Source organism: Acinetobacter sp. BD54 (assembly GCF_044778325.1).
Lineage (GTDB): Bacteria > Pseudomonadota > Gammaproteobacteria > Pseudomonadales > Moraxellaceae > Acinetobacter > Acinetobacter baumannii.
The window spans coordinates 518,828-567,942 of the sequence record NZ_JANJEP010000001.1; the positions used below are offsets into that span (position 1 = coordinate 518,828).

The 49,115-nt window shown below is 40.0% G+C and carries 45 protein-coding genes (1 of these 45 cut by a window edge); 30 read left to right on the forward strand and 15 right to left on the reverse strand.

Annotation, left to right across the window (positions count from 1 at the left end):
* From aroD to NQ782_RS02585, 8 genes are all read left to right on the forward strand, one after another.
* On the forward strand, positions 1 to 389 hold the 3' end of the coding sequence (gene aroD, locus NQ782_RS02550; protein ID WP_086231023.1) for a type I 3-dehydroquinate dehydratase. Its footprint begins 439 nt before the window's first position; the window shows 389 of its 828 coding nt (coding positions 440-828); the start codon falls outside the window, past its left edge; it ends in the stop codon at positions 387 to 389.
* 19 nt (positions 390 to 408) lie between these two features.
* A complete protein-coding gene (locus NQ782_RS02555) occupies positions 409 to 1,860 on the forward strand; it encodes a nitrous oxide reductase family maturation protein NosD (protein WP_057093795.1) in 1,452 nt (483 codons plus the stop codon).
* A gap of 59 nt (positions 1,861 to 1,919) precedes the next feature.
* Complete coding sequence (locus tag NQ782_RS02560; RefSeq protein WP_001134249.1) at positions 1,920 to 3,239, forward strand: carbohydrate porin; 1,320 nt, start codon at positions 1,920 to 1,922, stop codon at positions 3,237 to 3,239.
* 82 nt (positions 3,240 to 3,321) lie between these two features.
* The gene (locus NQ782_RS02565; protein ID WP_000004243.1) at positions 3,322 to 5,751 is read left to right on the forward strand and encodes a glucose/quinate/shikimate family membrane-bound PQQ-dependent dehydrogenase; all 2,430 of its coding nucleotides are present in this window, start codon (positions 3,322 to 3,324) and stop codon (positions 5,749 to 5,751) included.
* 628 nt (positions 5,752 to 6,379) lie between these two features.
* A complete protein-coding gene (locus NQ782_RS02570) occupies positions 6,380 to 6,847 on the forward strand; it encodes a DUF6438 domain-containing protein (protein WP_001211835.1) in 468 nt (155 codons plus the stop codon).
* A gap of 135 nt (positions 6,848 to 6,982) precedes the next feature.
* Positions 6,983 to 7,396, forward strand: a complete 414-nt coding sequence (locus NQ782_RS02575) for a YeeE/YedE family protein (RefSeq protein WP_057093500.1) — start codon at positions 6,983 to 6,985, stop codon at positions 7,394 to 7,396.
* Between the two features lie 4 nt (positions 7,397 to 7,400).
* Positions 7,401 to 7,814, forward strand: coding sequence for a DUF6691 family protein (locus NQ782_RS02580; RefSeq protein ID WP_000789128.1), 414 nt, complete (start codon positions 7,401 to 7,403; stop codon positions 7,812 to 7,814).
* A 4-nt stretch (positions 7,815 to 7,818) separates the two neighbouring features.
* Positions 7,819 to 8,685 (forward strand): MBL fold metallo-hydrolase, encoded by an 867-nt coding sequence (locus NQ782_RS02585; RefSeq protein WP_001187012.1) that lies wholly within the window; start codon positions 7,819 to 7,821, stop codon positions 8,683 to 8,685.
* Positions 8,686 to 8,777: 92 nt separating this feature from the next.
* Here NQ782_RS02585 and pcaU read toward each other — a convergent pair whose 3' ends face one another.
* Together pcaU and NQ782_RS02595 are read right to left on the reverse strand one after the other, a co-directional pair.
* A complete protein-coding gene (pcaU, locus tag NQ782_RS02590; protein ID WP_000030961.1) occupies positions 8,778 to 9,590 on the reverse strand; it encodes an IclR family transcriptional regulator PcaU in 813 nt (270 codons plus the stop codon).
* Between the two features lie 42 nt (positions 9,591 to 9,632).
* On the reverse strand, positions 9,633 to 10,553 hold the full coding sequence (locus NQ782_RS02595) for a LysR family transcriptional regulator (RefSeq protein ID WP_001059561.1): 921 nt from the start codon (positions 10,551 to 10,553) through the stop codon (positions 9,633 to 9,635).
* A gap of 88 nt (positions 10,554 to 10,641) precedes the next feature.
* Between NQ782_RS02595 and NQ782_RS02600 the strand changes: the two genes are divergently transcribed.
* The 4 genes from NQ782_RS02600 to NQ782_RS02615 are packed head-to-tail and all read left to right on the forward strand — an operon-like array spanning position 10,642 to position 14,476.
* Positions 10,642 to 11,883: an acyl-CoA dehydrogenase family protein gene (locus tag NQ782_RS02600; protein WP_000462455.1), complete on the forward strand. Its 1,242-nt coding sequence runs from the start codon at positions 10,642 to 10,644 to the stop codon at positions 11,881 to 11,883.
* A 17-nt stretch (positions 11,884 to 11,900) separates the two neighbouring features.
* Positions 11,901 to 13,022, forward strand: a complete 1,122-nt coding sequence (locus NQ782_RS02605) for a phosphotransferase family protein (protein ID WP_057093498.1) — start codon at positions 11,901 to 11,903, stop codon at positions 13,020 to 13,022.
* Positions 13,019 to 13,717 (forward strand): histidine phosphatase family protein, encoded by a 699-nt coding sequence (locus NQ782_RS02610; RefSeq protein WP_000208318.1) that lies wholly within the window; start codon positions 13,019 to 13,021, stop codon positions 13,715 to 13,717. Before NQ782_RS02605 ends, NQ782_RS02610 begins: the two co-directional genes overlap by 4 nt.
* A gap of 15 nt (positions 13,718 to 13,732) precedes the next feature.
* Positions 13,733 to 14,476 carry an SDR family oxidoreductase gene (locus NQ782_RS02615; RefSeq protein WP_001140447.1) on the forward strand — a complete coding sequence of 248 codons (744 nt, stop codon included), beginning with the start codon at positions 13,733 to 13,735 and terminating at the stop codon, positions 14,474 to 14,476.
* Between the two features lie 35 nt (positions 14,477 to 14,511).
* Here the strand turns inward: NQ782_RS02615 and NQ782_RS02620 are convergent, their stop codons facing one another.
* From NQ782_RS02620 to NQ782_RS02630, 3 genes are all read right to left on the reverse strand, one after another.
* Positions 14,512 to 15,768: an OprD family outer membrane porin gene (locus NQ782_RS02620; RefSeq protein ID WP_000418548.1), complete on the reverse strand. Its 1,257-nt coding sequence runs from the start codon at positions 15,766 to 15,768 to the stop codon at positions 14,512 to 14,514.
* A 116-nt stretch (positions 15,769 to 15,884) separates the two neighbouring features.
* Positions 15,885 to 17,234 carry an MFS transporter gene (locus NQ782_RS02625; protein WP_001076619.1) on the reverse strand — a complete coding sequence of 450 codons (1,350 nt, stop codon included), beginning with the start codon at positions 17,232 to 17,234 and terminating at the stop codon, positions 15,885 to 15,887.
* A gap of 412 nt (positions 17,235 to 17,646) precedes the next feature.
* Entirely contained in the window at positions 17,647 to 18,114 is a 468-nt protein-coding gene (locus tag NQ782_RS02630) for a MarR family winged helix-turn-helix transcriptional regulator (RefSeq protein ID WP_024433466.1), read from the reverse strand.
* 149 nt (positions 18,115 to 18,263) lie between these two features.
* On the opposite strand from NQ782_RS02630, the gene NQ782_RS02635 reads away from it, so the two are divergent.
* The 13 genes from NQ782_RS02635 to NQ782_RS02695 all read left to right on the forward strand — a co-directional run bounded on the left by NQ782_RS02635 (position 18,264) and on the right by NQ782_RS02695 (position 32,543).
* Positions 18,264 to 19,373 carry an amidase gene (locus NQ782_RS02635; RefSeq protein ID WP_086231019.1) on the forward strand — a complete coding sequence of 370 codons (1,110 nt, stop codon included), beginning with the start codon at positions 18,264 to 18,266 and terminating at the stop codon, positions 19,371 to 19,373.
* 36 nt (positions 19,374 to 19,409) lie between these two features.
* On the forward strand, positions 19,410 to 20,558 hold the full coding sequence (locus NQ782_RS02640; protein WP_086222375.1) for an acyl-CoA dehydrogenase family protein: 1,149 nt from the start codon (positions 19,410 to 19,412) through the stop codon (positions 20,556 to 20,558).
* A 28-nt stretch (positions 20,559 to 20,586) separates the two neighbouring features.
* Complete coding sequence (locus NQ782_RS02645) at positions 20,587 to 20,946, forward strand: hypothetical protein (RefSeq protein WP_057093444.1); 360 nt, start codon at positions 20,587 to 20,589, stop codon at positions 20,944 to 20,946.
* A 10-nt stretch (positions 20,947 to 20,956) separates the two neighbouring features.
* Complete coding sequence (locus NQ782_RS02650; protein ID WP_000130499.1) at positions 20,957 to 21,484, forward strand: nuclear transport factor 2 family protein; 528 nt, start codon at positions 20,957 to 20,959, stop codon at positions 21,482 to 21,484.
* Between the two features lie 29 nt (positions 21,485 to 21,513).
* The gene (locus tag NQ782_RS02655) at positions 21,514 to 22,791 is read left to right on the forward strand and encodes a Rieske 2Fe-2S domain-containing protein (protein WP_001084470.1); all 1,278 of its coding nucleotides are present in this window, start codon (positions 21,514 to 21,516) and stop codon (positions 22,789 to 22,791) included.
* Positions 22,792 to 22,801: 10 nt separating this feature from the next.
* The gene (locus NQ782_RS02660; protein WP_001056937.1) at positions 22,802 to 23,287 is read left to right on the forward strand and encodes an aromatic-ring-hydroxylating dioxygenase subunit beta; all 486 of its coding nucleotides are present in this window, start codon (positions 22,802 to 22,804) and stop codon (positions 23,285 to 23,287) included.
* A gap of 10 nt (positions 23,288 to 23,297) precedes the next feature.
* Positions 23,298 to 24,035, forward strand: coding sequence for an SDR family NAD(P)-dependent oxidoreductase (locus NQ782_RS02665; RefSeq protein ID WP_000815905.1), 738 nt, complete (start codon positions 23,298 to 23,300; stop codon positions 24,033 to 24,035).
* 34 nt (positions 24,036 to 24,069) lie between these two features.
* Entirely contained in the window at positions 24,070 to 25,023 is a 954-nt protein-coding gene (locus NQ782_RS02670) for a PDR/VanB family oxidoreductase (protein ID WP_017725312.1), read from the forward strand.
* Between the two features lie 45 nt (positions 25,024 to 25,068).
* On the forward strand, positions 25,069 to 26,025 hold the full coding sequence (locus NQ782_RS02675) for a p-hydroxyphenylacetate 3-hydroxylase reductase component (protein ID WP_086231020.1): 957 nt from the start codon (positions 25,069 to 25,071) through the stop codon (positions 26,023 to 26,025).
* A gap of 198 nt (positions 26,026 to 26,223) precedes the next feature.
* Positions 26,224 to 27,138, forward strand: a complete 915-nt coding sequence (gene feaR / locus NQ782_RS02680) for a transcriptional regulator FeaR (RefSeq protein ID WP_057093446.1) — start codon at positions 26,224 to 26,226, stop codon at positions 27,136 to 27,138.
* 208 nt (positions 27,139 to 27,346) lie between these two features.
* Positions 27,347 to 29,662, forward strand: a complete 2,316-nt coding sequence (gene tynA / locus NQ782_RS02685; RefSeq protein ID WP_086231021.1) for a primary-amine oxidase — start codon at positions 27,347 to 27,349, stop codon at positions 29,660 to 29,662.
* Between the two features lie 142 nt (positions 29,663 to 29,804).
* A complete protein-coding gene (locus NQ782_RS02690) occupies positions 29,805 to 31,022 on the forward strand; it encodes a hypothetical protein (RefSeq protein ID WP_086231024.1) in 1,218 nt (405 codons plus the stop codon).
* A 33-nt stretch (positions 31,023 to 31,055) separates the two neighbouring features.
* Positions 31,056 to 32,543, forward strand: a complete 1,488-nt coding sequence (locus tag NQ782_RS02695; protein WP_057093453.1) for an NAD-dependent phenylacetaldehyde dehydrogenase — start codon at positions 31,056 to 31,058, stop codon at positions 32,541 to 32,543.
* Between the two features lie 71 nt (positions 32,544 to 32,614).
* Here NQ782_RS02695 and NQ782_RS02700 read toward each other — a convergent pair whose 3' ends face one another.
* The 8 genes from NQ782_RS02700 to NQ782_RS02735 all read right to left on the reverse strand — a co-directional run bounded on the left by NQ782_RS02700 (position 32,615) and on the right by NQ782_RS02735 (position 41,741).
* Positions 32,615 to 35,077 (reverse strand): penicillin acylase family protein, encoded by a 2,463-nt coding sequence (locus NQ782_RS02700; protein ID WP_057093454.1) that lies wholly within the window; start codon positions 35,075 to 35,077, stop codon positions 32,615 to 32,617.
* A 260-nt stretch (positions 35,078 to 35,337) separates the two neighbouring features.
* Positions 35,338 to 36,117, reverse strand: coding sequence for a 3-oxoadipate enol-lactonase (pcaD, locus tag NQ782_RS02705; protein ID WP_057093458.1), 780 nt, complete (start codon positions 36,115 to 36,117; stop codon positions 35,338 to 35,340).
* A 10-nt stretch (positions 36,118 to 36,127) separates the two neighbouring features.
* On the reverse strand, positions 36,128 to 37,342 hold the full coding sequence (gene pcaF / locus NQ782_RS02710) for a 3-oxoadipyl-CoA thiolase (protein ID WP_000786447.1): 1,215 nt from the start codon (positions 37,340 to 37,342) through the stop codon (positions 36,128 to 36,130).
* Positions 37,343 to 37,761: 419 nt separating this feature from the next.
* The gene (locus tag NQ782_RS02715) at positions 37,762 to 38,415 is read right to left on the reverse strand and encodes a 3-oxoacid CoA-transferase subunit B (RefSeq protein WP_000121755.1); all 654 of its coding nucleotides are present in this window, start codon (positions 38,413 to 38,415) and stop codon (positions 37,762 to 37,764) included.
* 18 nt (positions 38,416 to 38,433) lie between these two features.
* Positions 38,434 to 39,105, reverse strand: coding sequence for a 3-oxoacid CoA-transferase subunit A (locus tag NQ782_RS02720; protein ID WP_000566012.1), 672 nt, complete (start codon positions 39,103 to 39,105; stop codon positions 38,434 to 38,436).
* A gap of 134 nt (positions 39,106 to 39,239) precedes the next feature.
* Positions 39,240 to 40,160, reverse strand: coding sequence for a catechol 1,2-dioxygenase (gene catA, locus NQ782_RS02725; RefSeq protein ID WP_001081618.1), 921 nt, complete (start codon positions 40,158 to 40,160; stop codon positions 39,240 to 39,242).
* 160 nt (positions 40,161 to 40,320) lie between these two features.
* On the reverse strand, positions 40,321 to 40,611 hold the full coding sequence (gene catC / locus NQ782_RS02730; protein ID WP_000897235.1) for a muconolactone Delta-isomerase: 291 nt from the start codon (positions 40,609 to 40,611) through the stop codon (positions 40,321 to 40,323).
* A 23-nt stretch (positions 40,612 to 40,634) separates the two neighbouring features.
* Positions 40,635 to 41,741: a muconate/chloromuconate family cycloisomerase gene (locus NQ782_RS02735; protein WP_025467881.1), complete on the reverse strand. Its 1,107-nt coding sequence runs from the start codon at positions 41,739 to 41,741 to the stop codon at positions 40,635 to 40,637.
* A gap of 100 nt (positions 41,742 to 41,841) precedes the next feature.
* Here NQ782_RS02735 and NQ782_RS02740 point away from each other — a divergent pair, with 100 nt between their 5' ends.
* Together NQ782_RS02740 and NQ782_RS02745 are read left to right on the forward strand one after the other, a co-directional pair.
* Positions 41,842 to 42,756 (forward strand): LysR family transcriptional regulator, encoded by a 915-nt coding sequence (locus NQ782_RS02740; protein WP_000423293.1) that lies wholly within the window; start codon positions 41,842 to 41,844, stop codon positions 42,754 to 42,756.
* An 81-nt stretch (positions 42,757 to 42,837) separates the two neighbouring features.
* Entirely contained in the window at positions 42,838 to 43,632 is a 795-nt protein-coding gene (locus tag NQ782_RS02745) for a TorF family putative porin (protein WP_057094494.1), read from the forward strand.
* A gap of 67 nt (positions 43,633 to 43,699) precedes the next feature.
* On the opposite strand, the gene NQ782_RS02750 is transcribed toward NQ782_RS02745, so the two are convergent.
* Positions 43,700 to 44,416: a FadR/GntR family transcriptional regulator gene (locus NQ782_RS02750; RefSeq protein WP_000029961.1), complete on the reverse strand. Its 717-nt coding sequence runs from the start codon at positions 44,414 to 44,416 to the stop codon at positions 43,700 to 43,702.
* An 83-nt stretch (positions 44,417 to 44,499) separates the two neighbouring features.
* Positions 44,500 to 46,233, reverse strand: a complete 1,734-nt coding sequence (locus NQ782_RS02755) for an IlvD/Edd family dehydratase (RefSeq protein WP_031380431.1) — start codon at positions 46,231 to 46,233, stop codon at positions 44,500 to 44,502.
* Between the two features lie 169 nt (positions 46,234 to 46,402).
* Between NQ782_RS02755 and abaQ the strand changes: the two genes are divergently transcribed.
* From abaQ to NQ782_RS02770, 3 genes are all read left to right on the forward strand, one after another.
* Entirely contained in the window at positions 46,403 to 47,707 is a 1,305-nt protein-coding gene (gene abaQ / locus NQ782_RS02760; protein ID WP_000345072.1) for a multidrug efflux MFS transporter AbaQ, read from the forward strand.
* Between the two features lie 10 nt (positions 47,708 to 47,717).
* On the forward strand, positions 47,718 to 48,716 hold the full coding sequence (araD1, locus tag NQ782_RS02765) for an AraD1 family protein (protein WP_005128565.1): 999 nt from the start codon (positions 47,718 to 47,720) through the stop codon (positions 48,714 to 48,716).
* Between the two features lie 11 nt (positions 48,717 to 48,727).
* On the forward strand, positions 48,728 to 49,115 hold a 388-nt coding region (locus NQ782_RS02770), incomplete at its 3' end, for an aldehyde dehydrogenase family protein (RefSeq protein WP_267581174.1).

The window sequence follows — 49,115 nt, forward strand, 5'->3', positions numbered from 1 at the left end:
CAGAAATTGTTCAAAAAGCACATCAAAAGAAAGTGCTCGTTGTCATGTCTAATCACGACTTCCAAAAAACACCAAGCCAAGATGAAATTGAAAAACGCTTGTTAAAACAAGATCAAATGGGCGCAGATGTTCTCAAAATTGCTGTAATGCCTAAATCTAAACAAGATGTCTTCACTTTAATGAACGCAACTTTAAAAGTAAGCCAGCAAACCACTAAGCCATTATTGACAATGTCGATGGGGCAATTAGGTACGATTTCTCGTGTTGCGACTGCCAATATGGGCGGAAGTTATAGCTTTGGCATGATTGGTCAGGCTTCTGCACCGGGTCAAATTGATGTGACTAAGCTCAAACAGATTTTACAAACCGTTCAACCAACAAACCCGTAAATCATAAGGATATGATGAAATGAATACATTACGTTTAACTACTCTTGCATTAGGTTTGATGGTTTCAGGCATAGCTGCGGCTCAAACTTATGTGGTTGACCGTTATCAAGACGATAGCAATAAAGGCTCTTTACGCTGGGCAATTGAACAAGCTAATGCGAACCCAAGCGAAGCTAGCGAAATTTTGATTCAAGCAGTAGGCAAAGCACCTTATGCGATTAAATTAAACAGCGCACTTCCTGAAATTAAAGCACCCGTCAAAATCATTGGTACTCAGTGGGATAAAACTGGCGAATACATCGCAATTGATGGTTCAAACTATATTAAAGGTGAAGGTGCAAAAGCTTGTCCAGGTGCAAACCCTGAGCAGTACGGTACCAATGTACGTACTATGACTTTACCGGGGTTGGTATTACGTGACGTCAACAATGTCACTTTAAAAGGTTTAGACATTCATCGCTTCTGTATTGGGGTATTGATTAACCGCTCAAGCAATAACCTGATTCAACATAACCGTATTAGTAATAACTATGGTGGTGCTGGTGTTATGTTGACGGGTGATGATGGTAAAGGTAACCCAACTGCAACCACGACTAATAACAATAAGGTTTTAGACAACATTTTCCAAGACAATGGAGATGGTTTAGAACTGACACGTGGTGCTGCTTTTAACTTAATTGCGAATAACCATTTTGTTTCAACCAAAGCAAATCCAGAACCATCACAAGGTATTGAAATTTTGTGGGGTAATGACAATGCCGTAGTTGGTAATAAATTCGAAAACTATTCAGATGGTTTACAGATTAACTGGGGCAAACGTAACTATATCGCCTACAACGAAATGACCAATAACTCGATTGGTTTCAATATGACGGGTGATGGCAACATTCTTGATAGCAATAAAGTACATGGTAACCGTATTGGTGTAGCCATCCGCTCTGAAAAAGATGCAAATGCAAGAATTACATTAACTAAAAACCTGATTTGGGACAATGGTAAAGATATTAAACGTTGTGAAGCAGGTGGTTCATGTGTACCAGATCAGCGTTTAGGGGCAATTGTATTTGGAGTTCCTGCACTTGAGCATGCAGGATTTGTAGGTTCTCGTGGTGGTGGTGTGGTTGTCGACCCATCTAAACAACAAAAAACATGTACTCAGTCAAATCAACAGGACTGTAATGCTCAGCCGAATCAGGGTATTAAAGCTCCTAAGTTAACAGCGAATAAAGGTTCAGTTACAGTAGAAGTTAATGGCTTACCAAATCAACGCTATCAAGTTGAGTTTTTTGGCAACCAAAATGCGGCATCAAAAGAAGCTGAGCAATATTTAGGAACAATAACAGTAGCTACAGATGCCGAAGGTAAAGCAAAAGCCAATTGGAAACCAACAGTCAAAGTTGCCTCAATTACAGCAAATGTGACTGATCGCTTCGGTGCTACATCTGAGCTCGGGTTTGTGCAAGTTAAATAACAAAAAATAAAGCGCCTCAAAACAGGGGCGCATTTCAGAAAAGACAAAAGGGACTTGAAATGCCAAATGTAATGAAATTGAGTGTGCTAACAATTGCTGTATTGGGCAGCCAATTTGCACTTGCAAATGAGCCGTGGTCACAAGACCGTCAATGGTTGCTAGGCGACTGGAATGGAAAACGCCAGCAATTAGAGCAGCAGGGCTATAAATTTACGGCTTCTATTATGAGCCAAAGTGCCACAAATTTAGATGGTGGTTACAACGACAGCAATACTTTTGAAAATGCTGCACAACTTTCTTTAGGTGCAAACCTAGATTTAGAAAAAATTGCTGGTTGGAAAGATACAACAGCGAGCCTAGTCGTGACTAAACGTGACGGCAATGCATTAACTCTTGAGCGTATTAAAGACCCACGTTCTAGCCAATTGGGCAATGCCCAAGAAATTTATGGTCGCGGTAAAATCTGGCGTTTATCCCAAGCATGGGTAAAGAAAGGCTTTGTTGATAATACTGTACAGGTCAAATTTGGCCGTATGGGGATGTCAGAGGACTTTAATAGTTCTCAATGTGAATTTCAGAACTTATTGCTTTGCGGTGGACAGCTAGGAAAATCAATCGGTTCAATTTGGTATAACTCACCAGTCGGTGTTTGGGCGACAAACGTTAAATATCAGTTTGCGCCTGAGTGGACTTTAGGTGTTGGTGTGTATGAGGTCAATCCAGACAATATTAAAACCGAATCAAACAGTGATGGTTTTAATCTGGATATGAATAACGTCAAGGGCGCTACCATACCAGTTGAACTTGCATGGAAACCAAAACTTGCTGCTTTTAATGGTTTACCGGGTGAATATAAAGTAGGTGCGCTGTACTCAACCGCAGAAGCTAATGATATTAAAACTGCGGGTAAAGTGCATGACGGAAAACAAAGCTTCTGGATTAATGCACAGCAACAACTTAGCCATGCCGGCCAAGATCCGAAACGCGGTTTATATGTAAGTTTTAATGGCGTTGTAAATGATAAAGCAACGACTTTTGTTCAAAGTACACAACAACTTGCTCTTTGGTATAAGGGACCGTTTGATAGCCGTCCAAATGATTCGATTGGTTTTGGTATTGCCAATTATGTAGTTAATGATCGTGCTAAAGATAAACAGATCGCGACAAACGAAAGCCGCGGATACTATAGCTATGATTCGATTGCATCTGACTATATTCCAATTCAAGACGACGAGTTAAATGTCGAGTTGAACTATACCTATCAATGGTCTCCGGCTGTCATGTTACGTCCAAACATTCAATATATCCATCAACCTGCTGGTGTGAAAGAAGTCGATGATGCTTGGGTGGCAGGCCTGAGTGTAAAAGTTAATTTTTAATAATATTGATGGCTGGTTAGACATAGTTTAACTGGCCCAAATGCTTGAACTATTCGGGTTCAGTATATGTGGAGTAGGATCTATGTCTGAGTCAGATTCTAAGTTTCATATCTTATTCAAAATATGGTGTTTTATTTTAGGTTTAGCTTTATTGGCTACTGGTATTTTTTATATCGTGGGCGGTGGAAAGCTAGTATCTCTCGGTGGTTCTTGGTATTTCCTTATCTCAGGACTGTTTATAACCATTTCAGCAATTAGTATTTTCCGAAAAAAAGCGCTGGGCGTCTGGATTTTTGGGGCTGTTTTTGTTGGTACCGTAATTTGGTCACTCATTGATGCTGGATGGGAATTTTGGCCGTTATTCTCGCGGTTAATGTTTCCTGCTGGTCTTTTTGCTGCGTTGTTATTTACCTTACCTTCAATTCGACGCTACCAATTTCAAACTAGTTTGGCATCTTCAGCCTATGCAGTAGGTGGCTTAGTTGTTGTGGGTATGTTGATTGCGCTCTATCAAATGTTCCAACCGCATCCAACAGTAGCAAGCTCAGGTGAAAAACTACCTTTAGTGCCAGTTGACCCTGCAAAAAAACAGGTGAATTGGGAAAATTATGGTAATGATGCGGGTGGTAGTCGCTTTGTTGCTCTCGACCAAATTAACCGAGATAACGTTCATAAACTAAAAGAAGCGTGGCGCTTTAGAACAGGTGATTTTACAACGGGTAGTGGTAATGGTGCCGAAGACCAAATGACGCCACTACAAGTTGGAAATAAAGTCTTTTTATGTACGCCACATAACAACATTTTTGCCATAGATGCTGACTCGGGCAAACAGATCTGGAAAGTTGAGGTAAACTCAAAAGCCGATGCTTGGGAACGTTGCCGTGGTGTTGCATACTTCGATTCAACTAAACCACTGGTGCAACCAACTTTAGCTGGTGCAACTCCAGTCACTACTGTTGCCAACAACACAGCCTGTCCACGTCGTGTATATACCAATACGCCAGATGGCCGTTTAATTGCAGTCAATGCAGATAATGGTCAGCGCTGTGCGGACTTTGGTGTAAATGGAACGGTTGATCTACTCGAAGGCCTAGGCGGTGGGACTAAGGCTCCACGTTTTGAAGTGACTTCTGCACCGACTATTGCTGGAACAACTATTGTGGTGGGTAGCCGTATTGCCGACAATGTGGCAGCAGATATGCCGGGTGGTGTAATACGTGGTTATGACGTGATTACGGGTAAACTTCGCTGGGCATTTGACCCGCGTAATCCAGATCCTAACTATGTTCTTAAACCGGGTGAAACCTATAAACGTAGTTCGGCAAACTCTTGGGCTGCAATGTCATATGATCCACAAATGAATACAGTGTTCCTACCGATGGGTAGTTCATCTGTCGACATTTGGGGTGGTAACCGTAATCCGTTAGATCACAAATACAATACTTCTGTTTTGGCACTTGATGCGACAACGGGTAAAGAAAAGTGGGTATATCAAACTGTTCATAATGACTTATGGGACTTTGACTTACCAATGCAACCAAGTCTAGTCGACTTTCCATTAAAAGATGGTACGACTAAGCCAGCTGTTGTGATTGGAACCAAATCAGGTCAATTCTTTGTCCTTGACCGCGTAACTGGTAAACCGCTAACTAAAGTAATTGAACAGCCAGTGAAAGCGGCAAATATTCCGGGTGAGCAATACAGTTTAACTCAACCACGTTCTGTTGAAATGCCTCAAATTGGTAATCAGACTTTAACTGAGTCAGATATGTGGGGTGCGACGCCGTTTGACCAACTGATGTGTCGTATTAACTTTAAGTCAATGCGTTACGAAGGTTTATTTACCGCACCGGGTACTGATGTTTCATTAAGCTTCCCTGGTTCTTTAGGTGGCATGAACTGGGGTAGTATTGCTTTTGACCCGACACATCGTTACATGTTCGTAAACGATATGCGTCTTGGTTTATGGGTTCAACTCATTAAACAAACACCTGAAGATATTAAGATTCAGGCGAGTGGTGGCGAAAAAGTAAATACAGGTATGGGTGCTGTACCAATGAAAGGTACACCATATAAAGTGAATAAAAACCGCTTTATGTCCGCTTTAAGTATTCCTTGTCAAAAACCACCGTTTGGTACCATGACAGCAATTGACATGAAAACTCGTCAGGTTGCATGGCAAGTACCACTTGGTACAGTTGAGGACACTGGACCACTTGGTATTAAGATGGGCTTGAAAGCCCCAATTGGTATGCCAACTATTGGTGGGCCAATGGCAACTCAAGGTGGCTTAGTCTTCTTTGCTGCAACTCAAGATTATTACTTGCGTGCTTTTGATTCATCTACAGGTAAAGAGCTGTGGAAGTCACGTATGCCAGTAGGTAGTCAGGGAACTCCAATTAGCTATGTTTCACCTAAAACAGGTAAACAGTATGTTGTGGTTACCGCGGGTGGTGCACGTCAGTCTCCGGACCATGGTGATTATGTGATCGCATATAGTTTAGAGAAATAATGAAAGAGGGCAAAAGGATAAATTCTCTTTTGCCCTTATTTTTTAATATCTTTTTTCTATTAGAGTATTTGCGTAAATTCTGTAATTTTAGTGAGATAGCTTTACCAAATAGTAAAAAAGTGCTTGAAGTTATTGCTAAACTTAAAATATTCCTATAATTGATTCATCCTGAACACTAGATATAGCCGAACTATTAAGCATTTTTTTATAATGTTTTACCTATAAATAAAATTTTAAAATTTATTAAGTTTTGTTTAACTTAAAGTTGTGAATTTTAATTAAAAATAAACATTATTGAGTTTTTAACCTTGAAAAACAGGTTTTTTTTGTTGGAAAAACGAGCGTAAATATATACTTATATTATATTTAAATAATGTATTGCATTAAGATAGAATGGTCGGCGCAGGTTATTACTACCCAGTAATAATTTGTATTTCAGGAATTTAAGCTTTAATTGGCTTAAGGCTCATCTAACGATGGGCCTTTTTTTATGTGCTTTATATTTTAATTTTCTTGATAACTAAAAATAGCCTAAGTAATAGCAAATAATACTATGAAAATGAGTCTTTAATGACAATTTGCATATGATTTGTTAGATTAATGCCACTTGATAATAATAGGTGATGTAATGAGATTTTTAGTTCTTGCAACTTTATCCGGTTTGGCTTTAATGGGTTGTGCTTCTGTTCAACAAGCACCTAATACACAAGAAACCATTCGTTATGCTTCTAGTCCATGTTTCGGCGCATGCCCAATTTACTCAGTAGAAGTAACACCTACAGGTTTAATTCGTTTTGAAGGTAAGCAATATACAAAAGCAATCGGCGTTAAAGAAATTCAAGGTAGCGTAAAAGATTATCAAAAACTTGCTGATGAACTAAAAACTTATCGCCCGCAAACAGGAACCCAATCTAAAACTGCAGGTTGTCAGCAAACTGCGACCGATATGCCTAGCTATTACATCACCTGGATTCAACCCAATGGTACAGAAACAAAATTAAGCCATTACACAGGTTGTATCTCTCCAGCAAATAATAGATTAAATAAAGTTATGGAAAAATTACCTGAACAATTAGGCATTAAAGATCTAATTTAATGATAAAAGCCCCAAAATCTTGGGGTTTTTTCTTGTTAAGAAGAATTATAAACTTAAAAGTTTTATATTAAGTATTTCTAAAAGAATCAGCGTATAATACAGATTATAAAAACATATATTGTTAAGAGTGCTTATATGTCAAGTATTGTCTATGCCTTTGTGGGTGGTTTATTACTCGGTATCGCAACAGTTGGGTATTTATATATAAATGGTCGTATAGCTGGAATTAGTGGTTTGCTTGCTCAATTCATTAGCCCATCTAGAGATATATTTAAAAGTTCTGCATTCTGGTTCATTACAGGACTCGTGATTACACCTTTCATATATGGTTATTTCTATCAGCCTGAAATCGAAATTAAAGCCAATTCATTTGTACTTATTCTGGCAGGGCTACTTGTTGGTTTTGGTACACGACTTGGATCAGGCTGTACAAGTGGGCATGGTATTTGTGGAATGAGCAGGCTATCAAAACGCTCAATAATAGCGACCGCACTTTTTATGTTTGCTGGCATGCTGACTGTTTATATCATTCGCCATGTGCTGGGGTAATCTTATGAAAAATATCTTTGCTTTTATATTTGGTGGTTTGTTTTCATTGGGGTTAATGATTTCTGGTATGTCTAACCCTGCAAAGGTTTTAGGGTTTCTAGATATTTTTGGACAATGGGATATTAGCTTAATGTTTGTGATGCTAGGTGCTATTGCTGTGGCATTTATTCCGTTTCAAAGGGCTATTAAAAAACCAAAAACGATTTTTAATGAACAAATTCAATTACCAACAAATACACAGATTGACCAAAGGTTAATTGTAGGCGCTTTTATTTTCGGTATAGGCTGGGGAATAGCAGGTATATGTCCAGCGCCCGCTTTAACTCTTATTGGATTAGGGCATTTTGAAGCACTTTATTTTATTGTCGCGATGTTAGTAGGAATGTTTATTTACCGAATTTTAAATAAAGGAAATTAAAGATATGCAACAACCTCTAGTAAAAGATTTTTTTGATGAAAATACCAATACTTTTAGCTATGTTGTTGCAGATTTAGCGACTCTTCAATGCGCTATTATTGATAGCGTGCTTGATTACGATGCCGCATCGGCCACTACAAAAACAACTAATGCTGATCTGATCGTCGATTATGTCTTGGCGCAAAATTTCAAAGTGCAATGGATTTTAGAAACCCATGTACATGCGGACCATATGACTGCGGCTCAATATTTAAAATCTAAATTAGGCGGTAAAATTGCGATTAGTCAAAAAATTTCGGTAGTACAAGAAACATTTTCGGCTATCTATAATTTTGATTTTAAGAAATTTAATGAAAATCAGCCTTTTGATTATCTATTTGAAGATTATGAACATTTCAAAATAGGGGATATAGAAGCCTATAACATTCCTACACCAGGGCATACACCTGCTTGTTTAAGCTATGTGATTGGTGATGCTGTTTTTGTCGGGGATACTTTATTTATGCCCGATTATGGTTCGGCCAGATGCGACTTTCCTAAAGGAAGTGCTGCTGAGCTTTATGATTCGGTACAAAAGCTTTATACACTTCCTGACGATATGCGTATGTTTCTATGCCATGACTATAAGCCCGAAGGTCGTGATGAATATATCTGTCAAACAGATATAAAAACTCAAAAGCAAAGCAATATCCATTTAAATCGACGAGTTTCCAAAGAATCATTCATAAAAATGCGTCAAGAAAGAGATGCTACTTTGGCAATGCCAAAATTAATTCTGCCTTCAATTCAAATTAATATGAACGGTGGAAATTTTCCGGAACCTGAAGCGAATGGCATCCGCTATTTAAAAATCCCATTTAATTACTTTTAGAAATAGCCTAAGCATACATTCTGATCATTTTATTTAACCAAATAGCCTAAGCAAAAATAAAATTAATCTTATGGAAATAGCCTAAGTAAGATTTAAAGAACTTGTCTTAAATCCCGCGCAGTCTCTTGCAATAGCGGCAAAATATGTTGAATTAAATATTCTTCTGTTGTTCTCATGGTTGGAGAAACAATGTTTAAAGCAGCAACCACTTTAAAGTCTTGTCCATAAATCGGTACGGCGAGCGCATGGACACCTAATTCGTGCTCTTCACGTGAATAACACCAATCTTGTTCTCGAATTTCTTTTAGTAACTCTAAAAATTTATCATTTTCGACATGCGTATATTTAGTTAAACGCTGAAGCGGATATTTTTGGAGCCAGTCCAATTGTTCTTCTTGGCTTAAATGTGCCAGTAAAATTTTACCCGCTGAAGTTGCATGAGCAGGTAAGCGATTACCCAAGTGCAAACCATATGGATTTACGCGGTCAGTTTGTTGGTGAGCAGCACTACGGGCAATCGTAATGGCTTCATAACCATCAAGTACCATCACCGAATAAATGAGAGAGGTTTGGTTAGTTAGAAGATTTAATAAAGGTTGAGATACTTTTGGAAGCTGAGCTGCACCTAAATAAGCTCCTGAAAATTTAAGAACTTTAGGGGTTAAATAGTAATAGTGACCATCTGACTCAAGATAACCTAAATATTCTAAAGTTAATAAATGGCGTCTTGCTGCAGCTCGGGTGAGCCCAGTTTTTTCAGCAGCCATAGAAATGTTTAAACGATGTTGATTACTACTAAAGCTATCTAAAATCGCCATGCCTTTACCAATACCAGCAATGTAATCTTCATGACGAATCGTTTTTTTGTTGTCCTGATTCTGGATTATCCGTTCATCTTTACTCATCACTGGTCCTTGTACGATAGAAGCTTAGTAGATCAATTTGCTTTACTGAAAAAGTTTAATAATTTCATGTCGCAAAAATTGATGCCTTAAATTATCCCTTAAATCTTCGTGCCAAAACATACCCATTTTAATATTGGTCATCTCAAAAGGTAGAGAATGTAACCGAATCTTAGGGCTATAAGATAAATGCTGCAAAATCATACGGGGCATGGTGAGTATTGCGTCGGCTTGGGCTCCCAAGACTTGTAACGCGGTTGAGTAGTTTTGACAGCGCATAAATACATTTCTTGAAATTTTTTGGTGTTGGTTTAAATAAATATCTTCAAGTAAAGCGCCCGTACGGCGTGACGAAACCCCAATGTGCCGACCACTAATATAACTAGCTAAATCGACTTCTTTAAGTTGGCTGCAAATAACGAACTCATCTGTGACCAAATGATCAAAGGTAATTTTTGGAGACAAGTATTGTTCTAGGTCAATCACGAAATCGAGCTGCTGTGTCGCCAAGTCCGCCATGATGTGTTTTCGATCTAGCTTCATACTGACAAACTGCAAATCTAAATTAAGATTTTGAAAATGTTGAGCCAATCTTGGAAGAATAATTGGCTCAATTTCATCATGCACGGCGATTTTTAAGCTTTTTAAACTGGTTGGGTCGAACACATGTCTCTGTTGGCTAATATTTTGAATGGTTAAAAGTGCTTGCTTAACAGTCGGATAAATCTGTTCTGCAAAAGGCGTTGCAGACATTTTATTACCTACACGTATAAATACATCATCTTCAAGTTGCTGGCGTAAACGCTGCAAAGCATGACTTGCTGCTGACTGTGTAATATTAAGACTACTTGCTGCATTTGAAATACTTTTTTGCTCATAAATCGCGATAAAAAGCGGATATAAATTGATATCAATTCGGTGAAAAAAACTTAGGTCTAGACCATGTAGGTTATGAATATTATTCATGATGCATTATTTAATAAAATCATTTCATTCATATTAAGTTTCAAGTTATGTTGATGTAAAGACTAGATAATGATGTAAAGGAAAAAGAATGTTTGAACTCTCCAAGAAAGCTCAAGATTTTGCTGAACGAACTAAAAAATTTATTTTGGAAGAAATAGAACCTGTCGAAGCAAAATTTTGGGAAGAAGTTCACGAGTTAAATCCAGATGGAAACTGGAAAAAATGGCAGTGGCCTGAGCTTTTAGAAACTTTGAAATCTAAAGCCAAACAGGCAGGCCTTTGGAATATGTTTTTACCCGATGAAAAACTCGGTGCAGGGTTAACTGTTCAAGAATATGCGCATATTGCTGAATTAACTGGTCGTAGTTTATTAGCACCAACCGTTTTTAACTGTAATGCACCAGATACGGGAAATATGGAAGTGTTATGGCGCTATGGCAGTGAACAGCAAAAACAACAATGGTTAGAGCCTTTATTGGACGGAAAAATTCGCTCTGTTTTTTGCATGACTGAACCAGATATTGCATCAAGTGATGCCACCAATATGCAAGCGACCGCACTCATTGACGGTAATGAAATTGTTTTAAATGGCAAAAAATGGTGGTCGTCTGGTTTAGGTGATCCAAATGCTAAAGTCATTATTTTTATGGCCCATACTCCAGATGAAACTAAAGACCGCCACCATCAACACTCTATGGTTTTAGTACCGATTGATACGGCGGGTGTCGAAATTCAACGTATGTTACCTGTGTTTGGTGACTACGATGCGCCACATGGACACGGTGAAGTTCACTTTAATAATGTTCGAGTGCCTATTGAAAACTTTATTGGTGGAGCGGGTCAAGGTTTTGAAATTGCACAAGGTCGTTTAGGGCCGGGGCGTATTCATCATTGTATGCGCTGTATCGGAGCTGCTGAAAAAGCATTAGAGCTTATGATTGATAGAGGTATGTCTAGAACGGCGTTTGGCAAAGAAATTTTAAAACTCGGCGGAAACCTAGAGCGTGTAGCCGATGCGCGAGTAGCCATAGATCAAGCTAGACTTTTAACCTTGTATGCTGCTTATAAAATGGATACTTTAGGAAATATGGCAGCTTTAACAGAAATATCTGCAATTAAAGTAGTCGCTCCAAGCGTATTAGAAAAAGTAGTCGACATGGCAATTCAGCTACATGGCGGTGCGGGCGTTTCAAGAGATACGCCATTAACAGGTTTCTTTGCCCAAGCACGCAGTTTACGTTTAGCTGATGGTCCAGATGAAGTACATAAAGGCATGATTGCCAAATTAGAGTTGGCCAAACGTGGTTATGGTCGTCATAAGAAAGTATAAGTTTAAAGGAAGTGAATATGTCGGTAATTGATGTAGGCGGTGAAGTACGTGATGGTGAAGAACTTGATATTGGGGCAGTTGAAAACTGGTTAAAAAACCAAGGTGTTGAGCTAGTTGGTCCAGCAGTCGTTACTCAATATACGGGTGGGGCGTCGAATTGGACTTATCGTTTAAAATATGAAAATACCGATTTAATTTTACGGCGTCCCCCAAAAGGAACAAAAGCGAAGTCAGCCCACGATATGGCCCGTGAATATATGGTGCAGAAAAATCTTGCGCCTTATTATCCAGTACTCCCTAAAATGGTGGCACTCTGTCAGGATGAAACCGTTATTGGCTGTGATTTTTATGTCATGGAACGCATTGAAGGAATTATTCCTCGTGCAAAATTACCGCCTGAGCTTGGCTTTACTGAAGAAGATGTTCATGAGCTTTGTGTAAACGTTATTGATAAGCTGATCGAGCTACATCAAGTTCCTTATGAGAACACGCCTTTAGCTGAACTAGGCAAAGGTACAGGGTATTGCCGTAGACAAGTTGAAGGTTGGGATAAGCGCTATGAGAAAGTCCGCACAATCAATGTTCCTTCATTTAAATATGTCCGAAAATGGCTAAACGATAATATCCCTCAAGATTCTACAACTTGTATTATTCACAATGATTGGCGTTTTGATAATGTGATTTTAGATCCAAAACATCCAACTGAAGTGATTGGGGTACTGGATTGGGAAATGGCGACTTTGGGTGATCCTCTAATGGATTTAGGTAGCGCTTTGGCCTATTGGGTTGAGCCCACGGATAATATGATTTTTAGATCGACACGCCGTCAGCCTACCCATTTAAAGGGAATGTTCTCTCGTAAAGAAGTCGTTGACTATTATTTGCAAAAAACTGGTCAGGAACCTCAAAACTGGACTTTTTATGAAGTGTTTGGTGTATTCCGTTTAGCCGTGATTGCTCAGCAAATCTATTATCGTTATTACCATAAACAAACCCGAAACCCTGCTTTTAAAGATTTCTGGATTGTCATTCATGCGCTACATATCAGAGCTTTAAAACTTATCGCCCAGCAAAAATTGCAAGAATCGGAATTTGCTCAGCAATCTCTACAGAAAATACAGGGTATTTTAAGAAGATGACCACAATTTATCTGGTAAGGCATGGACAGGCATCATTTGGTAAAAGTAACTATGATGAGTTGTCTGAAAATGGTGAAGCTCAAGCGACTTTATTAGGCCAATATTTTAAGAAAATATTGAAAGAACAACCTTATGTAGTTGCAGGAACTATGCAGCGCCATGAACAAACTGCACAGCTTGCACTAAAAGAATGTTTTCCAGATGCGGTAATTCATCATAATAATTTATGGAATGAGTTTAACCATCAACAGGTTTTTGCCCGTTATGAGCCGCGTTTTGAACAGCCTGAACTGTTAAAAGCCGATGTCGCAAAAGAGCATAACCCTCGCGCGTATCTTGCCAAAATCTTTGAAGGTGCGATTGAACGATGGACCGAAGGCGATTTTCATCATGAATATGATGAGTCTTGGCCGCATTTTAAAAATAGAGTCGAAACGGCGCTACAGCAACTTTGTGATGAGTTGGCAAAAACCAAACCTCGTTATGCAGTCGTTTTTACCTCGGGTGGTGTGATTTCGGTAGCAATTGGCAAGCTGCTTGAACTGAGCCCTAATCGAACTTTTGCTTTGAATTGGGCAATTACCAATACAAGCCTCACGACTTTACGTTTAGTTGGAAATGAAGCTCAGGTTTTAAGTTTAAATGAACACCATTTTATAAAAGCTGAGCGTCCAGATTTACTGACATGGATTTAAAATAAGGATAAAAGCATGGCGAAGACAATTTTAATTACAGGTGCAAGTTCTGGTTTAGGCGCAGGTATGGCGCATGAATTTGCAGCAAAAGGTTATAACTTGGCGATTTGTGCACGCCGTTTAGACAGATTGGAAGATTTAAAAACGGAACTTGAGAATCAGTACGGTATTAAAGTCATTGCGAAAAGTCTGGACGTTACCAATTACGATCAGGTTTTTGAAGTTTTTCGTGCCTTTAAACAAGAATTTGGCTATTTAGACCGAATTATTGTAAATGCCGGAGTCGGAAATGGTCGCCGTATTGGTAAAGGTAATTTTGAAATTAACAGAGCCACGGCCGAAACAAACTTTATCTCTGCTTTAGCACAGTGTGAGGCAGCGATTGAAATTTTTAGAGCGCAAAATGCAGGTCATTTGGTGGTCATGTCGTCTATGAGTGCGATGCGCGGATTACCAAAACATTTATCGACCTATGCGGCGAGTAAAGCTGCAGTTGCTCACTTGGCCGAGGGTATTCGCGCTGAATTACTAGATACTCCAATTAAAGTCTCAACCATTTTCCCAGGTTACATCCGAACTGAAATGAATGAAGGTGCTAAACATCTACCTTTTGAAGTCGATGCCAAAACAGGGTGTAAAGCTTTAGTCAAAGCGATCGAAAAACAACCTGTGAAAGCGTATGTACCGCAGTGGCCGTGGTTACCAATGAGTATTGCCATGAAGGTTTTACCTTTGAGATTGGTTAATAAATTAGGATAAAAATTACCCCCTAAATTTTAGGGGGTAATTTTTATTTAGAATTTTTTGGTGTAATTGACGAATAAACGGTCTTCGCCAAAGTCATTGCCGTGTTTAACGTTGTAGTCAATACGAATATATTGCAGGGCAAAGCCTTTTAAGAGCGGCTGCTGAAATGCATAGTTTAAAATCACATTAGACTCAGTTTCGTGGTTTTTCTCACCATTAGCTGCTTTAAAGTCATGACCATAAACATATTTCACCATTGCGTTTAAGCCGGGAATGTAATCTTTAAAGTCATAGCCATACATGACATGGTAAGACTTTTCATCTTCTTTAAAGAAACCTGTAGCATTCCAGTTAATGAAATAGGTTTCTGGCAAGAAACCATCTGGTAGAGGGTAAGCCGACTCTCCAATAATTTGTTGGTAACCCAAACCAAAGGTATGGTTTTTTACTTTGACGGTTTCAAGTAAACCAATGTTCTGGGCATCAATATCAAAGGTATTGCCATCATCTTTCGCATTAAAATATTTAAATTTGGAAGTCAGGGCAAAAGTTGGTTGTTTCCACGTATGCTCAAGCCCTACATAGTGTTTATTGTAGAGATCTTCTAAATTACCAAAATAATATTCGCCTTTTAAAGACGGCGTAAATTGATAGCGCAGGTCAATATAATTTAAGCCATCAGATTCTTTGGTAATTCCATTTGCTGTGAACGAAAACTTTTTAAAATCTTCTTCATTTCGTGGCGAGACTTTTTCCACTCGGCCAATTTCGGCATAAAGTTGATCTGAAAGTTGTGATTTAAGATTGGTTCCCCAATACGAGGTGAGTAACTGGCGGCTAGCATCAACAGCCGTTACAGGTAAATCTAGCCAGAGTTCACCGACACTTAAAAGTGTTTTGTCATAACCTAGTTTTAAAGTCGCGCCGTATTTTAGATAATCAGATGCTTGAGATTGCGTTTCTTTATTAAAAGGCAAAACAGTATCTGCGACATGTTTGTCTGAACTCAAACGTACGGCGTATTGAACGGAAGCGTCAGCTCCAATTGTAATAGGTTTATCTGCTATGACTAGTGGAGTGTCATGCATTTTCGATTTATAAAATAAAGATGCTGCCTGAGACCAACTACCGGTATCTTTAAGGGCGTCATTATCAAAATCACGATTGATATAGGCATTTTTTAAAGTGAATTTCCACTCATCTTCAGTTTGCTGATTTGGATTTGCAGCCCAAGAACTGCTGCACATAAGTATTAAAGTGGCAACAGCTAAAGTGTGTGGTTTAAAACGGTGAAATAATTCCATAATCCATTTCCAAGATATATGCCAGTCCTCGGCATTACGTATTGTGAAATATTGGTGTGGTGTTCCCTAAATTGTTTAAAGGGAACTCCTGTTTTTATAAGTGGCTGTTGCTTCAATTAACGTAATTTTTCAAGCTTCATGCTTTCACTAAAGGATTTACAGCCTTTAAAAAGTAGAGCCAAAGCCAGTACACAGGACAAACCACCCACAATAGATAAAGAAGAACCCACCATTAATGGATTGCCAAAAACCTTATCTGTAATAATTGCCACTAATGTTGTACCAACACCTAGTCCAATTAAGTTACTTACCAAAAGGAATAGGGCAGAAAGGCGTGCTCTAAATTGGTTGGGTGCTAACATTTGCAATGCTGTTGCCGAAATCACAAGTGGGAAGGAGGCAAAGAACATTGCAGGAATGAGCAAAGTTACTGAAAGCCAGAGTTGATCTGTTTGGGTGAAAAATGCAATTGGAATAATCAGGCCAACAATACCAATCACACCCGTGAACATCGGTGCATCTTGGCGTCCTTTTTTAATAAACCAGTCGTTTAGCCAGCCTGCACAAAATACGCCTAATGTATTTGCGACTAACAGAATCGTACCGAGCATATAGCCTGTTTCAGTCGGTGCGAGTTGAAACTTACGAATATAAAATGCAGGTGTCCAGCTAGTTAGGCTATAGAGTGCCATTGCATAAAAGGTAAAACCTAAATAGTGACAAGCAAAAGTTTTTGCATGTTTCTTGATAAACTGTAGGCACTGCGTGAATTTAACTTGGTCAACTTGTCCGCTTTGGTTGAGTTGTTGTCCTTTACGTGCAGGATCTTTAACTGTCAAAATAAATAGCAAACCAATAATAATGCCGGGTAATCCCACCACTAAAAAGGCAATTTGCCATGCTTTGAGTGCACCTAATAAAGGAACTTCAATGAGTGTCACGCCTTTAAGCAGGTTAATCACATAACCGCCAACTAAAAAGGCGATACCTCCACCTAAGAAAGCACCAATTGAATAGATCCCGACCGCGCGGCCTAGTTTGTCTTTACTGAACATGTCACTAAACATTGAATAGGCCGCTGGAGATAAAGCTGCTTCACCAACGCCCACAGCCATACGGCTTAGGAATAGTTGAATAAAGTTTTTACTTAAACCGCAAGTTGCTGTTGCTAAGCTCCAGACAATAATCCCGATTGAAATCAGTTTTGGTCGAGAAAAACGGTCGGCAATATAGGCTAATGGTAAGCCCATCACAGCGTAGAATAGTGAAAAGGCAAGGCCATGTAACAAGCTAAATTGAGTATCTGAAAGTTGAAGGTCTGCTTTGATGGGTTCAATCATCAAGGCCAGAATTTGACGGTCAATAAATGAAAATATATAGGCCAACATACAAAGTATGACCACATACCATGCATATGCATTGGTTTTCTTTTGTGTCCTTTCAACAGCGATATTACTTTGGTTCATACACTTAATCCTTATGTATAAAACGCTTTAAAGAAATTGATCTCTAGCTTCTATTCATCCTCAAAATTTTTGATACGTCCCCATTTGAAATGAATAATGAAACGGCTAGAAATGATTGAATTTGGTTTGGTAAGGGGCCTTGGAGAAGGTGACTTAACACAAACGGAAATAGTAATGCTGACTAGATTATTGAATTATTATTTTCTTTTTATATGTAAAATTCCATTACTTGTTAAGTATGTTTAGATACCTAAAAAGTATGTTAAGTGAGCTATTGGGGGGATTTAATTGTTATAAGTATTTGAATTTAATAAATTTTATTATTTATATTAGATTTTTTATAGTGAGCAGCTAAAGAAAGAATAGCTTTAACTGCTCTAGAGCCAAGTTAATTTAGTGTCGATGGAAATAATTAACTTGATGGCATGAGATCAAATAATTTTTTTAACTGATGATTTAGATTATGCAGTTCTTCTTCTGAAAAAGCATTGAGGATCCCAGCTAAGGTAACCACACTAATTTGGTTAATCTGTTCAACCAGCTCAACACCTTTGGCTGTTAATTTTACCATCGAAATCCGTTCATCAGCGGTGGAAGAGTAGACTTCCACAATTCCATCTTCTACCAAACGATATACAGCCTTTGTTGCTGTTGTGAGTTTTAAAGTAGAAAGATTGGCAATGTCAGTGATACTGGCTTCCCCAAGCGCATTAGTGCTTAAAATAATTTTGCGGCGAGTATTATCAATGCCAAGTTTCTTTATAGATTTTTCAATAAGTTGTGAATATTTACCATTAACTTGGGAAATCCAGAAAAAGGGGAAGTTTTGAATACTCGACGGTTCTTTATTGGGAAGAAATTGTTCTAAATGATCAAGCATAGCTAAGCAATAACTTAGTAAAAAAAGGGTAATTCTATTATAAACAAAATTTTGCATATTTCCTTGAACACACATTAGAAAAATTACTTGACAATTCCATTAAATTTTCTGATATTTTAATTAATGGATAAAAATACATGGAAAAGTGAATGAATATTATTAGCCAAAGTGTGCAAAAAGGAAGCGGCAAACTTAAGGTGATGGTGAAGGACACTATAGATATTCAAGGTCTAAAAACCATTGCTGGCAGTAGAGCTTTATTAGAAGTTGAACCTGCGCACGATGATGCAGAGGTGGTTAAAAACATCTTAAAAGCTGATTGCGAAATTATTGGCAAGACAAATTTGCACGAATTGGCTTTTGGAATTACAGGCATTAACCACGCTTTTGGTACACCTATCAATCCTAAATATCCTGAACTTATTCCGGGTGGCTCTTCAAGTGGTTCAGCCGCAGCAGTTGCAGCTAAACAAGCTGACTTTACTTTAGGGACAGACACGGGTGGCTCTATCCGTATGCCCGCTGCGTGCTGCGGAGTTTTTGGTTTAAAACCGACTTTTTGTCGGGTAAGTCGCCAAGGCGTATACCCGCCGTCAAGTTCTTTAGATTGCGTTGGTCCTTTTGCAAATTCAGTCGAGATGATTGAAAAAGCCATGCAAATTATTGATCCAACTTTTAAGCCGGCTGAATGTACGCATACACCAAAACTTGCGGTTTTAGATGTAAGCGCAGATGAGATTATTTGGAACTGTATTTATCAAGCACTTCAAAAAGCAAATTTAGAGACCGTTTTAGAAAAGGTTGAACATTTTGAAGCAGCTTATGATGCAGGCATGCAGATTATTAACTATGAAAACTGGCAAGCTTTTGGTGAATTAACCCAAACAGGCTTAATTGGTTCTGATGTAAATAATCGTTTATTAAAAGCAGCCCACACCACTTTAGAGCAAGTAAAGCAAGCAGAAATTGTGAAAGCGCAGCTGACAAAGGAACTCGATGCTTTATTAGAAAAATATGATGCATTGGTTCTGCCTACACTTCCACAAATTCCACCAAAAGTTTCTGAAGCTGAAAATACGGTCGCTTTTTTGAACCTAACCGGTTTAGTTCGACCATTTAATTTATCAGGACATCCAGCTATTTCAGTGCCACTTGAAACCAGTGAAGGTTTGCCTGTGGGCTTACAGATCGTATCAAAGCATCAAAAAGATGAGCAATTATGTGCAATAGCTAAATTTTGTGTTGATGCAATGCAATAAATTACAAGGAGTTAGATGATGAATAAGTTGTCTAAAATGGAGTTTGCTTCTCAAGACAAAGCAGTTGATTTAGATGCTTTGTGCCAAGAAATTCGTGAGCGTGCCTGTGCAGGTGAGTTTGATAATCAGGCCTATGTGAGCCAAGACATTATCGAAAAACTTAAAAAAATTGGTGTTTACCGTGCCTTAGTGCCTAAACGTTTTGGTGGTGAAGAATGGTCACCGCGGCAGTTTTGTGAGTTGATCGAAACTTTATCTAAAGCTGATGGTTCAGTGGGTTGGGTAGCAAGTTTCGGTATGAGTCCTGCGTATTTAGGAAGTTTGCCGGAAGAAACGCTGAAAGAGTTGTACCAAAACGGGCCAGATGTCGTATTTGCCGGAGGTATTTTCCCGCCGCAGCCTGCCGAAATTACCGATGAAGGTGTGGTGGTGCGCGGACGTTGGAAATTTTCAAGCGGCTGTATGGGCGCTGACATTGTTGGTGTGGGAATTTCACCCCTTAAAAATAATGAAATGCAAGGTTTACCACGTATGGCAGTGATGCCTGCCAACAAAGCCAAAATTGAAATGACATGGGACACTGTTGGCCTAAAAGGTACCGGAAGCCATGATTTGGTGGTTGAAGATGTATTGGTCGAAAAGAAATGGACCTTTGTACGTGGCGAACCTTCAAAACTCAGCGAGCCATTTTTTAAATATCCATCACTGTCTTTAGCGACTCAAGTATTAACCGTGGTGGGTATTGGGGTTGCAGCTGCCGCATTAGAAGAATTTGAAAAATTAGCACCGGGTAAAGCATCTATTACGGGTGGGGCAGAAATTGCAAACCGCCCAGTGACTCAATATGAGTTTGCTCAAGCTGATGCAGAGTTTCAGGCGGCAAAGTCTTGGTTTTATCAAACCATGGATATTGTGTGGAATGAAATTATTGCTGGTCGTGAAGCAACTGCTGAACAAATTAGCGATATGCGTTTGGCATGTACACATGCAGCTCGCGTTTGCGCCAAAGTCACCCGAAAAATGCAAATGCTTGCGGGTATGACCGCGATTTATACCAACAATCCATTTAGCCGTTTTGTAAATGATACCAACGTGGTGACCCAGCATGCCTTTATGGGTGATGCAACTTTACAAAATGCAGGTTTAGTCAGTTTCGGGTTAAAGCCAACCCCAGGTTATCTATAAGTTTAAATTTTAAAAAAGGAATATTGAGATGGAAGCTAAAAAACCATTACGCGTGTTGTTTTGCATGGGTATTAACCAGAACTTTTTTGATGCAGAACCTGCTGAAGCAAAAGCGGTTTGGGCAGCATTTGGTGAAATGTGGAATGGCATTCATGACCTACCTGGTGTGCATGTTTTTGGGAATCTTGATGATGACCAAAGCATGGTGGGTGCAAGTACGGGCTGGCCTTGGACCACTTATTTGCTTGCAGATGTTCCGGATATTGAGACAGTACATGCAGCTTGTAACTTATTTAGAACGACCGTGGTAGGTAAAGGGCCATACAAACTTTGGAAATATTGCAAAGTTGAAGCTCGTGTTGGGCGTGAATTGATTATTCAACGTTAAGGCGACCGCAATGACTGACAAAGTGAATATTGCAGAAATCATAGAACGGCTAGAACAGTTGGAAGCACACAATGCTATTCGTAACTGCATAAACCGCTATATGGAAATCTGCGACGAGCTCAATGCAAATACAGATCTTTATGAGTTGATGAATCTTTTTGATCAAGACTGTATTTGGGAAGGTATTGGCGATAAATATTCCAAATCTTTTGGTCGTTATGATTCTTGGCAGTCGATTTATGACATGTTCAAACGCTATACACAAAAAGAATCTCACTTTGTCATGAATGCACACTTTGTGAATTCAGAACAAATTTATGTAAATCAAAATGATGCAAATGCTTCATGGCTGATGTTGCAAACTTCAACTTTTCAAGATGGCCGTAGTCACCTAAATGCAGCAAAGCTCAAGGTGAAGTTTCAGAAGCAAGCAGATGGAACCTGGAAAATTAAACATTTCCAAACACAGAATATTTTCAGTCGTCCGGTATCGCATTGGCAAAGTGAAGCCGAGTTGCCGGTACCTTCCCAGGAATGACCCAGGACATATTTAAAAGGACTATTGATATGAACAGTATTATCCCAACGCATAACATTGGCATTGATTACGATGCTTTAGTTAAAAGTGACCGTGCCCATACTTCTCTTTATAAAGATGAACGCATTTTTGATGAAGAAATGGAAAAAATCTTTTATAGCACTTGGGTGTGGGTTGCGCATGCCAGCGAAATTCCAGAAGGCGGAAGCTATAAAACGATTAATATCGGTAAACAACCTGTGGTTGTGGTGCGTGACCGTAAAAAGAAAGTCCATGTACTTTTAAACCGTTGTCGTCACCGTGCAGCAACCGTATGTGAACATAAAAAAGGAAAAACTAATAGTTTTGTATGTCCGTACCACGGTTGGAGTTATGCACTTGACGGTAGTTTACGTGGTGTGCCATCTCCGGAAAGCTACGGTGATTGTTTAGATAAATCAGAATTACCACTGGTGAGTCTACGGGTAGAAGAATATAACGGCATGATCTTCGCTTCATTTAAAGAAGACATTCAACCGCTTGAAGAGTTCCTTGGGCCAGCAAAAAAATGGATTGATCTGTTTATGAAACAAGGTGCGGGTTATCCAATTAAAGTGTTGGGTGAACATCGTTTCCGTTTCCCGGGTAACTGGAAAATCCAGCTTGAAAATACCACCGATGCATATCACTTCCCGCTGGTACACAAGTCATTCTTAAGTTCTGTAGATGAAAAAACCGAAGAACTCTTTAACTTCGAAAACCAGCCGGGCTTTGTTGAAGACTTAGGTAATGGTCACAGTGTCATGGTGATGATTCCTGAACTGGTCGATTTAGAAGAAGACTTAATGGAGCGACCAATTCAAGAGCGTTTCGAAGACTTGGCTCAAGCTTTGCGTGACGAAGGGCATGAAGAGTTAGAAGTACGCCGTATTGTTCGAGCAGTGGGTGGTTCTGGCTTTAACTTAAATTTATTTCCGAATATTGCATGCTCAATGGCGTTCTTCCGTGTGTTACAGCCAATTTCAGTTGCTGAAACAGAAATTCATCACTCGGTGATTACGATGGATGGCGGTCCACAAATTGCCAATCAATATCGTTTACGTTTGCATGAACATTTCCAAGGCCCATTTGGTTTTGGTACGCCAGATGACTCTGAGGCTTGGGAACGCGTGCAACACGGTGCCAATGCCGGTAATGATTTATGGATCATGCTCAACCGCGGTTTACCGGGTGAAGTCAAAACTGAAGATGGCTTAAAAAGTGATGTCAGTGCTGAAACAGGTATGCGTGCAGCATATCAGCAATGGAAAAAGATGATGACAGCTTAAGGAGAGAGCAATGAATATGAATCTGCAATTATTAAATGAAGTCACTGCTTTCATCTGGGCTGAAGCAGATATGTTAGACCACAGCGAGTACCGTGAATGGCTCAATTTATGGAATGAAAAAGGTGTTTATATCATTCCGATTGACCCGAACCTCACAGACTACGAAAACAACTTAAATTATGCCTATGACGATAATCATATGCGTAAGTTACGGGTAGAGCGTCTTGAAAATGGTGAGGCAATTTCTACGGCACCAAAGGCGAATACGGTACGCAGTATTTCGCGAGTACGAGTGATTCAAGATCAAGATGATGAAATCGTTTTACGCTGTGCTCAAAACCTACGTGAATTTCGTAAAGAAAACCTCAAGCATTACACGGCCGATATTACATACCATCTAACCCGTGATGCTGATACTGGTTTTAAGATTAACCGTAAAATCATTAACTTGGTTAACTCAACCGATACCTTGGCTGGTATTAGCTACATTCTTTAGGAGCGGTAACATGAAACAGGTTGTTTTAGTGACAGGTGCTGCTTCTGGACTCGGTAATGTGATTGCTGAATATTTTGCGAGCCAAGGACATCAAGTGATTTTGTCAGCCAGTACGCTTGAAAAAGCCGAAAATGCTAAGGCACAAAGTCAGTATGCCCAAAATATGTTTCCTTTAAAGCTGGATATTTCGGTCGAGGCAGATTTTCATGCAGCGGTGCAATGGATTGAAGAGAAATTTTCTAAACTTGATGTGTTAATTAACAATGCCACCGTCACCAAAGCAACGCCTGTATTAGAAATTACCGCAGCTGATTTTGATTGGGTGACCCAAGTTAACCAACGCGGCACCTTTCAGGCTTGTCAAATCATTGGTCAATACATGGCCAAAAAAGGTTATGGACGCATCATTAATATGGCGTCTTTAGCGGGACAAAACGGCGGTACTGCAACCGGTGCACACTACGCGGCAACCAAAGGCGCTATTGTGACATTAACCAAAATCTTTGCCAAAGAGTTTGCGGCAAAAGGTGTTACGGTCAATGCGATTGCACCGGGACCAATGGAGTCACCAATCGTTCATAGTGTGGTGCCAGACGAAAAAATGGAACAGTTCATCCAGAATATTCCGGTTAAAGCCTTAGGAAGTATGCATTTTATTGCTGAAACTTGTGGGTTGCTTGCGAGTCCAAATGCAAGTTTTGTGACTGGTGCAACATGGGATATTAACGGTGGTTTATTCATGCGTTAAGCCACAAGCTTAGGCATGAAAAGGGAGTTGAATCATGACTACACTTTATGATGTTGTCGTTAAAAATCGCCATGTGGAAGGTGGAAATATTGCAGTTATGGAGTTTGAATCTGCAACTTCTGCTGCATTACCAAAGGTTGAACCCGGTGCACATATTGATGTGCACTTACCGAATGGTATGGTGCGCCAATATTCGCTTTGCCAAAATCCAAATGACGAAGGAAAGTTCCGCCTTGGAATCTTACGTGACCCTGAATCACGTGGCGGCTCGATTTCTGCATTTGATGAAATTAAAGATGGGATGCAAATTCAGGTCAGTGAGCCAAAAAATTTATTCCCACTTTTAAAAGCCAAGCACAGTGTATTGATTGGCGGTGGAATCGGGATTACGCCATTAATTACGATGGCATATCAACTTGCACATGAAGGTGCATCATTTGAGCTTCACTACTGTGGTGCTAGCCCTGAAAAATGTGCTTTTGTTGATGAAATTAAAAATGGTGTGTTAGCACAATACACAACTTTCCATTTTAAATCTGAAGGCGCAAGCCACAGAGCATTTTTTGAATCTGCCATTAAAGATATTGATCCTGAAAGTCATATTTATACCTGTGGTCCAGTCGGTTTCATGGATTGGGTGATTAATCTCGCCACGACTCACGATTTTCCTGAGCAGCAAATCCACAAAGAGTATTTCCAAGTCGAAACAGACACGTCAGGAGATTCATTTGAGGTGGTGGCTGAGCGAACTGGAAAAATCATTATGGTCGAAGCTGGTGAAACCATTTTGCAGGCTTTGGCTAAAGAAGGCATCGAGATTGAGATGTCATGCGAGCAAGGCGTATGTGGAACCTGCATGTGCGATGTGATTGAAGGCGAACCAGATCACAGAGATGTTTATTTTACTGACGAAGAAAAGGCCAGCAATGAGCAAATATTAGTGTGCTGTTCACGCTCTAAAACACCGAGATTAGTTTTAGATATCTAATGCTCTCGCGATTTATATGGATGTAAGAGAAGGTTTAGGAGAAAGATGATGAATGTATTACAACAAATAGATGAGTTTACGGTCGATCCACTACAGTTTCGACGAGCATTAGGAAATTTTGCAACAGGCGTTACCATTGTTACTGCACAAAATGCACAAGGTGAGAAAGTCGGTGTAACCGCAAATAGTTTTAACTCGGTATCACTCGATCCACCACTTATTTTGTGGAGTATTGATAAAAAATCGTCAAGTTTTTCAGTATTTGAAGAAGCAACACATTTTGCAGTCAATATTTTATCAGGCACGCAAATTGAGCTGTCTAATAAGTTTTCGAGACGCAATATTGATAAATTTGCCGACACAAATTTTCAACTTGGCGCAGGACGTGCACCTATCTTAGAAAATTGTTCTGCGGTGTTTGAGTGCGAACGCTATCAGGTTATTGAAGGCGGTGATCACTGGATTATTATTGGTAAGGTGGTTCGTTTCCATGACCAAGGTCGAAGCCCATTGGTCTACCATCAAGGTGCATATTCTTGTGTCATGCCGCATCCGAGCCTTCAAGTTAAGCAAACTGAACAGAGCGGCGTAGACCAAACACATTATGGGCACTTGTATAATAATGTCTGCTTCTTAATGAGCCGTGCTTTCAAAGCTTATCAAACCGACTATATTCCAAAGCAAATGGCTTCGGGTTTTCGTACCAGTGAATCTCGTCTCTTGCTTGTTTTGGCAAGTGGTACTGCTTCTAGTAAAGAAGATTTACCGCGAGATATTGCTATGCCAATGCAAGAAGTTGAAAGGTCGGCTGAAATTCTAAAATTTGAAGGGTTATTGGTCGATCACGATAATTTGTACGCCCTGACCGAGAAAGGCAAACAAACGGCGCAGTATTTATTTGATATTGCCGATAGCCATCAAAATGAGGTGTTTAAAAAATATTCTGATGAGCAAAAGGATATTTTTATTACCATGCTGCGAGATTTTGCAGGAGTAGCATAAGCCCCATTAAGCTGATAAATTGATTTGATTTATCAGCTTCTTTACATATAGCTGACTATCATCAAAACAATTCCAAGGATAAGGAATTATTGGCACACAATTTGTTTATCAATAAAACATGATTGCAAATATGCCAAGACAGTGCACCACCACAAACATAAAATTTTGAGCGGTGGCACATGTATAGAGAGGTAAGGGATGAACCAATATGTAAGCGATGCATTACTCACATGGACGCACCATATTAAAAATGTGTGCGGCAATTTTGAAACCGATTTTGACGGAACTCGTAATTTATTCATTGGTGAAGTTCAGTGCTTTTTATTGGGTGATACCGAAATTGCTTTTATTAAAAATAATGCCAATAAAATTGTCCGAAAAGCCGATGAAATCGATCGAGTAAATAATCGGTTTTGTTTTTTGATTTTACAGTATTCGGGAAAAATGCTGCTCGAGTATAAGAATGAAACTCTCAGCCTAAATGAAGGCGATATTGTGTTGGTGGACCCGGTCGAAACAATTTCGATGTATCCGCAAGGTTTGGTAAGTCAGATTTCCGTACACCTGTCGCGTGAAAAATTACTTAAAGAAAATATTAGTACCGAATATTTTGGAAAACTGATTACTCAAAATATGAGTGGTTTTTTACTCAAGAATATTTTGAAAAATATGTCTGCTGAAAACATCAAACTTTGGTACGCAACCGAAGATGGTAACGCTTTTGAAGATGCGCTGATTGCCTTAATCAAACCCACAATTAATTATAAAAATGTTCATAGCTCCAATAACCTGATGGAAAAAGCCGAGCGTTTTATTATAGAGAACTTAGCAAAACCAGATTTAACACCTAAATTAATTGCAGAGCATATTGGGGTATCTCTACGTCATCTCTACCGTCTATTTCTTCAAGAAAATCTATCTATTAACAAATACATACAGCTCAAACGCCTAGAAAAAGTCAAAGCAGATTTGCTTGATAAAAGAAATAAACAAAGCTCAATTACCCAAGTTGCCTTGAAATGGGGTTTCTGGGACGGCGCTCATTTTTCAAAAATCTTTAAAAAGACTTATGGTATCTCCCCTAAAGAATTTAGAGAGGGTATGCCGGTTTAAATCTTTCATCTCTCAATGTCATTTTTAGACAAGTTCGACGTCATTCTTGAACAAGCTAGCCCTATGTAACTGTGTTGAAATTAAATTCATTAGAGCAGGTTAGATAAGCTTAATAAGCATAAAACTATTAAGTTGGTCTAATAAATTTCACTCACAGGAAGTGCGTTTTAACTGTCTGATTCAGATAGTTCAGGGATAGATGAAAAGGATGAAACCAATGCGTAAACAACGATTATTGAATGACATACAAAAAATACTGGCACTTAACTTATCAATCGCTGCAAGCTTTTGGGGACTCAATACTCAAGCGTTTGCGCATGGTGGCAAGGCCGACATGGTCTCACTTTATCAAAACATGAGTGAGCAAGGTGCTAAAGTTGTTAAAGATGACTTTACCAATACCTATACAATTACCAAAGGCTCTATGGTGGTTCGGGCCAAACCCAATTCAGATCAGGTTTTGGTGAATGGCAAACCTTTCAAACTCAGCGTGCCTTTATTAATTAAAGATGGTAAACCTGTTATTGGAAAAGATTTTTTTAATGAAGTATTCCAGTCTGGGTTAGATCAAACCTTTAAAATTGAAAATACGTTTCACCCGCTCAATAGCCTAAACTCTGACGAAATTAAAAAGACATTTGATGTGATTAACCGCTCGAAATATGCCTATAAAAATATGCGTTTTGCCGAGTTAAAGCTTAAAGAGCCTGAAAAAGCAAAAGTTTGGGATTACTTTATTAATCACAAAGAATTTAAAGAAGATCGTATTGCCTCATTTATTTTGTTAAAGGGGAGTCAAGCGATTGAAGGTGAAGTTAATCTTAATACTCAACAAGTCACAAAATGGAATGTGCTTAAAGACACTCATGGAATGGTGTTGCTCGATAATTTTGAAGCCGTACAACGTGTAATTGAAACGAGTAAAGAATATCAGGAAGCTTTACGCAAACGCGGCATTACTGATGTGAAGAAAGTGATTGCTACACCACTAACTGTTGGATATTTTGGCGGTAAAGATGGTCTGGACAAACAACTCAATATATTAAAAGTTGTTGCTTACCTTGATGTCGGTGATGGTAACTATTGGGCGCATCCAATTGAAAATTTAGTTGCTGTAGTCGATTTAGATAAAGAAAAAATTATCAAGATTGAAGAAGGCGCAATCATTCCTGTGCCAATGGCAAATCGACCTTATATGTCGAATAAGCCAGTAGCAAGTAAGCTAAAACCACTCAATATTACTGAACCTGAGGGCAAAAACTTTAGCATTACTGGCCAAACCATACATTGGGGGAACTGGTGTTTGCATGTGGCCTTAGATTCTCGTGTTGGCTTGCAGCTTTCAACCGTGACTTACAAAGATAAAGGCGTTAAGCGTAAAGTCATGTATGAAGGGAACTTGGGTGGAATGGTGGTTCCATATGGTGACCCTGATATTGGTTGGTACTTCAAATCTTATTTGGACTCTGGCGAATATGGTATGGGAACACTTACCTCATCTATTCTTCCGGGAACAGATGCACCCGACAACGCTGTTTTACTTGATGCCGTGATTGCAGACTACAAAGGCCAGCCACAAGTGATTCCAAATGCCATTGCTGTATTTGAACGTTATGCAGGACCTGAATATAAACATCACGAAATTTTTGGCAACCAGGATGCGAGTGAAGCTCGCCGTGAACTTGTCGTGCGCTGGATTAGTACGGTTGGAAACTACGATTACATGTTTGACTGGGTATTTTCCCAAAATGGTGTAATTGGAATTAATGCGGGTGCAACGGGTATTGAAGCTGTTAAAGGCGTTAAATCACGCACCATGCATGACAGTACCGCCAAAGAAGACACCAAATATGGAACTTTAATTGACCATAATATTGTGGGTACAACGCATCAGCACATCTATAACTTCCGCTTAGACATGGACGTAGATGGGGAAAATAACAGCTTTATGCATATGGACCCTGTAGTGAAAGCCAATGACAAAGGTGGTGTTCGTACAAGTTCAATGCAAATTGACAGTAAAGTCATTACCAATGAGCAAAATGCAGCTGAAAAATTTGATCCATCTACCATTCGCTTACTCACGAATTTCAACAAGGAAAATAAATTAGGTAATCCGGTTTCTTACCAGCTCATTCCTTTTGCAGGTGGAACACACCCTGTGGCGAAAGGAGCCAATTTTTCTAAAGATGAATGGTTATTTAAACGTTTGAACTTTATGGATAAGCAAATTTGGGTGACTCAGTACAATCCAGACGAACGCTATCCTGAAGGGAAATATTCAAACCGTTCAACTCATGATACAGGCTTAGGACAGTTCATTGGTAACAACGAAAATATTGAAAATAAAGACCTTGTGGTGTGGATGACAACAGGCACAACCCATGTGGCACGTGCTGAAGAATGGCCAATTATGCCGACAGAATGGGTTTATACCCTAATCAAACCTTGGAACTTCTTTGACAACACCCCGACTTTAAACTTGGGTGAAGACGAGCAAAACACACAGCACGACCATCATTAAACAGGTACATGATCTAGGATGGGTAACGAATAAGTTACCCATACATGAGCACGGTTAGGCCGTTCGCAAAAGGAATTTCTAAATGAAAAATTTATTTTCTCAGGTTATGAGAGGGACTATCTTTGTCTCATTTTTTTCAACTGTGCATGCTGGTGAGCTTGAAATTAAGCCAACTTTTGAAGCAACTTTTGGGGCTTTTAGTAGTGGTAAAAGCTATAACGGCGAAAACCTAGAGGATGAAAGAATCAATTGGCAAGAAGGTCATCTTAAATATGGTGCGAAGGGAAACTACACCTTTAAAAACAATCAGCTCTATGCAAGCCTAAGTGGTATTAGCTCGGCAACATTTGGTGATGGTGACGCCGGTCAAAATAGTAATGGCAAAGAACGTAAAACAGATGTGAATGAATGGATCATTGGTTTTAAAGACGGCACCAATAAAGATGAGTTAACGACCTATGATTTAAGTATTGGTCGACAAAATATCATGATTGGTGATGGGTTCTTTATTGCGGGTGATGCGTTAAACTTAGGTAAAGCGCCTGCGGACGGCACACTAGATCGGGGCGGAGCATATTATCTGGCAGCTCGTCGAAGCTTTGATTTTACAAGTTTGCTTCAATACAAACTGCAAGAGAATACAACGTTAAAGCTGGCATATTTAAAGTCAGACAATAAAGCACAATTTTCCCCCGAACTGTTTGTGACTGATCTGATGTATCAGCTTAAAGATAAAGGCGTTGGTTTCACTTACTTAAATGTATTGGATCTTGAAGATGCTGAACAGGTTTCAGGGCGCGAAGATCTTAAAAATTATGCTTTACGTTTAAATTATCAACCTTTACCAGAGCTACAAGTTAAAACTGAGTTTGTTGTACAAGATAAAAAAGTTGGCCACGAAAATGCTGGCTACTTAGCGCTGAACTATAATTTTTTATCTTCAAAATATACGCCCTCATTAGGCTATCGTTTTAGTCATTTTTCAGACCAATACGACCCTATGTTTTATGGAAATACAGTCGGCTTTGGTACATGGTTTCAGGGCGAAGTTGCCGGAAACTATGCTGGACCATTCAATAAAAATGCCGATATTCATCAACTTTCTTACATGATGAATTTGAAAGAAAATTTTATGTTGGGTACTTTGGTCTATAAGTTCAAAACAGTAAATAAGTCTTTAACTAATGTAGATGGACATGAGTTAGATGTCTTTTCAGTCTGGTCGGTTAATAAAAAATTCAATGTTATTCCTTTAGTTGGGCTCTATAAACCGAAACACGATATCCATAGTGGTGGTACACAAAACTACGATGACAAAACCAATGTCTATGCGCAGTTAATTTTGCAATACATCTATTAATAAATCCTTTTAAATGAATTGAGAGAAATAAAAATGAGTGAAGTTAAGATTTTACAAAGCGTACAGCAATTTATGGCACGTCAACATGGACATTTTATTGATGGAAAGTTAGTTGTTGCCGAGCTTTTAGATAAAGTGGATATAGTGAATCCATCTACTGAACAAGTGGTTGCTCAAATTAGTATTGGTAGTCAACAAGATGTCGAAAGCGCCGTCAAAAGTGCTGAACATGCTTTTCAAAATGCTTGGGCTGAAACAACACCGTATGAACGTGGCGTTAAACTAAATAAGTTGGCAGATTTAATTGAACAACATGGTGAAGAACTTGCACAGCTCGAGACGTTGTCTACCGGAAAACTCATTAATATTTCCCGCCATCTTGAAGTTGCACAATCCGTTATTTTCTTAAGATATTTTGCAGGGTGGGCAACCAAAATTAATGGTCAAACCATGCAACCGTCTATTCCGTCTGTGCAAGGAGAAAAATATACGGCCTTTACTTTAAGGCAACCAGTAGGTGTGGTTGCAGGGATTGTGCCTTGGAATTTTTCACTCATGATTGGCGTTTGGAAAATCGGTTCAGCTTTGACAACTGGCTGTACCATTGTGCTTAAACCAAGTGAGTTTGCCAGCTTATCTTTATTACGTTTAGCTGAACTTGCGATTGAGGCAGGTATTCCAGCGGGTGTAATTAATGTAGTGACAGGTAAGGGGGAGACAGGACAATATTTAATTGAGTCGCCGCTCGTTAAGAAAGTCTCGTTTACAGGTTCAGTACCAACAGGTATTGCCATCGGTAAACTTGCAATGAGTAGTGATTTAACTCGGGTAAGTCTAGAGTTAGGCGGTAAAAATGCAATAGCCGTTTTGGCCGATGCAAATATTGATGAGATTTTACCGACTTTGTTGCAAGCAACTTTTGTGCATCAAGGTCAAGTTTGCGCATCCCCAGAGCGGTTTTTTGTACATCGTACAAAATATGATGAACTAGTTGATAAACTCTCGAAAGCACTTTCGCAGTTTAAAATTGGATCGGCTATGGATGAAGGAAGTATGTTTGGTCCACTTTCTAACCAGCCGCATTTTCATAAAGTAAAACATTATTTAGATATGGCAAAAGCCAACAACCGGATTATTGCTGGTGGTGAGGCTCTAGATCAGACAGGGTATTTTGTGCAGCCGACTTTAATTTCCTTTAAAAATACGGATGATCCTTTATTTTCAGAGGAAACTTTTGGTCCAGTGGTCGGGGTAATGCCATTCGAAACTGATGAAGAACTTATTCAGCTTATGAATCAGTCGCGCTTTGGTTTAACCGCAAGTATCTGGACAAATGATTTGTCTAAAGTTTTGCGTTTAATTCCTAAGATTGAAGCAGGGACCTTATGGGTGAATATGCATACGTTCTTAGACCCATCAGTGCCATTTGGTGGGGTGAAAGCTTCAGGAATTGGTAGAGAATTCTCGGATGCATTTATCGAAGATTACACCGAATTAAAATCGGTGATGATTCGGTATTAAACTAATAAAGAGGTTTGTCATTTTATAAATAACAAACCTCAGTCTTTTAATATAAAAATTGGGCTAAAAAGTTAGTAGTTTAAAGTGATGCTTTGTTGAGTTGATTGGTCGATTTCTTTTTGACTCACCGCATCATCTTTACATTTATAACTTTCAAATAAAGAGAGCTGATCTGCAAAGTGGGCATCAGGTTTTCCATTTTGATTGATAAAACCACTTTGTCCTGGGGCCAAAATCGAACACATGGTGACTTGATTTGGATTTAAGACCACTCTAAAAGTAGCACTTCCCGTATTTCCATAGGTGCTAAGCTGTTGTTCATGTGATGGATCAGCCCAAGGAATGCCTACCGAATTTTTGCTGGAAAAGCCCATGGTTGCGACCGGAATTTTCCAGTCGTTCGGGTCGGTAGAGTGATATTGATTTGAAAGTTCAGTCAGCGCATTTTCTAAAGCTTTTAATACGACTTCATCTGCTGTTTGTCCTTTTAAGAAATCAACATTCTGAGGAACGCTTGCCTGTTTTCCTTGCAGTGCATTCCAGATTAATTTTGATGCACTCGCTGGCTGTGCACTTCGTGGATCATTATTTACCGGATAAAGCGTATCGGTATAACGCTTATAAATATTTTCTGAAAGGTTTGGTTTGAGTACCAGTTCAATCATTTGATTAAGCCATGTACGCGTAATTGCTGGTGCTGCACCTTGATAATATTTCGCCTCGCTATCAGGGCGTAATTTAAGATCCCAACTGGCAAGTAAGGGAGCGACTTTTTTAGCTAACGGTGTTGCCTTAGGACTTTGTGCAGCTTTGACCATATAAGGAACAAAATAACGCGCATTTAAATCAGACCATGCAGCCGTTTTATTAATTTCCCAAATTTCTTGCTGACTCAGTTTTGCTTTACTTTCTAAAGGTTCAATTAGTTCATTCACCCGATCTACATAAGAAAAGTTTGACGAATCTGAGCGTAAACCTGCATAGGCTTTGTTATTCCAGCTTGTGACATAACCTTTTTGCGGATTGTATTCTTTAGGGTTGTGTGAGAAGTTATAAAAACCTTGCCACTCCATTGAACCATCACCTTTAGCTGGAAGCTGAATATGCTGGTTTTCAGGGCGAATAGGTAAACGGCCTAAAGCAGCCACACCGATATTATCTTTAGTATCGGCATAGAACCAAGTGATAGAGGCCGCGACACGTTTGGCTTGAGCAAGAAACTCATCCCAATTTGAGGCTTTCGCTGCATTTGCCCATCCTAATAAGGTTTCAATTTCTACACCTTCCCAGCTACGTTTTTGTGCATAGGCCGTATGGTTATTTTCATCCCATGTACTGACAAAACCTTGTTTACTCTTATAAACATCTAAAACATGGTCGGCTTGATTCTTAACTTTTATTTTTACTTGCTTGTGTTCAAATGGAATATAAACCCCTTTATATAAATATTCTTTTGAATTACTTGGATTTAGGGTAAGTTGATAAACATCGTTAGTATCGAGTGAACCTACCGTCGAACCCCATGCGATTTTGCCATTAGTTCCAAATAAAATTGCAGGCAAGCCAACTGGAGTTATACCTGTCAAATTATAGCCAGCACCATGTAAACCAATAGCGTAGGTAATTGCTGGTGTATACCATCCTTGCTGTGGGCCATTATATAAAACTGCTTGGCCTTCAATAGTCTTATCACCTTTTAAGACCCATGCATTACTGGCGGTAGGTACACCATCTACCACACTTTTGCCTAAAGCAATGCGAGCTTGAGCTAAATAGGTTTTGGCTGCCTTGTTTGAAATAGGGCTAATGTCTTTAAGTATTTGTTGTTGATGTGCTAAAAGCTGAGTTTTTTGTGCAGATTGAATAATAGTTGGGGCACTTGGGTCATCTAGCCAACGTAATTGTTGATAGACTTTAAGGCCTTCTTCTTGACCTTTTTCTTTTTGCAGTTGCGTGAGTAAATCTAAATTTGTTACTTCCGAACTTGCTGAAAAGAAGCGATTTAAAATTAAGCCCACCCAAACCATAGCAATATCTTCTGGTTGCCATGTTGATGGTTTAAAATCATGATCTGTGAACTCTTTAGGCATAAGAGCTGGATCTGCTAAAACCTCTTTAACACGCTTATTAAAACCTGCGGCATAACCTTCAAAAATTGCTCGGTCTTCTGGTGAGAGCGCGGCGAGTTGTTGCTTAATATTTTCTGGGTCAAAACGACTATGTGTCGCAATATCATATTGAAGATAGTCGGGACCGAGCGCCTCGGCAACCGTACCTTGTCCTGTACGTTTTGACATTTCCATCTGGAATAATCGATCAGTCGCTACCGAATATCCATAGCCGTAAAAAAGTCCATAGGTATCATTTGCATATACATGTGGTGTACCGAATTTATCGCGCTTAATTGTGATCTGCTTTTGTGCCGGTGTGGGGTCTAAACTTGATGAGGAATTACAACCCGCTAAAAGCGCACCTAAAAGTAATGTTCCATATTTAATTAAAGGGCGTGTAGGGTGAGGCCGAGAGTTCAGCATAGATATGTTCAATTTAGATATCCTTACTTTCATTATGAATAGAAGTGAGCGATTTAAGAATCAACTTAGAGTCGCGTCACTGATGAACAAGCCCTGTTCATGAATTTAAAATACTGTTATTTATCCATGTAATTTTCCATTACATTTGAGGTATATATTTATACCTTCTCGAACAAGTTATTTAATTTTCTATTTTGAGAGAATAAAAAAGGCCGTTATAGGCCTTTTTTTGAAATGAATGAGTTTTATAGAAGACGAATTTAGCCCAATAAAAAATCTTTTAAGATTTTATTAAAAGCTTCTGGTTGCTCGACATTAGAAATATGAGAGGCATCTATTTCTTCAAGATGTGATTGCGGAATACGTTGCTGCATAAACTCGCCATCTGCAACTGTCGTTACAGGGTCTTGAGTTCCTGCAACCACCAATACAGGAATTTTGATGTCTTTTAATTGCTCACGGACATCCGCTTTAGCCAAAGCCTCACAACAATTGGCATAACCTATTGCGCTGCCAGCACTTAAGTCGTTACACAGGTTGTTGACAATTGAAGGATGACTTTGGATAAAGGGATCTGTAAACCATCTCGAAGCTGCTGTAGCTGCGATTGGTTGTAAACCTTGCTCACGTACTAATTTTGCACGGTCAAGCCATGCCTGTTCTTGTCCAATTTTAGCGGCAGTATTTGCCACAATGACATGACTAAAACGGTTAGGGTAGTGAATCGCCAGCCATTGACCTGTTAAACCGCCCATGGAAATACCACAAAAAGCAGCTTTGCTAATATTCAGATGATCCAGTAAACGGACAACATCTTCACCTAATTGCTCTACAGTATATGGACCGTCAGGCGTAGATGATGAACCATGACCACGAGTGTCATAGCAGATCACAAAAAATTGATCTTTTAACTCATTAAACTGTTTTTGCCACATACCATAATTGGTGCCCAAAGAATTGGAAAACACCAGAGCAGGGGAAGACTGTTCGCCAAAGGTCTGATAGTTAATTTGTGCATCGGCAGATTGAAAAGATGGCATTTGTTTCTCCTTAAAGTGCTTCAACACGTTCAATAATCAATGCGATGCCTTGCCCCACACCAATACACATTGAACACAAGGCATAACGGCCACCTGTTTGTTCAAGCTGGTTTAAAGCTGTAGTGACTAAGCGTGCACCTGATGCACCAAGTGGATGACCTAAAGCGATGGCACCACCGTTTGGATTCACCTTGTCAGAGTTGTCTGGTAAGCCTAAATCACGGGTCACTGCCAAAGCCTGTGCAGCAAAGGCTTCATTGAGCTCAATCACATCCATCTGCTCTAAAGTCAGGTTGGCTTGTTTAAGTAATTTTTTAATCGCTGGTGCCGGAGCAAAACCCATAATGCGTGGTTCTACACCTACGGCTGTTGAAGCAATGATCTTGGCACGCGGTTTTAAGTTGTATGCCTGAACTGCCTCATCAGAAGCAATCAGCAGAGCTGCCGCACCATCGTTAATACCTGAAGCATTACCCGCAGTGACTGTGCCATCTGCTTTTACAACAGGCTTAAGTTTGCTTAAAGCTTCAAGTGTGGTTGATGCACGAGGATGCTCATCGGTATCAATCACAATAGCATCACCCTTACGCTGAGGGATTTCAACTGCCACGATTTCTTTAGAAAAAAAGCCTTTGGCTTGCGCGCTTGCGGTGCGTTGTTGGCTCACCAAGGCAAACTGGTCCTGATCTGCACGATTGACGTTGAACTGTTCAGCGACGTTTTCGGCAGTCTGGGGCATGGTGTCTACACCATACAATTCTTTAAGTTTAGGGTTAATGAAACGCCAGCCCATGGTGGTGTCTTCAATCTTCTGGCTACGGCCAAAGGCACTGTCAGACTTACCCATCACATAAGGTGCACGGCTCATGCTTTCCACACCACCTGCGATCACCAGATTCGCTTCGCCGGCTTTAATGGCACGGGCAGCAATGGCAATGGCATCGAGTGATGAACCGCATAAACGGTTAATGGTGGTTGCAGGCACCTGATACGGTAAACCTGCAAGTAGTGCTGACATACGGCCAACATTACGGTTATCTTCACCGGCTTGGTTGGCACAGCCGTAGATCACATCATCGACCTGTTCCCAATCTACATTTGGGTTACGCTGCATGAGCGCTTTAATCGGCACAGCGCCAAGGTCATCGGCACGGACGGGTGCAAGGCCACCGGCGTAACGGCCGAATGGAGTACGGATGGCATCGATGATATAAGCGTTTTTCATTCTAACTTTTGTCCTTTACTTCAGGCCTTTTTAGCCATTCTCCGTAGGTATTTCACGGTGGCGACATGGATGTCGCCGTGTTGCTCAGCACAACAAGGAAGTTGTGTCTGAGTAACAAAGATTTTTGTTTACTTTTTTAAAAAAGTGACACGAATTAGCGAGTGGCATCTGGCTTAAACAGATAAGACTCCGTTGTGATACTTTATAAATTTTCATATCAACCAATAACATCACGGCCGTAATTTACTGTGATATCCATAGGTCTGTTGCATAAGCGATACCTTACTTTTGAAAGGTTAAAAGTAACAAAAACCTTTGTTGAACAGAGGAGGCTTCCTTGCCTCCCTGTCCAACGGGCGACATCCATGTCGCCTGTCACGATAGTGAACGCTGTGGAATAGGTCTTTGCTGTATAAACCTTACCCTTGAGTCGCATCAATCAAAGTTGCACCGGTTAAAGCCTGTAACTCATCAAAGCTAAGACCTTCAACTTTCTCAATCACCTTTAAACCATCTTTGGTCACATCAATTACACACAGGTCAGTGTAAATACGGTCAACACAGTGCTTACCCGTTACCGGATAGGTCAGCTCAGCCACAATCTTCGGCTCACCTTGTTTGGTGACGTGGTCTGTAGTGATAAATACTTTCTTGGCACCAACCGCCAAATCCATCGCACCACCAACAGCAGGAATCGCATCCGGCGCACCCGTGTGCCAGTTCGCTAAGTCACCATTCGCTGCCACCTGAAATGCCCCAAGCACCGCAATATCAAGGTGACCACCACGCATCATCGCAAATGAATCGCCATGGTGGAAAAAGCTGCCGCCTTCAAGCATGGTCACAAACTCTTTACCCGCATTAATCAGTTCAGGGTCTTCTTCACCTGCCGCTGGTGGTGGGCCAAAAGCCAACAGGCCATTTTCAGAATGTAGGAAGACATCTTTATCGGCAGGTAAGTAGCTGGCAATCTTGGTTGGTAAACCAATACCCAAGTTCACATAGGCACCATCTGGAATATCTTGTGCCACACGTTTTGCAATCTGGTCACGGCTGAGTTTCTGGTAGCTCATGTTATTTCTCCTTATTGCTTACTGTGCGGGCTGTACTTGTACAACATGCTGTACAAAGATACCTGGAGTAATGATGTGTTCCGGGTCTAATCCACCCAGTTCAACCACTTCAGAAACCTGGGCAATGGTGACATCAGCAGCCATGGCCATGATCGGGCCAAAGTTACGTGCAGATTTACGGTAAACCAGATTGCCCCAGCGGTCGCCCTTGTAAGCTTTAATCAGGGCAAAGTCAGCCTTGATCGGATACTCAAGCACGTAATCTTTACCATCAATATGACGGGTTTCTTTGCCTTCAGCTAAAAGTGTTCCAAAGCCAGTAGGTGTAAACACCGCCCCAAGCCCCATACCTGCTGCCTGAATACGGCACGCCAGATTGCCTTGCGGTACCAGTTCAAGCTCAACCTTTCCGGCACGGTACAGTTCATCAAATACATAAGAGTCAGACTGACGTGGGAAAGAGCAAATCACTTTTTTAATTGAACCGGCTTTGAGCAGCTTAGCGAGACCATAATCCCCATTACCGGCATTGTTGCTCACAATGGTCAGGTCCTTAACGCCAAGTTCAATCAGACCGTCAATGAGTTCAGCGGGTTGTCCTGCGGTACCAAAACCACCAATCAGAATGGTTGCACCATCTTTAATTTGCGATAAAACCTCGCTTAGTGAGGACTTACTTTTGTCAATCATGTGAGAAACCTTAGAGCATGAGGTAACGTGATGTATTACTACCGCTAAAAATTTATTGAAATTCTTAATGGTAGTAATAAATGGAGTAAATTTTGTGAGTCAAAAGCGAACTTTTAACTCACATACACTTTCAATTAAGCACTAGCGCGACGGCGTTCAACTTCAGTTGAAGGAGCAGCAGCGGCTTCTTTAACCAATTCAATGTTAAATGTGATGTGTTTGAAAGCGTGATCTAAACCACGGCGTTGAATTTCAGCAGGGTCTGTGACATCTACTGCTGTTGCCACTAAACCGTCACGAGTAGCGAAAGCAAAGTCATCCCATAAATACTCATCACCCTCAATGTTGAATTGAGTAGTCAGCTTGCGGTAACCCGGTGCAGAAACGAAGTAGTGAACGTGAGATGGACGGTTACCATGACGGCCTAACTTGTTAAGAAGAGCCTGAGTTGTACCTTCAGGAGGGCATCCATAACCAACTGGCATAGTGGTTAACGCTACATATTTACCATCTGCATCGGTGAAAATGGTACGGCGTAAGTTAAAGTCAGATTGTGACTTATCAAAGAATGAATAGTTACCTAAACTGTTGGCATGCCATACTTCAACTTTGGCATTTTCAATAATATTGCCATCAGTGTCGGTTACCGTACCTTCAATAATTAAGGTATCGATTTTGCCAGTCTCAGTTCCGTCATCCATACGTGCAAAGCCAACTGATTCAGGTGCGCCAGCAACATAAAGTGGACCTTCGATAGTACGAGGTGTACCGCCTGTAATACCAGCTTTGGCATCTGCTTCATCTGCACGTAAGTCAAGGTAATGTTCAAGACCTAAGCCTGCTGCCAAAAGACCAAGTTCATTTGCTTGACCTGCATCGGTAAAATATTCCAAACCTTTCCAAACTTCAGAAGGCTGGATGTCTAAATCTTCGATGGCTTGAAATAAATCCCCAAGAAGGCGCACTACAATTTGTTGAACACGTGCATCAACTTCGCCTTTTGCAGTGTCGACATTCATTTGTTTTACAAGCGCATCAATTTGTTGACGGTTCATACTAAAACTCCTTAAGTATGCAATACGGTTTTGGGTGGCAGCGCTGCGGGCATTTTGTTTTGCTAGCGAATAAGTGCCGCCACGTTCCTTGTTACCTTCTGAATAATCTGCTTGGTTTTTAAATGGACTTCAGAGATCACATTTAAAAAATTCTTTCTATTTACGAATCATCATCACGGACAGAAGATGGATGACGGTTAAGTGCCATCACTTCAATGTCCATATATGGATAGAGAGGTAAACCTTGTAAAATGTTGTGCAATTCTTCATTGCTCTCTACATCAAAAATACTGATGTTCGAGTACTGACCTGTAATTCGCCAGATATGACGCCATTTACCTTGGCGTTGTAAGTCTTGCGAATAAGCCTTTTCAACGGCCTTAATTTCATTTGCTTTGTCGGCTGGCATATCAAGTGGAATATGCACATCCATACGTACATGAAATAACATGGGAAACTCCTTATCCTGTTGCCTTAACGACGTAATTTCTCAATCTTATCTTCATCAATTTCAATGCCTAGGCCCGGAGCTGTCGGCAAATGCAATTCAAAGTTTTCGTAACGTAGCGGCTCTTTTAAAATTTCTTCGGTAAGTAATAACGGACCAAATAATTCAGTGCCGAACGCTAACGTTTCAAAAGTTGCAAATACATGGGCCGATGCAATACTTCCTACAGGACCTTCAAGCATAGTGCCGCCATATAGATCGATACCAGCCAAACCAGCAATTTTGCCAACTTCACATGCTTCAATCAGACCACCAGATTGTTCAATTTTTACGGCAAATACATCTGCACCATGATTTTTTGCAATACGGTACGCGCTGTCAGGTCCAGTTAAAGCCTCATCAGCCATAATGGCTACATCAAAACGTTGGGTGAGGCGAGCAAGTGCTTCGGTATTTTGAATTGCACATGGCTGTTCGATTAAATCGATTCCACCATCTTGGAGCTGTTGAATACCATGAATACACTCAAGTTCTGACCATGCACGGTTTACATCTACACGTACACTAACATCAGCACCTAATGCTTTTTTAATAGCAATCACATGGTCAACATCTTGCTGTAAAGGATGTGCACCAATTTTAAGTTTGAACGTGTTGTGGCGCTTTAGCTCAATCATTTTGCGAGCTTCAGCAATATCTTTTTCTGTGTCACCAGACGCAAGCGTCCAAAGCACAGGTAAACTATTACGCAGACGTCCACCTAAAACTTCGCTTAATGGCACACCTAAACGTTTGGCCTGAATATCAAGTAGGGCAGTCTGAATGGCACACTTAGCAAAGCGGTTACCATTAATATTTTTACGAATCAGTTTTAGTGTTTGTGCAACATTTAAATCTTTAACTGATGTCAGTAATGGTGCAAAGTAGGTATCAATATTGGCTTTGACACTCTCAGGACTTTCTTCACCATAGTTCAGCCCACCAATGGTGGTGGCTTCACCCCAACCGACAATACCATCCGTGGTCGTAATTTTAACGAGTACCAAAGTCTGGGTACGCATAGTAGTCACAGACAACTGGTGAGGACGGATAGTTGGAATATCCACAAGTATGGTTTCTATGGTTCTATACATGAAGTTTCAACTATTACGAACTTGTTTGTATACCATAGAAGAATGTAATAGCCTAAAATAGATATAGAACGGTATTTTAAGATACTAAAAAGGTATATTAATGGAATTAAGACATCTACGTTATTTTGTTACCGTTGTTGAAGAACAGAGTCTGACGAAAGCCGCAGAAAAGCTTTTTATTGCTCAGCCACCTTTAACACGCCAAATCAAAAAACTAGAAGAAGAATTAGGGATCGATTTATTCGAAAAAGGCTCTCGTCCGTTAAAAGTAACGGAAGCAGGGCTGTTTTTTTACCAGCATGCGGTGCAAATTTTGACGCACACCGCTCAAGCTGCTTCGATGGCTAAAAAAATGAAGCTGGTCGAGAACGTTGTTAAAGTTGGTTATGTGAGTTCGCTTCTTTATGGGCGATTACCACAAGTCATTTATCTATTTAGGCAAAAAAATCCTGACATTCATGTCGAGCTTATTGAATGTGGTACACGAGATCAGGTTGAAGCTTTAAAGTTAGGAAAAATTGATTTAGGTTTTGGTCGATTACCAATTAGTGATCCAGCCATTAAGCGACTTTTACTCAGAAAAGAAAAATTAAAACTCGCAATCCATAAAAAACACCCATTAAGTGATTTCCAAGAGTCAGGAATTTATTTATCTCAAATTATCAATGAGACGATTTTTTCTTATCCAACCACACCTAAACCAAATTTTTCGACCACTATTCAAGCTTTATTTACCAAATTAGGTCTTGTTCCGGCCAAGCTGACTGAAGTACGAGAAATTCATATGGCACTTGGCTTAGTGGCATCCGGAGAGGGTATTTGTATTATTCCGGAAAGCGCCTGCGACATTGGAATGAAGAATCTAACTTATTTAAATATCTTAGACTTAGAAGCCTATAGTCCCATCTCTCTATCCATGCGCAACATGGACCAAAGTTCCTATATTCCTAAAATCTTAGATTGTATTGAAGAGATCTATAGCGAAGAAGAAGTATCCAGAAATTTGAATTTATAAATTTTTAATACGCTTTAAATTGAATTATCATGTTATTTTAAAACTTTAAACCTATAGGTAATATGTAAAAGGAATTATTAAATGAGAAAAATTTTAGGTGTAGCTTCTCTCATTATGTCTACAGGTGTTGTACATGCTGAACAATTAAATGAACAAGAACAAATTTCTCCGTATAGTGCGAATGTGACTTTTGCAAGTCAATATATTTCGCGTGGTTTTCAACAAACTTGGGGTAAGCCTGCACTACAAATTGGTTTCGACTATGCAAATCCGAATGGGCTATTTGTGGGTACTTGGGCATCCAATGTAAGTTCTAACTATCTCCGTGATGCTTCAGTTGAATGGGACTTTTATGCAGGTTATTTAAAAACCATCGATAAATTCTCAATTGGAATGTCTGTTTTTTATTATTATTACCCAGGTGCAAAAAGTACGGTTGAAACGGGGAGTACAAGCTATAACTATGGCGAAATTGTGCCCCAAATTGGCTATGGTCCTTTAAATCTCAAATATTTTATTACTTATACCCCAGATTACGCAGGTTATAACTCAAATACGATGGGTGGACCGGAAGGTAAACGTTCACGAGGAACAACTTATTTAGATTTAAATTTTACACAGCCGATCAATGAATGTTGGACTTTTGGTGCCCACTATGGCTATGAAAGAATTAAAAACTTCTCAGAAGCTAACTTTCAGGATATGAAAGTCGAACTTATTAAAGATTTAGGTGATGGCTGGACTACAGGGTTAGCTTATACCAAAGCATGGGACAAAGACGGATACTATAGAAATTATAGTAACGGTGAACCAGATGCACCAATTTCAAATCCGATTGATTCGACCTTTACAGTATCTGTAAAAAAGGTGTTCTAATTTATACATAAAAAGCCTGATCACTTTAATTTGGAGTCAGCAGGCTTTTTCTAATACATAGAGAAAATTATTTTTTAATTAAATCATAAGCCATTTTAGTATCGTCTAGCTGAACCAGTGAAGCATGACGAGCAGAGAGCGGATCTTTATTTTCAATTGCTGTTAAAATCGCTTTATGTCTTGGTAATGAATGACCTTGTAAATTTGGGCGTAGACTGGTGACTTGAATCGATTGCTGCAAAGGTAAAACCAGCATTTTTGACATATAAGCCAATAAGTCATTATGCGTTGCTTTGGCAATTGCTAAGTGAAACTGGATATCGGGTTCTATAAACTCTTCAACTGTTGTCGCCTTTTCCATTCCTTCATAGGCTTGCTTAATACGTTCAATATCTTCTTCATTTGCTGTACTTGCCGCAATATAGGCTAACTCTGGTTCTAAAACTCGTCGTACGGTAGAAAGTGTTTTAAAAAACTCGTGCTCAGGCGTCGTTTGAATTAGCCAAAACAATACATCCGGATCGAGTAAATGCCATTCTTCTTTAGGTCGAACTACTGTTCCGATTTTGGGCCTTGAATAAGTTAAGCCTTTCGCATTTAAAACGCGTATTGCTTCGCGAAAGACAGGGCGGCTGACTTTATATTCCTCACACAAATCAACTTCACTTGGGAGTTTTTCATTTTCTGAAATTTCTCCAGAAACAATTTTTAATCCCAATTGTTGAACGATTAATGCATGTTGGCTTTTGCTTGGAATAGGATTTTTATAGTCAGCTTTACTCATATTTCACTATTACGACATGTTGAATATCCTATGGTATAGATGACCTTGTGTTTTAACAAGATCATCTTTTTCAAGAATAAATATTAATGGGAATGACGTGGAACTTCTGAGCCACGGCAACCGACCAAGAAATCAAAATCACAACCCTCATCGGCTTGTAAAACATGTTCTACATAGAGCTTACGGTAGCCGCCAATAAAACTTGGTGGAGCTGGTGGCGCTAAATTTTCAAGACGTTGCTTAAGTTCTTCATCACTCACTTCTAGGTGAAGTTTTCCAGCATAGGCATCAAGTTCGATAAAGTCACCATTTTGAACTACGGCCAAAGGCCCACCTGCCATAGCTTCAGGGGCAACATGTAAAACGACCGTACCATACGCTGTTCCACTCATTCGTGCATCGGAAATACGAACCATGTCGGTAATGCCTTTGGCTAAAATTTTTGGTGGTAGTCCCATATTTCCAACCTCGGCCATGCCCGGATATCCTTTAGGGCCAGCATTTTTCATCACAAGAATACAAGTTTCATCGACATCTAGATCTGGGTCGTTAATACGGGATTTATAATCATCGAAGTTTTCAAATACGACTGCACGACCACGGTGTTTCATCAACTCCGGTGTGGCGGCAGATGGTTTAAGCACCGCACCTTTAGGCGCTAAATTACCGCGCAAAATACACATACCGCCATCTTGTCGAATTGGGTTATCTATTTTCCGAATCACTTCATCGTTATAAATAGGTGATTGCTGGCAGTTTTCCCAAATGGTTTGACCGTTTACGGTTAAGGCTTGTGGATGTGGTAAGAGACTGGCTTCGCCCATACGGCGAATCACGGCTGGCAAGCCGCCGCTATAATAGAACTCTTCCATTAAAAAACGACCCGAAGGCTGTAAGTCAACAATGGTTGGCATGCCACGGCCAACACGGTTCCAGTCATCAAGTTGTAAATCTACACCAATGCGTCCAGCAATTGCTTTTAAATGAATCACGGCGTTGGTTGAACCACCAATAGCTGCATTGACTTTAATCGCATTTTCAAAGGCTTCTTTGGTTAAGATTTTAGAAAGGCGTAAATCTTCATGAACCATATCAACAATGCGCATACCTGAAAGATGAGCCAACACATAACGGCGAGAATCTACCGCTGGAATGGCCGCATTGTGGGGTAAAGAAGTGCCTAGGGCTTCAGCCATACAAGCCATTGTAGAAGCCGTGCCCATGGTATTACATGTACCAGCTGAGCGTGACATACCAGATTCGGCAGATAAAAATTCATTTAAATCAATTTTGCCTGCTTTGAGTTCTTCATGCATTTGCCAAACGATGGTACCTGCACCAATGTCTTTACCTTTGTGCTTACCATTCAGCATTGGTCCACCAGTCACTACAATGGCAGGAATATCACAACTTGCAGCTCCCATTAATAATGCAGGGGTGGTTTTGTCACAACCTGTCAGTAACACCACACCGTCAATAGGGTTACCACGAATCGCTTCTTCGACATCCATACTGGCTAAGTTGCGGGTAAACATGGCGGTAGGACGTAAATTCGACTCACCATTTGAAAATACAGGAAACTCAACAGGGTAGCCGCCCGCTTCTAAAATCCCTTTTTTTACGTGTTCGGCAATTTTTCGGAAATGCGCATTACATGGGGTGAGTTCAGACCACGTATTACAAATTCCAATAATGGGCTTGCCTTGAAACTCATGATCTGGAATTCCTTGGTTCTTCATCCAGCTACGATACATAAAGCCATTTTTATCCGTTGTACCAAACCAGGCAGCTGAGCGAAGAACTTGTTTGTTATTCATACAAATTTCCCTATATAGTATTACTATTAGAATTAATTAATTTAAAAATACACCATAAATTTTATTTTTAAAAGGTTTGAAATTTAAATAGTATTACTATATTTTAAATTGAAAGGATAATTTACGAGCAAGATGCTCTATAAGTAAATAATAGGAAATGGAGTCGAACATGGATTTCGAAAAGGATGTAATACGGACGGTCACGTTTAAGCTGATACCTGCATTAGTCATACTATATCTGGTGGCATATATTGATCGGGCCGCTGTCGGGTTCGCTCATTTGCATATGGGTGCCGATGTAGGAATTGGTGATGCTGCCTATGGTCTAGGAGCTGGCTTATTTTTTATTGGATATTTTCTTTTTGAAGTCCCAAGTAATTTGCTTTTAGACAAATTTGGTGCTCGTAAATGGTTTACCCGCATTTTATTAACATGGGGCCTCATCACCATGGCCATGGCGCTTATTCAAGGCCCTAAAAGTTTTTATCTCTTAAGGTTTTTACTCGGTGTAGCAGAGGCGGGTTTTTTCCCTGGTGTTTTATACCTAATTACGCAGTGGTATCCGGTGCGGCATCGCGGAAAAATCATGGGAATGTTTGTGCTTTCACAACCAATTGCCATGATGATTGCAGGGCCTTTAGCTGGTCTATTACTTGGAATGGATGGCATTGCAAATTTACACGGCTGGCAATGGTTGTTTGTTGCAGTTGGCTTGCCCGCGGTTTTATTGGCTTTACCTACCTTTTTGTGGCTGCCCGATAACATTGATAAAGTAAAATGGTTAAGCATTGAACAAAAACAATGGCTTAAAAATGAACTCGTTAAAGATGAAGCCGAATATGACCAAACCCGACATGCCAATCCACTACATGCTTTAAAAGACAAACGCGTACTTTTATTAGCACTTTACTACTTACCGGTAACTTTAAGTATTTATGGTTTAAATCTCTGGCTTCCTACCATTATTAAGCAATTTGGCGGAGGTAGTGATATTCAAATTGGGTTCTTATCTAGCATTCCCTATATTTTTGGAATTATTGGACTTCTCATTATTCCGCGTAGTACTGACCGCCTGAACGATCGTTACGGACACTTAAGTCTTCTGTATGCACTAGGTGCTTGTGCAATGTTTTTAAGCGGTTGGCTAAATTCTCCAGTTATGCAGTTGGCAGCTTTGGCTGTAGTTGCGTTCTGTCTATTTTCATCGACTGCCGTGTTTTGGACATTACCGGGTCGTTTCTTAACAGGTGCAAGTGCAGCGGCTGGTATTGCCTTAATTAACTCCGTTGGAAATTTAGGTGGTTATGTCGGTCCATTTGGGATCGGACTTTTAAAAGAATACACGGGAAATATGGCTGCTGGTTTGTATTTCTTATCTATCGTCATGCTTTTTGGCTTGATTCTGACTTACATCGTCTATGCCAAGCTCGAACGTCAAAAAACACAAACAGTGAATATTCAAAAGCCTTTGTAAGGAATAAAACATGCAAATTATTCAATTTGAGAATCGTGCAAATCAACGTGCCGTCGCGAAAGTAGAAGGCAACATGGCATATCCGGTTAAAGATATTCAATCGGTTCGTGATTTAGCACTTTTAGCAATCCGCAATAAAGTTTCACTGGAACAACAAGTTGAGGCGTTAGGGTTTGAGTCCGAAACTTATGATTATTCATCTTTATTAGCAGACTTAAAGGTATTGCCGCCTTTAGATCATCCAGATCCAACGCACTGCTTAATTTCCGGTACAGGTTTAACCCATTTAGGTTCTGCATCTGCACGCGACAAAATGCATCAACAAAATTTAAGCGATGACAGCTCGGTGACCGACACCATGCGAATATTTCAATGGGGCCTACAAAAGGGCCGTCCAGCAGAAGGTCAGATCGGTGCGCAACCAGAATGGTTTTATAAAGGTGACGGTTCAATTGTGGTAAGACCGGGAGCAGAGCTGCCTTTACCCCCATTTGCCGAAGATGGCGGCGAAGAACCTGAAATCGCAGGACTCTATGTTATTGGAGAAGACTTAAAGCCTTACCGAATCGGGTTTGCGCTAGGCAATGAATATTCTGATCACGTGATGGAGCGTCGTAATTATTTATATCTGGCGCATTCAAAATTACGTTTTTGTAGTTTTGGTCCGGCTTTACGGACAGGTGAACTACCAAAACATTTAGTCGGAACCAGCCGCTTGCGCCGTAATGGACAAATCATTTGGGAAAAAGAGTTTTTGTCGGGTGAGGACAATATGTGCCATAGCTTGGCAAATCTGGAATATCACCACTTTAAGTATCAACAATTTTTAAAAGCAGGGGATGTTCATATTCACTACTTCGGTACAGCCACTTTGTCTTTTGCCGACGGTATTCAAGCGCAAGTCAACGATGAGTTTGAAATTGAAATGAAAGAGTTCGGCCATCCACTCAAAAACAAACTTGCTCATATGCAACCCGAATTACCGGTCGGTTCAGTTATTACTCTCTAAGGAATATAAAAATGGTCATTGGACACAACTTTATTGGCGGTTCACGCAGCGCACAAGGTACAACCTTATTAAAAAGCATTCATGCTACGACTGGTGAAGCTCTGCCTTATGAGTTTCACCATGCAACCGAGCAAGAGATTAATCAGGCCTGTGAAGCAGCCAGTCAAGCCTTTAAGACTTCCCGCCATACGTCACCTGAACAGCGTGCAGTTTTTTTAGAAAATATTGCCGATGAACTCGATGCTTTGGGTACAGATTTTCTTGAAATTGTCTCACAGGAAACCGCTTTGCCACTTGCACGCTTACAAGGTGAACGTGCCCGGACCAGTGGGCAAATGCGTTTGTTTGCCAAAGTATTGCGCCGTGGTGATTTTTTAGGTGCCCGTATTGATACTGCTT

What these genes read in the sequence shown, in the direction of transcription:
- NQ782_RS02555 (WP_057093795.1), top strand. Translation starts at nt 409, where the DNA reads ATGAATACATTACGTTTAACTACTCTTGCATTAGGTTTGATGGTTTCA.
- NQ782_RS02560 (WP_001134249.1), top strand. Translation starts at nt 1,920, where the DNA reads ATGCCAAATGTAATGAAATTGAGTGTGCTAACAATTGCTGTATTGGGC.
- NQ782_RS02565 (WP_000004243.1), top strand. Translation starts at nt 3,322, where the DNA reads ATGTCTGAGTCAGATTCTAAGTTTCATATCTTATTCAAAATATGGTGT.
- NQ782_RS02570 (WP_001211835.1), top strand. Translation starts at nt 6,380, where the DNA reads ATGAGATTTTTAGTTCTTGCAACTTTATCCGGTTTGGCTTTAATGGGT.
- NQ782_RS02575 (WP_057093500.1), top strand. Translation starts at nt 6,983, where the DNA reads ATGTCAAGTATTGTCTATGCCTTTGTGGGTGGTTTATTACTCGGTATC.
- NQ782_RS02580 (WP_000789128.1), top strand. Translation starts at nt 7,401, where the DNA reads ATGAAAAATATCTTTGCTTTTATATTTGGTGGTTTGTTTTCATTGGGG.
- NQ782_RS02585 (WP_001187012.1), top strand. Translation starts at nt 7,819, where the DNA reads ATGCAACAACCTCTAGTAAAAGATTTTTTTGATGAAAATACCAATACT.
- pcaU (WP_000030961.1), bottom strand. Translation starts at nt 9,590, where the DNA reads ATGAGTAAAGATGAACGGATAATCCAGAATCAGGACAACAAAAAAACG.
- NQ782_RS02595 (WP_001059561.1), bottom strand. Translation starts at nt 10,553, where the DNA reads ATGAATAATATTCATAACCTACATGGTCTAGACCTAAGTTTTTTTCAC.
- NQ782_RS02600 (WP_000462455.1), top strand. Translation starts at nt 10,642, where the DNA reads ATGTTTGAACTCTCCAAGAAAGCTCAAGATTTTGCTGAACGAACTAAA.
- NQ782_RS02605 (WP_057093498.1), top strand. Translation starts at nt 11,901, where the DNA reads ATGTCGGTAATTGATGTAGGCGGTGAAGTACGTGATGGTGAAGAACTT.
- NQ782_RS02610 (WP_000208318.1), top strand. Translation starts at nt 13,019, where the DNA reads ATGACCACAATTTATCTGGTAAGGCATGGACAGGCATCATTTGGTAAA.
- NQ782_RS02615 (WP_001140447.1), top strand. Translation starts at nt 13,733, where the DNA reads ATGGCGAAGACAATTTTAATTACAGGTGCAAGTTCTGGTTTAGGCGCA.
- NQ782_RS02620 (WP_000418548.1), bottom strand. Translation starts at nt 15,768, where the DNA reads ATGGAATTATTTCACCGTTTTAAACCACACACTTTAGCTGTTGCCACT.
- NQ782_RS02625 (WP_001076619.1), bottom strand. Translation starts at nt 17,234, where the DNA reads ATGAACCAAAGTAATATCGCTGTTGAAAGGACACAAAAGAAAACCAAT.
- NQ782_RS02630 (WP_024433466.1), bottom strand. Translation starts at nt 18,114, where the DNA reads ATGCTTGATCATTTAGAACAATTTCTTCCCAATAAAGAACCGTCGAGT.
- NQ782_RS02635 (WP_086231019.1), top strand. Translation starts at nt 18,264, where the DNA reads ATGAATATTATTAGCCAAAGTGTGCAAAAAGGAAGCGGCAAACTTAAG.
- NQ782_RS02640 (WP_086222375.1), top strand. Translation starts at nt 19,410, where the DNA reads ATGGAGTTTGCTTCTCAAGACAAAGCAGTTGATTTAGATGCTTTGTGC.
- NQ782_RS02645 (WP_057093444.1), top strand. Translation starts at nt 20,587, where the DNA reads ATGGAAGCTAAAAAACCATTACGCGTGTTGTTTTGCATGGGTATTAAC.
- NQ782_RS02650 (WP_000130499.1), top strand. Translation starts at nt 20,957, where the DNA reads ATGACTGACAAAGTGAATATTGCAGAAATCATAGAACGGCTAGAACAG.
- NQ782_RS02655 (WP_001084470.1), top strand. Translation starts at nt 21,514, where the DNA reads ATGAACAGTATTATCCCAACGCATAACATTGGCATTGATTACGATGCT.
- NQ782_RS02660 (WP_001056937.1), top strand. Translation starts at nt 22,802, where the DNA reads ATGAATATGAATCTGCAATTATTAAATGAAGTCACTGCTTTCATCTGG.
- NQ782_RS02665 (WP_000815905.1), top strand. Translation starts at nt 23,298, where the DNA reads ATGAAACAGGTTGTTTTAGTGACAGGTGCTGCTTCTGGACTCGGTAAT.
- NQ782_RS02670 (WP_017725312.1), top strand. Translation starts at nt 24,070, where the DNA reads ATGACTACACTTTATGATGTTGTCGTTAAAAATCGCCATGTGGAAGGT.
- NQ782_RS02675 (WP_086231020.1), top strand. Translation starts at nt 25,069, where the DNA reads ATGATGAATGTATTACAACAAATAGATGAGTTTACGGTCGATCCACTA.
- feaR (WP_057093446.1), top strand. Translation starts at nt 26,224, where the DNA reads ATGAACCAATATGTAAGCGATGCATTACTCACATGGACGCACCATATT.
- tynA (WP_086231021.1), top strand. Translation starts at nt 27,347, where the DNA reads ATGAAACCAATGCGTAAACAACGATTATTGAATGACATACAAAAAATA.
- NQ782_RS02695 (WP_057093453.1), top strand. Translation starts at nt 31,056, where the DNA reads ATGAGTGAAGTTAAGATTTTACAAAGCGTACAGCAATTTATGGCACGT.
- NQ782_RS02700 (WP_057093454.1), bottom strand. Translation starts at nt 35,077, where the DNA reads ATGCTGAACTCTCGGCCTCACCCTACACGCCCTTTAATTAAATATGGA.
- pcaD (WP_057093458.1), bottom strand. Translation starts at nt 36,117, where the DNA reads ATGCCATCTTTTCAATCTGCCGATGCACAAATTAACTATCAGACCTTT.
- pcaF (WP_000786447.1), bottom strand. Translation starts at nt 37,342, where the DNA reads ATGAAAAACGCTTATATCATCGATGCCATCCGTACTCCATTCGGCCGT.
- NQ782_RS02715 (WP_000121755.1), bottom strand. Translation starts at nt 38,415, where the DNA reads ATGAGCTACCAGAAACTCAGCCGTGACCAGATTGCAAAACGTGTGGCA.
- NQ782_RS02720 (WP_000566012.1), bottom strand. Translation starts at nt 39,105, where the DNA reads ATGATTGACAAAAGTAAGTCCTCACTAAGCGAGGTTTTATCGCAAATT.
- catA (WP_001081618.1), bottom strand. Translation starts at nt 40,160, where the DNA reads ATGAACCGTCAACAAATTGATGCGCTTGTAAAACAAATGAATGTCGAC.
- catC (WP_000897235.1), bottom strand. Translation starts at nt 40,611, where the DNA reads ATGTTATTTCATGTACGTATGGATGTGCATATTCCACTTGATATGCCA.
- NQ782_RS02735 (WP_025467881.1), bottom strand. Translation starts at nt 41,741, where the DNA reads ATGTATAGAACCATAGAAACCATACTTGTGGATATTCCAACTATCCGT.
- NQ782_RS02740 (WP_000423293.1), top strand. Translation starts at nt 41,842, where the DNA reads ATGGAATTAAGACATCTACGTTATTTTGTTACCGTTGTTGAAGAACAG.
- NQ782_RS02745 (WP_057094494.1), top strand. Translation starts at nt 42,838, where the DNA reads ATGAGAAAAATTTTAGGTGTAGCTTCTCTCATTATGTCTACAGGTGTT.
- NQ782_RS02750 (WP_000029961.1), bottom strand. Translation starts at nt 44,416, where the DNA reads ATGAGTAAAGCTGACTATAAAAATCCTATTCCAAGCAAAAGCCAACAT.
- NQ782_RS02755 (WP_031380431.1), bottom strand. Translation starts at nt 46,233, where the DNA reads ATGAATAACAAACAAGTTCTTCGCTCAGCTGCCTGGTTTGGTACAACG.
- abaQ (WP_000345072.1), top strand. Translation starts at nt 46,403, where the DNA reads ATGGATTTCGAAAAGGATGTAATACGGACGGTCACGTTTAAGCTGATA.
- araD1 (WP_005128565.1), top strand. Translation starts at nt 47,718, where the DNA reads ATGCAAATTATTCAATTTGAGAATCGTGCAAATCAACGTGCCGTCGCG.